Origin of the sequence: Paenibacillus chartarius (assembly GCF_042432825.1) — a bacterium.
Classification (GTDB): domain Bacteria; phylum Bacillota; class Bacilli; order Paenibacillales; family NBRC-103111; genus Gordoniibacillus; species Gordoniibacillus chartarius.
Window position 1 is genome coordinate 1 of sequence record NZ_JBHLWN010000111.1, and the last position, 57,671, is coordinate 57,671.

The 57,671-nt window shown below is 52.4% G+C and carries 51 protein-coding genes (1 of these 51 running past the window's edge); 17 read left to right on the forward strand and 34 right to left on the reverse strand.

Translation table 11 applies throughout. The annotated features are described in order from the left end of the window. Window positions 1–358 precede the first annotated feature (358 nt). Both ACFFK0_RS27655 and ACFFK0_RS27660 read left to right on the forward strand, forming a co-directional pair. Entirely contained in the window at window positions 359–2,308 is a 1,950-nt protein-coding gene (locus ACFFK0_RS27655; protein ID WP_377474088.1) for a sensor histidine kinase, read from the forward strand. A 70-nt stretch (window positions 2,309–2,378) separates the two neighbouring features. Then, window positions 2,379–2,504 carry a DUF6254 family protein gene (locus ACFFK0_RS27660; RefSeq protein WP_377474090.1) on the forward strand — a complete coding sequence of 42 codons (126 nt, stop codon included), beginning with the start codon at window positions 2,379–2,381 and terminating at the stop codon, window positions 2,502–2,504. Between the two features lie 76 nt (window positions 2,505–2,580). Here ACFFK0_RS27660 and ACFFK0_RS27665 read toward each other — a convergent pair whose 3' ends face one another. The 9 genes from ACFFK0_RS27665 to ACFFK0_RS27705 form a co-directional block, all read right to left on the reverse strand. Next, window positions 2,581–3,438: a carbohydrate ABC transporter permease gene (locus ACFFK0_RS27665; RefSeq protein ID WP_377474093.1), complete on the reverse strand. Its 858-nt coding sequence runs from the start codon at window positions 3,436–3,438 to the stop codon at window positions 2,581–2,583. Between the two features lie 19 nt (window positions 3,439–3,457). After that, on the reverse strand, window positions 3,458–4,339 hold the full coding sequence (locus ACFFK0_RS27670) for a carbohydrate ABC transporter permease (RefSeq protein ID WP_377474095.1): 882 nt from the start codon (window positions 4,337–4,339) through the stop codon (window positions 3,458–3,460). A 90-nt stretch (window positions 4,340–4,429) separates the two neighbouring features. Further along, window positions 4,430–5,770: an extracellular solute-binding protein gene (locus ACFFK0_RS27675; RefSeq protein WP_377474097.1), complete on the reverse strand. Its 1,341-nt coding sequence runs from the start codon at window positions 5,768–5,770 to the stop codon at window positions 4,430–4,432. A 101-nt stretch (window positions 5,771–5,871) separates the two neighbouring features. Continuing rightward, a complete protein-coding gene (locus ACFFK0_RS27680; protein WP_377474100.1) occupies window positions 5,872–6,669 on the reverse strand; it encodes a response regulator transcription factor in 798 nt (265 codons plus the stop codon). After that, a complete protein-coding gene (locus ACFFK0_RS27685; protein ID WP_377474103.1) occupies window positions 6,635–8,431 on the reverse strand; it encodes a sensor histidine kinase in 1,797 nt (598 codons plus the stop codon). Before ACFFK0_RS27685 ends, ACFFK0_RS27680 begins: the two co-directional genes overlap by 35 nt. 195 nt (window positions 8,432–8,626) lie before the next feature. Then, window positions 8,627–9,301, reverse strand: coding sequence for a DUF2306 domain-containing protein (locus tag ACFFK0_RS27690; protein WP_377474105.1), 675 nt, complete (start codon window positions 9,299–9,301; stop codon window positions 8,627–8,629). 110 nt (window positions 9,302–9,411) lie between these two features. Then, window positions 9,412–10,260, reverse strand: a complete 849-nt coding sequence (locus ACFFK0_RS27695) for an SDR family oxidoreductase (RefSeq protein WP_377474107.1) — start codon at window positions 10,258–10,260, stop codon at window positions 9,412–9,414. Beyond that, window positions 10,257–11,342: a mannonate dehydratase gene (uxuA, locus tag ACFFK0_RS27700; RefSeq protein WP_377474109.1), complete on the reverse strand. Its 1,086-nt coding sequence runs from the start codon at window positions 11,340–11,342 to the stop codon at window positions 10,257–10,259. The genes ACFFK0_RS27695 and uxuA overlap by 4 nt, the downstream gene beginning before the upstream one ends. Window positions 11,343–11,356: 14 nt before the next feature. Continuing rightward, entirely contained in the window at window positions 11,357–12,061 is a 705-nt protein-coding gene (locus ACFFK0_RS27705; protein ID WP_377474111.1) for a GntR family transcriptional regulator, read from the reverse strand. Between the two features lie 196 nt (window positions 12,062–12,257). Here ACFFK0_RS27705 and ACFFK0_RS27710 point away from each other — a divergent pair, with 196 nt between their 5' ends. Both ACFFK0_RS27710 and ACFFK0_RS27715 read left to right on the forward strand, forming a co-directional pair. Beyond that, entirely contained in the window at window positions 12,258–13,031 is a 774-nt protein-coding gene (locus ACFFK0_RS27710) for an alpha/beta fold hydrolase (RefSeq protein ID WP_377474113.1), read from the forward strand. Between the two features lie 120 nt (window positions 13,032–13,151). Beyond that, window positions 13,152–14,918 carry a right-handed parallel beta-helix repeat-containing protein gene (locus ACFFK0_RS27715; protein ID WP_377474115.1) on the forward strand — a complete coding sequence of 589 codons (1,767 nt, stop codon included), beginning with the start codon at window positions 13,152–13,154 and terminating at the stop codon, window positions 14,916–14,918. A gap of 114 nt (window positions 14,919–15,032) precedes the next feature. On the opposite strand, the gene ACFFK0_RS27720 is transcribed toward ACFFK0_RS27715, so the two are convergent. Further along, window positions 15,033–16,994, reverse strand: coding sequence for a stalk domain-containing protein (locus tag ACFFK0_RS27720; RefSeq protein WP_377474117.1), 1,962 nt, complete (start codon window positions 16,992–16,994; stop codon window positions 15,033–15,035). A 125-nt stretch (window positions 16,995–17,119) separates the two neighbouring features. Beyond that, window positions 17,120–17,956: an AraC family transcriptional regulator gene (locus ACFFK0_RS27725; protein ID WP_377474119.1), complete on the reverse strand. Its 837-nt coding sequence runs from the start codon at window positions 17,954–17,956 to the stop codon at window positions 17,120–17,122. A gap of 144 nt (window positions 17,957–18,100) precedes the next feature. Between ACFFK0_RS27725 and ACFFK0_RS27730 the strand changes: the two genes are divergently transcribed. Then, on the forward strand, window positions 18,101–20,176 hold the full coding sequence (locus tag ACFFK0_RS27730; RefSeq protein WP_377474121.1) for a beta-galactosidase: 2,076 nt from the start codon (window positions 18,101–18,103) through the stop codon (window positions 20,174–20,176). 61 nt (window positions 20,177–20,237) lie between these two features. On the opposite strand, the gene ACFFK0_RS27735 is transcribed toward ACFFK0_RS27730, so the two are convergent. Beyond that, window positions 20,238–20,837 carry a hypothetical protein gene (locus ACFFK0_RS27735; RefSeq protein WP_377474123.1) on the reverse strand — a complete coding sequence of 200 codons (600 nt, stop codon included), beginning with the start codon at window positions 20,835–20,837 and terminating at the stop codon, window positions 20,238–20,240. Between the two features lie 150 nt (window positions 20,838–20,987). Between ACFFK0_RS27735 and ACFFK0_RS27740 the strand changes: the two genes are divergently transcribed. Both ACFFK0_RS27740 and ACFFK0_RS27745 read left to right on the forward strand, forming a co-directional pair. Further along, the gene (locus ACFFK0_RS27740) at window positions 20,988–21,530 is read left to right on the forward strand and encodes a TetR/AcrR family transcriptional regulator (RefSeq protein ID WP_377474125.1); all 543 of its coding nucleotides are present in this window, start codon (window positions 20,988–20,990) and stop codon (window positions 21,528–21,530) included. 88 nt (window positions 21,531–21,618) lie between these two features. Further along, complete coding sequence (locus ACFFK0_RS27745; RefSeq protein ID WP_377474127.1) at window positions 21,619–22,065, forward strand: hypothetical protein; 447 nt, start codon at window positions 21,619–21,621, stop codon at window positions 22,063–22,065. A 3-nt stretch (window positions 22,066–22,068) separates the two neighbouring features. Here the strand turns inward: ACFFK0_RS27745 and nrdR are convergent, their stop codons facing one another. Continuing rightward, on the reverse strand, window positions 22,069–22,548 hold the full coding sequence (nrdR, locus tag ACFFK0_RS27750; protein WP_377474129.1) for a transcriptional regulator NrdR: 480 nt from the start codon (window positions 22,546–22,548) through the stop codon (window positions 22,069–22,071). Window positions 22,549–22,678: 130 nt separating this feature from the next. On the opposite strand from nrdR, the gene ACFFK0_RS27755 reads away from it, so the two are divergent. Beyond that, window positions 22,679–22,903, forward strand: a complete 225-nt coding sequence (locus ACFFK0_RS27755) for an alpha/beta-type small acid-soluble spore protein (RefSeq protein WP_377474131.1) — start codon at window positions 22,679–22,681, stop codon at window positions 22,901–22,903. A gap of 91 nt (window positions 22,904–22,994) precedes the next feature. Here ACFFK0_RS27755 and ACFFK0_RS27760 read toward each other — a convergent pair whose 3' ends face one another. The 5 genes from ACFFK0_RS27760 to polA form a co-directional block, all read right to left on the reverse strand. Then, window positions 22,995–23,570: a lytic transglycosylase domain-containing protein gene (locus ACFFK0_RS27760; RefSeq protein WP_377474133.1), complete on the reverse strand. Its 576-nt coding sequence runs from the start codon at window positions 23,568–23,570 to the stop codon at window positions 22,995–22,997. A 2-nt stretch (window positions 23,571–23,572) separates the two neighbouring features. Then, window positions 23,573–24,169, reverse strand: a complete 597-nt coding sequence (gene coaE / locus ACFFK0_RS27765; protein ID WP_377474134.1) for a dephospho-CoA kinase — start codon at window positions 24,167–24,169, stop codon at window positions 23,573–23,575. A 43-nt stretch (window positions 24,170–24,212) separates the two neighbouring features. Next, window positions 24,213–24,920 (reverse strand): MntP/YtaF family protein, encoded by a 708-nt coding sequence (locus ACFFK0_RS27770; protein ID WP_377474136.1) that lies wholly within the window; start codon window positions 24,918–24,920, stop codon window positions 24,213–24,215. Between the two features lie 62 nt (window positions 24,921–24,982). Further along, window positions 24,983–25,840 carry a DNA-formamidopyrimidine glycosylase gene (gene mutM / locus ACFFK0_RS27775; protein ID WP_377474138.1) on the reverse strand — a complete coding sequence of 286 codons (858 nt, stop codon included), beginning with the start codon at window positions 25,838–25,840 and terminating at the stop codon, window positions 24,983–24,985. A 29-nt stretch (window positions 25,841–25,869) separates the two neighbouring features. Next, window positions 25,870–28,554 (reverse strand): DNA polymerase I, encoded by a 2,685-nt coding sequence (gene polA / locus ACFFK0_RS27780; RefSeq protein WP_377474140.1) that lies wholly within the window; start codon window positions 28,552–28,554, stop codon window positions 25,870–25,872. A 91-nt stretch (window positions 28,555–28,645) separates the two neighbouring features. On the opposite strand from polA, the gene ACFFK0_RS27785 reads away from it, so the two are divergent. Continuing rightward, window positions 28,646–29,401, forward strand: coding sequence for an HAD family hydrolase (locus ACFFK0_RS27785; protein WP_377474142.1), 756 nt, complete (start codon window positions 28,646–28,648; stop codon window positions 29,399–29,401). Here the strand turns inward: ACFFK0_RS27785 and ACFFK0_RS27790 are convergent. The 6 genes from ACFFK0_RS27790 to ACFFK0_RS27815 all read right to left on the reverse strand — a co-directional run bounded on the left by ACFFK0_RS27790 (window position 29,386) and on the right by ACFFK0_RS27815 (window position 35,809). Next, entirely contained in the window at window positions 29,386–31,224 is a 1,839-nt protein-coding gene (locus ACFFK0_RS27790; RefSeq protein ID WP_377474144.1) for a GGDEF domain-containing protein, read from the reverse strand. The two genes, ACFFK0_RS27785 and ACFFK0_RS27790, sit on opposite strands and share 16 nt — an antisense overlap. 196 nt (window positions 31,225–31,420) lie before the next feature. Next, window positions 31,421–32,080 carry a phosphate signaling complex protein PhoU gene (gene phoU, locus ACFFK0_RS27795; protein WP_377474146.1) on the reverse strand — a complete coding sequence of 220 codons (660 nt, stop codon included), beginning with the start codon at window positions 32,078–32,080 and terminating at the stop codon, window positions 31,421–31,423. A 24-nt stretch (window positions 32,081–32,104) separates the two neighbouring features. Next, the gene (gene pstB, locus ACFFK0_RS27800) at window positions 32,105–32,866 is read right to left on the reverse strand and encodes a phosphate ABC transporter ATP-binding protein PstB (RefSeq protein WP_377474148.1); all 762 of its coding nucleotides are present in this window, start codon (window positions 32,864–32,866) and stop codon (window positions 32,105–32,107) included. Between the two features lie 3 nt (window positions 32,867–32,869). Further along, window positions 32,870–33,727 carry a phosphate ABC transporter permease PstA gene (gene pstA / locus ACFFK0_RS27805; RefSeq protein ID WP_377474150.1) on the reverse strand — a complete coding sequence of 286 codons (858 nt, stop codon included), beginning with the start codon at window positions 33,725–33,727 and terminating at the stop codon, window positions 32,870–32,872. Further along, the gene (gene pstC / locus ACFFK0_RS27810) at window positions 33,724–34,560 is read right to left on the reverse strand and encodes a phosphate ABC transporter permease subunit PstC (RefSeq protein ID WP_377474196.1); all 837 of its coding nucleotides are present in this window, start codon (window positions 34,558–34,560) and stop codon (window positions 33,724–33,726) included. The genes pstA and pstC overlap by 4 nt, the downstream gene beginning before the upstream one ends. 319 nt (window positions 34,561–34,879) lie before the next feature. Beyond that, entirely contained in the window at window positions 34,880–35,809 is a 930-nt protein-coding gene (locus tag ACFFK0_RS27815; RefSeq protein WP_377474152.1) for a phosphate ABC transporter substrate-binding protein, read from the reverse strand. A gap of 213 nt (window positions 35,810–36,022) precedes the next feature. Here ACFFK0_RS27815 and ACFFK0_RS27820 point away from each other — a divergent pair, with 213 nt between their 5' ends. The 3 genes from ACFFK0_RS27820 (at window position 36,023) to ACFFK0_RS27830 (ending at window position 39,767) form a co-directional block, all read left to right on the forward strand. Then, complete coding sequence (locus tag ACFFK0_RS27820; RefSeq protein ID WP_377474154.1) at window positions 36,023–38,095, forward strand: methyl-accepting chemotaxis protein; 2,073 nt, start codon at window positions 36,023–36,025, stop codon at window positions 38,093–38,095. 109 nt (window positions 38,096–38,204) lie between these two features. Next, window positions 38,205–38,891 carry a C40 family peptidase gene (locus tag ACFFK0_RS27825; protein ID WP_377474156.1) on the forward strand — a complete coding sequence of 229 codons (687 nt, stop codon included), beginning with the start codon at window positions 38,205–38,207 and terminating at the stop codon, window positions 38,889–38,891. A gap of 105 nt (window positions 38,892–38,996) precedes the next feature. Further along, complete coding sequence (locus ACFFK0_RS27830) at window positions 38,997–39,767, forward strand: alpha/beta hydrolase (RefSeq protein WP_377474158.1); 771 nt, start codon at window positions 38,997–38,999, stop codon at window positions 39,765–39,767. A gap of 88 nt (window positions 39,768–39,855) precedes the next feature. On the opposite strand, the gene ACFFK0_RS27835 is transcribed toward ACFFK0_RS27830, so the two are convergent. From ACFFK0_RS27835 to ACFFK0_RS27855, 5 genes are all read right to left on the reverse strand, one after another. Further along, complete coding sequence (locus ACFFK0_RS27835) at window positions 39,856–40,101, reverse strand: hypothetical protein (protein ID WP_377474160.1); 246 nt, start codon at window positions 40,099–40,101, stop codon at window positions 39,856–39,858. 13 nt (window positions 40,102–40,114) lie between these two features. Beyond that, on the reverse strand, window positions 40,115–40,246 hold the full coding sequence (locus ACFFK0_RS27840) for a hypothetical protein (RefSeq protein WP_377474162.1): 132 nt from the start codon (window positions 40,244–40,246) through the stop codon (window positions 40,115–40,117). A 140-nt stretch (window positions 40,247–40,386) separates the two neighbouring features. Beyond that, window positions 40,387–40,704 (reverse strand): hypothetical protein, encoded by a 318-nt coding sequence (locus tag ACFFK0_RS27845; RefSeq protein WP_377474164.1) that lies wholly within the window; start codon window positions 40,702–40,704, stop codon window positions 40,387–40,389. Window positions 40,705–40,947: 243 nt separating this feature from the next. Continuing rightward, window positions 40,948–41,649 carry a Na-translocating system protein MpsC family protein gene (locus ACFFK0_RS27850; protein ID WP_377474166.1) on the reverse strand — a complete coding sequence of 234 codons (702 nt, stop codon included), beginning with the start codon at window positions 41,647–41,649 and terminating at the stop codon, window positions 40,948–40,950. Between the two features lie 287 nt (window positions 41,650–41,936). Further along, a complete protein-coding gene (locus ACFFK0_RS27855) occupies window positions 41,937–42,791 on the reverse strand; it encodes a prohibitin family protein (RefSeq protein WP_377474168.1) in 855 nt (284 codons plus the stop codon). Window positions 42,792–42,982: 191 nt separating this feature from the next. Here ACFFK0_RS27855 and ACFFK0_RS27860 point away from each other — a divergent pair, with 191 nt between their 5' ends. Both ACFFK0_RS27860 and ACFFK0_RS27865 read left to right on the forward strand, forming a co-directional pair. Beyond that, window positions 42,983–43,693, forward strand: coding sequence for a response regulator transcription factor (locus ACFFK0_RS27860; RefSeq protein ID WP_377474170.1), 711 nt, complete (start codon window positions 42,983–42,985; stop codon window positions 43,691–43,693). Beyond that, a complete protein-coding gene (locus ACFFK0_RS27865; protein WP_377474172.1) occupies window positions 43,671–45,749 on the forward strand; it encodes a sensor histidine kinase in 2,079 nt (692 codons plus the stop codon). The genes ACFFK0_RS27860 and ACFFK0_RS27865 overlap by 23 nt, the downstream gene beginning before the upstream one ends. A gap of 135 nt (window positions 45,750–45,884) precedes the next feature. Here ACFFK0_RS27865 and ACFFK0_RS27870 read toward each other — a convergent pair whose 3' ends face one another. Then, window positions 45,885–46,610 (reverse strand): YwaF family protein, encoded by a 726-nt coding sequence (locus ACFFK0_RS27870; protein WP_377474174.1) that lies wholly within the window; start codon window positions 46,608–46,610, stop codon window positions 45,885–45,887. An 84-nt stretch (window positions 46,611–46,694) separates the two neighbouring features. Continuing rightward, complete coding sequence (htpG, locus tag ACFFK0_RS27875) at window positions 46,695–48,575, reverse strand: molecular chaperone HtpG (RefSeq protein WP_377474176.1); 1,881 nt, start codon at window positions 48,573–48,575, stop codon at window positions 46,695–46,697. Between the two features lie 188 nt (window positions 48,576–48,763). On the opposite strand from htpG, the gene ACFFK0_RS27880 reads away from it, so the two are divergent. Then, window positions 48,764–50,086 (forward strand): hypothetical protein, encoded by a 1,323-nt coding sequence (locus ACFFK0_RS27880; RefSeq protein ID WP_377474178.1) that lies wholly within the window; start codon window positions 48,764–48,766, stop codon window positions 50,084–50,086. Window positions 50,087–50,158: 72 nt separating this feature from the next. Here the strand turns inward: ACFFK0_RS27880 and ACFFK0_RS27885 are convergent, their stop codons facing one another. After that, the gene (locus ACFFK0_RS27885) at window positions 50,159–51,448 is read right to left on the reverse strand and encodes a Gfo/Idh/MocA family protein (RefSeq protein ID WP_377474180.1); all 1,290 of its coding nucleotides are present in this window, start codon (window positions 51,446–51,448) and stop codon (window positions 50,159–50,161) included. A gap of 147 nt (window positions 51,449–51,595) precedes the next feature. Here ACFFK0_RS27885 and ACFFK0_RS27890 point away from each other — a divergent pair, with 147 nt between their 5' ends. Next, window positions 51,596–52,414, forward strand: a complete 819-nt coding sequence (locus tag ACFFK0_RS27890) for a helix-turn-helix transcriptional regulator (protein ID WP_377474182.1) — start codon at window positions 51,596–51,598, stop codon at window positions 52,412–52,414. 61 nt (window positions 52,415–52,475) lie between these two features. On the opposite strand, the gene ACFFK0_RS27895 is transcribed toward ACFFK0_RS27890, so the two are convergent. Beyond that, on the reverse strand, window positions 52,476–54,134 hold the full coding sequence (locus ACFFK0_RS27895; RefSeq protein ID WP_377474184.1) for a family 14 glycosylhydrolase: 1,659 nt from the start codon (window positions 54,132–54,134) through the stop codon (window positions 52,476–52,478). A 1,312-nt stretch (window positions 54,135–55,446) separates the two neighbouring features. Then, window positions 55,447–56,994: a Calx-beta domain-containing protein gene (locus tag ACFFK0_RS27900; RefSeq protein WP_377474186.1), complete on the reverse strand. Its 1,548-nt coding sequence runs from the start codon at window positions 56,992–56,994 to the stop codon at window positions 55,447–55,449. A gap of 375 nt (window positions 56,995–57,369) precedes the next feature. Between ACFFK0_RS27900 and ACFFK0_RS27905 the strand changes: the two genes are divergently transcribed. Then, window positions 57,370–57,671: the beginning of a DUF3888 domain-containing protein gene (locus ACFFK0_RS27905; protein WP_377474188.1), read on the forward strand. It continues 391 nt past the right edge of the window; the window shows 302 of its 693 coding nt (coding positions 1–302); it begins with the start codon at window positions 57,370–57,372; its stop codon lies beyond the right edge, outside the window.

Below are 57,671 nucleotides of genomic sequence, written 5' to 3' on the forward strand. Positions count from 1 at the left end.
CGTTCTTCAGGAAGTATGCCTTGTTTCAGCCTCAAAAGCCCCCTTAACTCCGAGAGTCTATAAATGATTGTCATTGAACGCCATAAGTTTCGTGTCGCAAAAACAGACGACTCTCCAGCGATTGGCAGGCATAAATAATTCCGATTGGATTACTATGTATTTATTGACAGTATAAGTGCTGCCCCATTTTTTGTCAATCACGAATATCGTCTTTTCAAACGCCGGATTCACGATTCGGTATTGATCAAGCCCGCTCCTCATCAGGTGCGGGCTTCTGCATCCCCGCCGCCGCATGATTCCCAGCAGTAATGGAACCGTGTTATGATATGAATAACAAATCATAGGGATGTTGGCGGCAATGAAGCGATCAAAGCGAGTATATGTGGGATTTGTTCTGATCTCGGCGTGTTTGTTCTTGCTCGTCACGATGCTTTTAGTCGGAAATCCAAGCGGAGGAAACGCGGTCGAAGGCGTTCGTCCGCTGCTGAAGCTGGACTACTTGGCGCCATGGAGCGCTTACATGGGAGACCTGCCGCGCAAGGCCGACGGCAGCTACGATGAGACCGCCGTCGTCTGGCGGCCGCTGCAGGAGCTCCAGCAAACCGACGAAGCGAAATCGTACCTCGGCGTATTTTGGATAAAGTATACGCTGCCGCACCGGGAGACGCCGTGGCGAGACCCGTATTTGTATGTACAGCGGCACGTGAACTACGAGGCGTATTTAGGAGATTCCCGCATCGGCGGCTTCGACATCAGGTATGAGCGCTTTACTCATCCGGCATTCAGCTGGCGGATGTATGCAATGCCTGCCGGGCTTAGCGATCGGCCGCTGCTGATCCGTATTCAGCCGAGGCTTCCCGGCTTGTGGATCGGGGAATTTCGCATCGGCGAGAGCACGGCTTTGATCGGCGACATGCTCCGCTACGGCGCAATACCGCTTACGTACGTCCTTATTTTCGGAGCGCTCGGGATCGTTTCGGCCTTCGTGTATTTGCGTTCCGGACGCGACCCGCTGTTTTTTCTTTTTGCCGTTATTACGTTCTCCGCCGCCCTAGCTTATTTGGCCCGGCTGCAGCTGATTCAACTGGTGCCGCATTCGAACGTACTCGTTTATTTCGGCGAGCTGCCCGGCGTTGTGGCGGTTGCCGCGTTCCTCGTCTTTCTCGACCGATTCTCGCCGGGAAGCCCGCTCGGCGTTTGGTACCGGCGGCTTGCTCTAGCGATCCTGCTGTTTGTTGCCGTGTGTATGGCCGTCGCCATTATCTACGATCACCGGACCTCCATGGAGGTTTACCGTACAGGTCTCCTGCCTACGCTGGCTTTGGTCGCCGTTCTCTCCATCCATTACTGCTGGAGAAAGTTCAGGGAAGGAACGGATATCGAAACCGGCTGGGTCATAACGGGCATGCTGTCGGCAGTGTTCTTTACCGTCGTTCATATTGTCGGACTTCACATAGAAAATTTAATCTACTGGGGAGGAATGCTCAGCCCTTACTTTTATTTGTTCGACAACGCGGCCGGATTCGGCGTCGTGCTCTTCGTCATATCTTTGGCAAACGCGCTGCTGGCGCGCCTTTCCCGGATCCGCGAAGAGCATCGTTTGTTTACTCTCGATCTGGAGCGGTTGGTCGGAGAACGTACGGCGGAGCTGGAAGAGGCGAGCATCCTTCTGGAGCAGTCGATCCGCGAGCGTACCGAAGCGATGGCGGAGCTGTCCGTGCTGGAGGAGCGAAACCGTATCGCCAGAGACATCCACGATGTGGTTGGCCATACGCTGACGACGACGCTCGTCCAGATCGAAGCCGCCAAACGGCTCATTCACAAAGGAAAGCCGCAAGGGCTTGAACGGCTGGACCTGTCGATGGAGCTCGTTCGCCGCAGCCTTGCCGATATGCGCGATTCGGTCCATATGATGCAGTCGGGAGGTGCCGAGTTCGACCTCCTGCAATCGATACGGGAGCTGACGGGCCGCACGGAAGCCGCGGCGGGCATTGAAGTAAGCGGTACGGTCGATGAGCTGCCCCCGCTTTCTATGCTGCAAAAAAAGGTGCTGTTTCATGCGCTTCAAGAAGGGCTTACGAACGGAATCCGGCACGGGGAAGCGAAGCGCTTCCGATATAGGCTGCAGCGCGACGGCGGCGACGTTACGCTTCAGCTGTGGAACGACGGAAAGCCTCCTGCCGGCACCGGGTTCGGCTTCGGCTTAACCAACATGAACGACCGTGTACGGCAGCTGGGCGGCGCTTTGGAGGTGCAATCGCCCGACGGGGGAGGCTATCTGCTCAGCGTTCGGTTTCCAGCTGGATAGGAAATGCACTGACGTCGCAAACTAACCTCATCATCATCCATTATCCTATTGCGAAGGAGCTTCGACGACGATGAGCCATCAGAAGAGACGCGAGGAAGCCGCATGGAAGAGCCGCAAGCAGCAGCAGCATCCGCATGGAAAAATCAAATCGCTGCACGAGCTATCGCAGGAATACGACGCGGATCATAATCAGTAAGGCTGGTCCCTAAACAAACAGCGGCAGACCAGGACGCAAAGAAACGTCCACGACTGCCGCTTGTTTTATTGAGCCCCTACCCTTTCACCGAACCTGCGGCGATCCCTTTGACGATCCTGTTGCTCAAGGCTATGAACGCGATCAAAATCGGGATTATACTGATCATCAGCGTCGCGCCAATTGCCCCCCAGTCCGTCGTATATTGGCCGATGAAGTTTTGAATGCCGACCGTCAGCGTCTTGTACTTGTCCGAGGAGATGAACGTATTGACGAAGATGAACTCATTCCAATTGTAGATCATGTTAATAATGACGGAAGTCGATACCACTGAGGACGTCATCGGCAATGTAACGCTAAAGAACAGACGATTGACGCTGCACCCGTCCATAATCGCGGCCTCTTCCACTTCTCTAGGGAGCGAATAATAGAAACCGAGCATAATCATCATCGTAACCGGTAAATTGAAGGCAATATACGACAAAATGACGGACAGCGGATGATTCGTCAGGCCCAGCTTCGTGAACAAACGAAATAGGGGTATCAGCGTGGAATGCACGGGAATCATCAGTCCGACCATAAACATGCCTAGCACTACAGACTGCAGCTTCCAGCGCATCCGTGTCACCGCGAAAGTCACAAAGCTCGAGAGCAGCACGGTAAACGCTACGGCGGCAGCGGTCATCCAAACGCTGTTGAAGAAATAGAGCGAAATATTGCCGGCCGTCCACACCTTGCTGTAATTTTCCCAACGGAACTGCTCCGGAAACGCAAAGGGCGCCAGGTTGAAAATTTCCTGATTGTTTTTCAGTGAAAACAACAGAAGCCACACCAGCGGAAGCACCTGTATGACGGCAACGGCAATCAAGATAATATAAAGCAGGCCGTAGCCTAATTGTCCGTGAAGCTTCCCGCTTTGAGCCGATGACGTATTCATATAGCGGTTCTCCCTTACTTTACGAATATTGAACGCTATCTTTCGCGGCCGTATATTTGCGGATGAACCATGTCATGACAAGACAAATTAACAACAGGAAGAAGCCGATCGCGCTCGCGTAGCCGAAATCATAGCCGCTGAACGCTTTACGGTACATATAAGACGCCATCACTTCGCTGGCTCCGTTCGGTCCCCCGCCGGTCATTACATAGATCAAGTCAAAATATTTCAGCGAGCCCACGATCGCAAGCACAATCGTTACTTTCACCACTTCGGCCGCCAGCGGAATACGGATAGCAAAGGCGATTGTCCATGGACCGGCTCCGTCGATCCTGGCCGCTTCTATTAGTGAGGATGGCACGTTCTTCAAGGCCGCGTAGTAAATCAATATATAAAATCCCGCATACTGCCACAGAATGGGAATGAAGATCGCATACAGCACGATCGACGGATCGGACAGCCATTCCGGCGTCTGCTTGATCCCGGCGGACGAAAGCAAATGATTCAGCACACCGTTTGTGGGGTGGAACATTTTCAACCATAATTGTGCGATCGCGACCGATGACAGCAGCATCGGGATCAAAAAAATGTTGCGGAACAGATTGGCGCCCCGGATCTGTGAGGACAGCACAAGAGCGATAAGCAAATAGACGACGAGGCTCAGCGTGGACAACACGGCCAGCAGGAACGAATGGAGCACGCTGTCCCAAAACTTGACGTCGCGAACCAAGCTGCCGTAATTCTCCAGCCCGATATACTGCATCGGACTGACGCCATCCCATTTCATCAGCCCATAATACCCGGTCAGCACAAGCGGCATATAGATTAGGGCCAAGATGAGAACCAGCGAGGGCAACACGTAAAGTGCAATGATATATGTATTCGACATCGCTTTTTCCATGAATGCTTCTCTCCTCTCCTGCCGGCAAAAGAAAAGGACATACCGCTGCAAGAGGATATGTCCTTTCTCTCTGATCGGAACGATCCGGAATTACTTGCTCTCTTTGGCGAGCGCTTCTTCATGCTTCTTAACGAAATCGTCCGGAGTAACGGCTTTGCCGTACAGCGCTTGAATCATGTTCAGGTGAACGTCAGCGGACGCCGGCTTCAGCTGTACGTCGGCAAACAGCGTGATATTGCTCGCTTTGTTCAGCTCATTGAGCAGATCGATATACATTTGCGGCAGCTGTACCTTCGACGTGTCCACTTTGGTTGCCGGAATCACGCCGGCTTCGGTAATCGCATGCTCGCCCCACTTCTGGACGAAGAAGTTGACGAATTTCTTGGCTTCTTCTTTCACTTTGGAGTTATTGGAGACGAACAAGCCTACTCCAGGGCCTCCGACCCAGCTATCTACGTTGCCTTTGCCGCCGTCGAACGTCGGGAATTTGAAGAAGCCGACCTGATCCTTGAACGATTGCGGAACGTTCTTATTCGTCGTGTAGTTCGGAAGCTCCCACGTTCCCGCCATAAACATCGCCGCTTTGCCGTTCATGAATTCGGCTTTGCCCTCCTCGTTGGACAAACCGTTGAAGCCTTTGTTGAATGCGTTTGCATCGACGAGCCCCTGTACTTCCTGTGCGGCGCGGGTGAGGCTCGGATCGACGAAGGAGCCGGAGCGGTCGATGGCCTTCTTCAGCGTTTCCGGTCCGCCGATCCGGTCCGCCAAGTACATATACCAGAGCGAGCCGGTCCAGCGGTCCTTGTTGCCGAGAGCGATGGCCGCCACGTTGTTTGCGCTAAGCGTTTTCACGACATGTGTAAATTCGTCGTACGTCTTCGGGACCTGCAGATTATAGGTTGCGAATATCGCTTTGTTGTAATACACCGGAACGATGTTCAGCTCGACCGGAAGCGCATACGTTTTGCCGCTGAAGGCGAATGCGTCCGTTGTGCCTTTGACGAATTTATCCTTCAGGTCGCCCTGAAGCAGGTCGTCCACGGGAGCGAACATGCCTCCCTTGACATAGGGCTCCATATAGCCGGCCGCCCACGTAAAGCCTACGTCCGGAAGATCGTTGGATGTAGAAAGCACTTTCATTTTATTCTTATATTGCTCGTTCTCCAGCACTTCTTGCTCGATGGTTACGTTCGGATTCGCTGCTGTAAACTCCTTGATAATATCGTTGACAATTTTATATTGCGTCGCCGAACTGCCTTGCGGCCAGAGGTGCATCATTTTGATCGTCGTTTTCTTGGCAGCCTGATTCCCGCCGCCGCTTGCAGTTTGACCGGCATTCGTGCCGCCGCTTCCGGAGCCGCCGCAGCCTGCCAAGACGGACGCCAAACCTGCCGATAAGACGAGAGATTTTGCCATCCATTTTGCAGCCATTAAACAATTCCCCCTAAATGTTGGTATTGTAATCGCTTTTATTGTAGCGCTTGCAGATTGCTTGCAGAAGGCTACGGCCGTTGGGGAAAACACCACAATTTTTAGATTTCTTGATCGTCCGTATACATTTCCTTGCGATACTGGCTCGGACTTTTCCCTTCGTAATCCTTGAACAGCTTGATGAAATATTTCGACGTCTGATAGCCGACCTTCTCGGCAATATCGGTAATCGGCAATCTCGTTTGGAGCAGCAGCTCCTTGGCGCGCTGCAGCCTGCTGCGTGTCGTAAATTCACTGAAGGTCAGTCCCATCTGCTCCTTGAATAAAGCGCTGAAATAGCTCGGGTTCAGATGCACCTGCGCCGCCACCTCGCTGAGACCGAGCTGCTCCTGCAGATGCTCCTCAATGTAGCGGACGGCTTGCTTGACCGGATCGCTGTACCGCTGATCGTCCGCCATGGCGTGAAGCAGCTTGTGATCGGCGATTTTCTCCAGCGCCTCCATCCGCTCGCGTCCTTCTTCGAGCCGCAAAGCTTGCTCCACTGCCTCAAGCAGCTTGCGCTTGTTGATCGGCTTCAGCAAATAATTGACGACGCCAAGCTGGATTGCCGTCTGAGCGTACTGGAAATCCGGATGGCCGGAAATGACGATCACGACCGGCTTATGCCCCCCGGCTTGCAGCGTCTCGACCATCTGCAGGCCGGTCATTTCCGGCATTCGTATATCGGTAATAAGCACGTGGATAAGCTGCGTTTTCAACATGCGGAGCGCTTCGATTCCGTTATCCGCACACAAGATTCGATATTTGCCCGCCGACCACGCCTCCAGCGTCCGATTGATCCCGTTGCGGGTCAACGGCTCGTCGTCAACGATCAGTATAGCTTTTTGCTGCTGCGGCATACCCATTCTCCTCTTCATCCTTCGGAATCATAAAGCTGACAGTGACGCCCAGTCCCGGTGTACTTTCCATCACTAATCCGGAACATGCAGGTGCGCTTGCGGAGTAATATAATTGCAGCCGGCGATGAACGTTCGACAGCCCCATCCCATTCCCTCTTGCGGACGAAGTTGTTCCCAGCAGGATGGATTCTTTGACGGCTTGCAGCCGGCTCGCTTCCATACCGGGTCCGTCATCGCGCACCGAAACGCACAGCAGACGGTCATCGTCCGGTGCCGCCTCAATGCGGATATCGATGCGTCCTTGCCCGGTCTTTCCTTCCACGCCGTGCAATATCGCATTCTCAACGAGAGGCTGGATCAACAGCCGGGGCATTCGTACGAAACGGAACGGATCCGGACATTCCAGCGACCATTCGAGTCTTTCGCCGCATCGTACGCTCATAATGCGCAAATAGGTCTCGACATGCTCCAGCTCCTCGCCGATCGTCACCCAGGCATCTTTCCCCGGACTTCCGATCACGTAGCGAAACAGCTCGGACATGCCGACGACCAGTTCCGCCAAATCCTCTTGATCCCGCTCCTGTAAAGACCAGTTTAGCGCCTCCAATGTATTGTACAGAAAATGAGGATTGATTTGCGCTTGCAGCGCTTGCAGCTCAGCCCGGCTCCGCAGTAATTCTTCCTCGTAGACGAGCTTGATCAAGCGGTTGATGTCCTCAACCATATGATTGTAGGTCATGTTCAAATCGTTAAGCTCGCTCGTATAAGACACGACCGTGCTTGGAGTCAGCACGCCCTGGCGCGTGTTTCTCATCGCCTTCATCAGACGCAGAATCGGTCTCGTAATCATCGTGGACAGCACGAAGGACAGCACAAGGAACAAAATGAGCCCTAATGCGCCGGAAGCCAAAACCGCGGAGCGCAGCACGGAGATTCCTTCGGTAATGGCATTGACGGGATATAAGATCATCAGCGTCCATCCGGTCCGCTCGGACGTTTCCCGTACAAGGACATAATGCTGGTCCTTCCATGTCACGGTTTGCGATTCGGCACGCTGCAGCTTCTCCAAATCCGGCAGGAACGCGCCGTCCACAACGATCGGCTGCGCCGCCTGATCCACGAGCAGAATCGACTCTTGCTGGCCTCCTCCCGAGAGCGGTGCCTGTAAATTAAAGTAAGCGCTCTTCATTCTGATGAGCAGGTAGCCTCCGCCGGAAAACCAGCGATCGACCAAATTTACCCGTCGAATCGCGAGTACGGAATCGCTTCCATTCGGATCCACGCCGATCCAGACCAGCTTGCCCTTCTCCGCATCCGCCCGTTCGATCCATGGCTGGCTCAGCCGCTCGGACAAGGGCTGCTCATCGAGCGGAAACAGCCGCCGGTAATCGCTCGTATACAGCTCGACACTGCTGACGCTGTCCGAGTAGCCTTGTATGCTGTTCGCGAATTGCAGCAGCGCCTGACGCTCTTCGAACGTTTCCTTCCGGCCTTCGACGATCGTTTGCAGCAGATGCTGTACATTCATATCGTTCACAGCCTGCGTCGTCAAGGTATCGATTTGGCTGATCAACGCCTCCAATCTGCCGTTCGCTTGTATGGCCGTCTGCTTCATTTGCTTCTCCGCTTTATCCGTCAGCAAATTGGACACCGCAATAAAGGTGACGATACCGGCGCATACCAGCACGACCAGCATAACCGTCACGAAGCCGAACAATATTTGATTGCGCAGCGTGTTCCATTGAGCCAATCTGCTCCACATCCGATACCGCTCCCCTATTCCATGTTAGGCCGTTCAGTACATTCATTATAGGTGATATGGACTATTTGTCACTATGGAATTTCAATTGCCCGATTGTGGAAGGCATTGAGGTCAGGCCTGCCGCCCGGCGAATTTCGCGGCTCCTAAAGCAAATAGACCGCTCCCAAACGGAACGGCCTAGCCCGAGCGATGAATTTATGTGCGCTGATATTTTCTCGTGAACCCGATAATCAGCGGGACCATGACGATAGTCGGCAGCAGCCACACGAACAGGCTGACGCTTTCGATATGCAAAAGTCTTGGCGCCCCGAACACCGTAAACGCCGTCACGGTCGCAATACAGCACGATAACATGCCGACGATATGCTCAACCGCCCAGTGGGCCTTATTCTTCGGCACCGTCAGCCAATACACCAGCTGGGAGCCGCCCAAGAACATGCCGACAATCGGAAAATATTGCAGCAGCGCAAACCCGATCGTCCAGCCGTACACCGATACGGCGATGCTCGAGCCGAGCAGCAGCAGAGCGAACAGAAGCTCCGCCGGGCCCCGGTGGGTCTCCTTTCTTCGCTTGAAGCGCAGCACGCGAATGCCGTACCATGCCGTCGCAGCGCTAAGAATGGCGATATTGATCAGGAACCACGAGAACGGTATCGCATCCACATCGGGTCCTGCATCCCACGTAAGACGGTATATCCCCATGAACAGCGCGCTTACCGACACGGCCGCCATCGCCGTAACGTATACCCATCCGACCCGGCTATGAGTGCGTCCGCCCTTCTTTGTCACAATCGGTATCCAAAAAATGCACAATGCCAAAAACCCGCAAAAAATATGAATCCATCGAAACGTATCGAACAACATCGCCATCCGTCGATCCCTCGCTGTATGCCAGACTGGAACATCTTACTACCCCATTCTAGTAGTGTGCGTTCCATCAGTCAACAACGTTGTTCCAATCGCTCGTCGAGTGCAGTCAGCTATACGCCGGAATAAGCCATGAAGCCGCCGTCCACCGGTACCGTAATCCCCGTGACGAAGCCGGACATCGAATCGTCCGCCAGCCATACGAGCGTGCCGAGCAAATCTTCCGGCTGCCCGAAGCGGCGCATCGGGGTGTGGGTCATAATTTTGTGCGAGCGTTCCGTTAACGTACCGTCTTCGTGAGTCAGCAGCCTGCGATTTTGCTCGGTGAGGAAAAAGCCCGGCGCGATCGCGTTGACGCGGATGCCGACATCGGCCATATGGACCGCCAGCCACTGGGTAAAATTGTTGATCGCCGCTTTCGCCGCACTGTAGGCCGGCACCTTCGTCATCGGGCTCGGCGCGCTCATGGACGACAGGTTGATGACCGAGGCTCCAGGCTTATTCATCATCTGCTTGGCGAACACTTGCGTAGGGATAAGCGTCCCGAGAAAATTCAAATCGAAAACGTAGCTGAACCCTTCCTCCGTCAAATCGAAAAACGTCGTCACTTCAGGATCGGGCAAATGCTCCGGACGAAGCGTTTCGTTCGTCGTGCTGCCCTTCGGGTGGTTGCCTCCGGCGCCGTTAATCAGCAGATCGCATGGTCCGAGCTTCTCCGTCACGATCTCCGCCGCCGCTTTCACATTTTCCGTATCGAGCACGTTGCAGGCAACCGCAATCGCCGTTCCGCCCGCCGCACGTATCGCCTCCGCCACCAGCTCGCCCTTCTCTGCCGTACGGTTCAGCACCGCAATCTTCATGCCTTGCCTTCCGAGCTCTTTCGCCATAGCGGAGCACAGCACCCCGCTGCCGCCGGTAATGACGGCTACCTTGCCTTGCAGTCCTGGATGTACGGGAATCATTTCGACTTCTCCTTTCGTTCGCGCCGTTCACGCTGAGCGGCATCCCAAGCGCCCCACAAATACATAATGCCAAGCGCCCGATCGTACAGTCCGTAGCCGGGACGACAATGCTCGCCCCAGATGTGGCGGCCGTGATCCGGTCTGACGTATCCGGTGAATCCGGTTTCGCTGTAAGCCCGGACGATACCGGCAATATCGACCGTACCGTCTTCGGTTCGGTGCGACGTTTCAATGAAATCGCCGTTGTCATACACCTTCACATTACGGATATGCGCAAAAGGAATACGGCCTGCAAATTCATGAACCATGGATACGATATCGTTGTCCGGGTTCGCCCCGAGCGAGCCGCTGCACAGTGTAATCCCGTTGTACGGGCTGTCTACAAGCGACAGCAAGCGGCGCAAATTCGCCTGGCTCGTCATTAAGCGGGGCAGTCCGAACACCGGCCACGGCGGATCGTCCGGATGAATCGCCATCTTAATGTCGCTGCTCTCCGCAACGGGAATAATGTGTTCGAGAAAATAGCGCAGATTCTCCCAAAGCTGCTCCGTCGTAACACCCTTGTACGCTTCGAACAGCGGCGCCAGACGGCGCAGCCGCTCCGGCTCCCAGCCCGGCATCGAGAAATCCGGGTTAGCGGCGATCGCTGCAACGAGCTCTTGCGGATCCATGGAGTCGACCTTCGCCTTCTCGTAAAACATCGCCGTCGATCCGTCCGGAAGCGCTTTGTACAGATCGGTGCGGATCCAGTCGAACACCGGCATGAAGTTATAGCAAATCGTCTTCACGCCGACGGTTGCCAGCTTCTCGATCGTCCGCTGGTAGTTATGGATGTAACGGTCCCGGCTCGGCAGTCCCAGCTTGATGTCTTCGTGCACGTTGACGCTTTCCACGACTTCCAGATGCAGACTATACCGGTCGGCCAGCTCCTTATAAGCCATAATCTTGTCCATCGGCCACTCTTCGCCGGCCGGAACATCGTGCAGCGCCCACACGATCCCTTCTACGCCCGGAATTTGCTTTATCTGCTCCAGACTTACGGTATCGTTCCCTTCGCCGTACCAGCGAAACACCATTCTCACAGTGAACTAGCCCCCTAATCGGTAAAATAATCCGGATATTTCCGCCGCACGACCGTCAAATCCTGAGCCAGCTTGCCCAGATGGGCGCCCAGCCGATCGGCGGCCAGCGCCTCGTCGCCGAGCTCGATCGCTTCCGCCAGCAGCCGGTGCTCCGCCGTAATGCGCTCCAATTGCTGCAGCTCTTGAAGCGCCAAGTACCGGAACCGGTTCAAATGCGCCCGCATATGGCCGACGACCTGCAGCAGCGTTTCGTTGCCGGCCACTTGCAGAATCGCATGGTGGAACGCTTCGTCCACATTCAGAAACTGCGCGATATCCCCTGCAACGGCAGCCGCTTCCTGGCGCTGCAGCAGCTCCTCCAGCTTGGCCTTCACGCTCCGGTGCCGCTCGGCATCCCACAGCCGGGCCGCCAGCCGGAACGCCCCCAGCTCCAGATGCTCGCGCACGAAGCGGGTATCGTGCACTTTACGCTCGGAGATCGGTGCAATACGCGTTCCCCGCTGCGGGAGCACCTCCAGGAGCTGCTCGTTCACAAGCGACCGGATCGCCTCGCGGATCGGCGTACGGCTGACCTGAAGCATTTCGGCCAATTCGTTCTCGTAAATCATCGTCCCGGGCGGCAGCGTTAGCGTTACGATCCGATCGCGGATCGCCTCGTACACTTGATCGCCAAGCGATATGCGCTGCCTCTGCGTCTGCAGCGGCGGAAACGTCGTCATGCTTACTCCCTCCAACTGCGGTGAAAGATTTTCCATACACCCACTTTACTTGAATACTTGTATACAAGTCAAATATGAAAAAGGAACTGCTCACAGATCCCATTTACACAAAATTAAGAACCTTCGGGCCACTGTCCATGAAAAAAACGATATAATGAAAATATAGAAAATTTACTAGAAATTACGGAGCTGAACCATGCCGGAAACCATTATTTTTATTCATGGATTGATGGGCAATCAAAGAGCGTTTAAGCATGATGTCTCGCACCTGAAACCAAAATTTCATTGCATTACTTATGATCTCTTAGGGCATGGGGAACAAAAAGGACAAGACGCCGCGTTTACGTTGGAAGCTTTGACCGAGCAGCTGCTCTGCGTGTATGAACAGCATCATTTGGAAAAAGCGCATTTATGCTCGCTAAGCGTCGGATGCTACATCTCTACTTATTTTGCAGCCCATTATTCGGATAAAGTACAGACCCTTTGCTTTATTGGCGGACATTATAACAACACTTCTCCGTTATTCGAAACGCTTGAGGAGTACTATCGCCTGGTTCATGAGATGGAATATAACGATTGGCTGAAAAGATACTCGTCTGCTATTTTTCCTGGCCACTTTCTAAATCCATTCTCAACACTATCTGAACAAATTTATTACAAATTAGGCTTGGAGATTCACCCGCAAATTATTAAAGAAGCGCTGCGTTTTCGATTGCAGCACGATTTGAAAGCTCAGCTAAAGACTCTTGTACATCCTGTTCTTTGGGTCATGGGCAAACATGATACGCTTTATAAATCGTGCCTCTATGATATGGATGAAGTGATACGCAACTTAACGTATATTGAAATACCAAAAGCAGGCCATGCCGCCAACTTATTTCGACCTGGACTATTTGGGAAAATCTACGAGAATTTTCTGATGAAGCATCAATCCATATTTCTCAAAGGAACGCTCTCGGCATCTACATAAAAGGATACAAATCGACATAAATACATAATGATTTATTACAGATAAATACCACTTTCGACGCATGGATAATAGATTTGCAGATGGTAGCATTAAAATAAAAAGTCTAAATGGAGGATAGGAATGGGAGACTCAAGGGTTGTAAGCAGAAGGAAATTTCTGGCAGGAATTGGCGCAGCAGCGGGAATTGGGATCGCGACGAAACAACTTCTTTTTGACCAGCTGGAAAGTGCTACCGCAGCGGAATCTACAGTCTCGGAAACTGTATACGCAGCATCCAAACCATTGGCTCTTTCATCAACATTTAATATTAATGTTAAAGATTATGGTGCTGTTGGCGATGGCGTTACCGACGATACGCCCGCAATCAAGAGAGCATTTTCCGCTCTAAAAGATGGTGACATTCTATATTTTCCTTATGGCCATTATAAAACAAATGCTTCGGGGTTCCTTGCCTATATTTTGAATAAATCAGTTACCATTTTGGGTAATAAATCGATTCTTGAGGTTGCAGACGAAGGACTAAATATTCAAAATTCTTCCAAACTTCATGTAGATAATTTAGTGGTTACCAGAACCACGCAATCCCCATATTTAGGAACTGCATCGGCTTTTCAGATTCGAAACATAACCGACATTTTTTTTACAAACAATGAAATTTCGAAATTTACCGACGCCATTGCAATTAACGGCACTTCCGTCAATATTAATATAGAAAACAATAAATTACATGATCTAAGCCAAGAGCCTATTGTGGTTCGATCCAATTGCAATTTTGTGAAAATAAGCGGGAACGAGATTTACAGGCATTTGGGAGACGGGATTTTGTTAAAAGGTGTAGAAAATATCTACATATCGGAAAATTATATCCATGATCCTTGTAAGAAAGACGACGCAAGCTACTCAACGTTCACAGGAGGAGCCGCCAATCCTTCCATCCCTATAGTCGGAGGAGGGATAACGTGCAATAATGAGAGCGGGGAGAGCGGTACGGTAAATTTGCAAATCCATAATAATACCATTAACGGTACTGGTTACGGTATTAGTCTGTGCGGAGTTCAGATCTGCCATATTACACATAATCGCGTTAAAGATATCAGGAGCACTTCTGCCATCGAGTTTTATAATAAAACGTCTGTGAATTCAAGCAGTATCCCTAACCTTGAACTGGTGATATCGCAAAACCATATTATCAATTTAATGCGTGATACGCTAACCTCTGCAATTTATGTTATCGCCGGCACAGTTCATGTAGACAAGGCACTAGTTACTGGAAATTACGTTAATACAAATAGTTCGATACATGTAGGGATTAATGTGACCGGCAATGTACAGGTAATCGGAAACACGGTTGAAAATTATTATAGAGGCATAGAATTAGGCGCCGGTGCTATTGCAATTGGAAATATTCTTATTGACGGTAAATCATCTGATGGAGGCAGAGCTCTAACTCTCTATGACAATGCAATTGCAATTGGCAATAAAATCAATTCAAGCCAGTCATCTTGGATTAGAGGCAATAATGCCATTTTCAAAGATAATCAAATAAATTACAACGGAAATTACTGGGCCGTTTTCATTGAACTTGGTAAATCCGGCAATATTATCAAAGATAATGTAATACAATCTTCAAACGGTAAAACCATTAGCGGGGCAAATCCCAATTTCTACGATATGAACAGCGTTACGGATTTCTTTGCTGCTGATGGCGGACAACGCCAACATCAAATCTCATTAAGCATTCCGAAGGGACCGACATCCAGCCGCCCGACCGGCTTGAGCGATGGCAGATATAATGGCGTGCAGTTCCTCGATTTGACAATTAAAAAATTAATTTGGTGGGATGCTTCTTCATATACTTGGCGAGATGCAATGGGAAATAAGGTTTAGCTGGCAGAGAAAAGCTCTTCCGGGACGTGGAGCAGGGCGATGAATAAATAGCAATAGAAGCCGTTCTCCGGTTACGGAAAACGGCTTTTTTTGTATGGTTTCCTTCCTTCAGGGTTACTTCGTCCTGATGATCACGGTACGGGACGTGCCGTCCCACGTTACTTGCCCACCGAACGCTTCCCCCACGAAGCGGGCCGGAGCCATTGTCCTGCCGTTAATCAGCTGGGCCGGCTGCGACAGCTCGACCGTCCGGCCGTTGCGCGTCGCGACGCTTTCACCCAGCTTGAGCGTGACGGTCGTATCGCCCTTCTTGCCGGTTGCGGTCATCGTATCCGCATCCCATTCGACCGTCGCGCCCAGCGCTTCAAAGATCGAACGCAGCGGAGCGAGCGTGCTGCCGTCCACTATGAGGGGCGGCTGCTCGAACCGGTAATCGGTGCCGTCAATATTGACGCTGACGTCCGAGGACAGCCTGATCGGCTTCTCAACGATCCGTTCGTTCGCCTCGTTATAGACCCGAACCCGGAAATCGGCGTCGACCCCGACCTCATCCGCTCCGAGCTCGATATGGAACGGGGCGCTCTCCTGCGTGCGCACGACCGCTCCGTTCAACAAATACTCCACCTTGCCGATCTGAACATCCGGAATTTTCACGTACGGTACGATACGCACCTTTTTCACAAAGGAAGCCGACTGATCCGCTTTCACATATCCGACCGGCTGGGCCGGCTTCGCTCCCGTCTCTACCTTGGTCAAATAAAACGGATCGCTAATAATCTCCTTATAGGAGCTCATCATCGCTTCGTTGTCCCGAAGCAAATAATTGCTCCGGGACGATGGCTGATACTGGCCCTGATCTTGATTGAAATACGTAATGGCTTTCAGGCGGGGATATTTCTTCGGCATCACTTCATACATGCGGTCCAGATTCGCCACCGCCCAATCGGTGAACGACCTGCCGTCGGCGTTGGACGTATGGGTGATCGCCCCCTCGCTGATCATAATCGGCTTGCGGCCGGCATACAGCCTGTACACCTCGTCAAGCTTCTCCACCGGGCTCGAGCCGAGAGTCGGCTTGGCCGGATCGCCGTTATCGTAGGGCCCCGTGTACAAGCTGACACCCACCCAATCGACATATTCGTCTCCCGGGTAATAAGCCGACATCGTGTCCCGTGGCGTATCGTTAGGACTCCACACCATCGCCACGTTAGGCGCTTCCTCCTTCATTACCTTCGCGACCAGCCGGAACTTCTCGATGTATGTCGCCGTGTCCCCGTGCCAGGTTACCCAGCTTCCGTTCATCTCGCCTGCAAACCGCAAGAAGATCGGTATGCCGGCCGCCTTCGCCGCTCTCGCCCATTCGCGCAGCCCGGGTCCGTCCTGCACCGCACCGAGTCCCTCAATCGGCTCGAGCGCAATTTGCAGCGCACCCCCGGCTTCCTTCGCCCGATCGGCATGTCCCTGCGGGAAAGCGCTCATGTGCGCATAGGCCAGATAGATGGCGTGATTTTTCCCGTAGATGTCCTGCGACCTGTTGAAGTAGTTCTCCATACCGGGGTCCTTCTCGGAGTAAATGCCGATATACGTGCCCGATTCCGGCTCGAATTTCGCAAGCCCGCCGCTCGAGGATGCCGACATGTTGCGGATGACCGCCTCGTCTGTCGTCGACACATACAGCTCAAGCGTCGTCCGTATTTCCTCAGCCCGGGCCATATGCACGGCTCCCCAATTCAGCCCCAGGTTCAGCCAATATTGATTCTCTGCTTCATAGTACCGAATCGCCTCTTCATATTTTTTAACCGAGTCGAAGTAAGTCCCCAATCTCATGGCGAACAAGGCTGCACTATTCCAATCGGATACCTCCACGCTCTTCCCCAGCATATATTGCCAGCTGGAAACAGCGCCTGCAGGATTGCCTGCCGCTGCGGCATCCTCCGCTTTCTTAAACTCGCTCCAATAGAACGGATCGTAATCGAATCCGTATGCGACGCCGCCTGCCGGAAGCGTCAAGGCCAGCGACAATGCTGCGACGGCGCCCATCCGCCGCCATCTTCCCCGGCTCTTTCCGTATCTCATCTACGTTCTCCCCCTTGACTTCTTGACTGACTTTTGGACTGTGCTGACCATCCATTCGTGTTCTCCCAAGTAATTCGGCAATGCAGGACAGCACTCCTCCCGTTCAGCGTACTGGCATGAATTCGTTACCGGACTCCATTCAGCTTGCGGAACGTATCGGGACTTACTCCTTCCATCTGTTTAAACAGTACGCAGAAATAGCCGACCGTCTCAAAGCCCGCCTTGCGGGCGACCTCGCCGATCCGGTCCTGCGGGAACGCGAGCAGCTGCTCCTTGCTCTTGCGGATGCGAAGCTTGTTCAAGTATTCCATCGGTCTCGCGTCGACAATTTTCCGGAAAAGCATGCAAAGGTGCTGTCCGCTCACCCCTACCGTATCCGCCAGCTCCTGGAGCGTAACCCGCCGGGCATAATGCCGCTCCATATAGTCAAACACCGGCTGCAGCCGCCGGAAGCTCATCTCCAAAGAAGCGTGCGGGTCGGCCATGCCCTTCATAATATCGAGCAGCAGAGCGTACACGAGCTTGGAGCATTCCAGCCCCGCCAGCGGATTGCCCGAAAGGACCAGCGAGACGGCGCTTTGCATATGGTTCAGCATGACGGCATCGCTGCCGGCGAGACGGTACACGCCGCTTCTGGCCAATCCCGCCGTTCGCGCCATCGACTCCGCCTGCACGCCTTCGAAATTCAGCCAATAGATTTCCCATGGCTCTGTCGTCGCCCTATATTCGTGCGGCTCGTGCGGAGATAAAAAAATACCGAAGCCGGGCTTCACTTCGCTTCGCTCTCCTCTTACCCATAGCTCGCCTTCCCCATCTACACAATACAGCCATTGGTACAACGGATACCCGTTCGGCCGAACGATCTCCTCTTGGCTCGACCAATAGCCTGCCCCGGACATGTAAACGGGGAGCTGCCTTTCGATCTCTGTCAAAGTGAGAAAACCAAACCGTTGATCTCCCATCCGCCTGCCCTCACCATATGAAAATTATGAAATAAATACGAATATCGGCTTCTAGGCGAAACCACGATATCTTATTATAATTCAGTATAAAGCAAACACCATGTATTTCCCAATATGAAAATTACGATACGAGGAGAGAAACATATGGCAAACCGTCATGCCCCGATCAGCGCCAAATTACCGGTATTCATGCACGGCGCGGACTATAACCCCGACCAGTGGCAGCATGATCCGCAGGTGCTCGAGGAAGATATCCGGCTGATGAAGCTGGCCAATTGCAACGTGATGGCTGTAGGCATTTTTGCCTGGGCAGCCTTGGAGCCTGAAGAGGGCAGCTTCCGTTTCGAGTGGCTGGATAACGTGCTGGACCGCTTCGCTGCGAACGGCATTTACGCTTGGCTTGCTACGCCGAGCGGAGCCCGCCCGGCTTGGATGGCCGCCAAATATCCCGAAGTGCTGCGTGTCGGCGCGAACCGGGTTCGCAATTTGTTCGGCGCCCGCCACAATCACTGCTACACCTCCCCGGCATACCGGGAGAAGACGGCTATCATGAACCGCAAGCTGGCGGAGCGTTATGCCCATCACCCGGCGGTCGTCGGCTGGCATATCTCCAACGAGTACGGCGGCGACTGCCATTGCCCGCTTTGCCAGGATGCGTTCCGGACGTGGCTGCAAAAGAAATACGGTACGCTCGAGGCTCTGAACCGGGCTTGGTGGACAGCCTTCTGGTCCCACACGTACACGGACTGGAGCCAGATCGAATCGCCCGCTCCGCACGGGGAGCATGCCGTTCACGCGCACAACCTCGATTGGAAGCGGTTCGTGTCCGATCAAACCGTCGATTTCTACCGGCATGAAGCCGACTGCGTGCGGGATCTGAACCCGGAACTGCCGATTACGACGAATTTCATGTATATGTTTGAAGGGCTGGATTACCGCAAATTCGCTCCATACCTGGACGTCGTCTCCTGGGATTCGTATCCGACCTGGCACAAGAAGGACAACGACATGGACACGGCGGTCTGGACAGCGTTTAATCACGACCTGTACCGCTCGCTGCTCGGCAAGCCGTTCATGCTGATGGAAAGCACGCCGTCCGCGACCAACTGGCAGCCGATCAGCAAGCTGAAGCGGCCGGGCATGCATCTGCTTTCATCGCTGCAAGCCGTCGCTCACGGCTCGGATACGGTCCAATATTTCCAGTGGCGCAAGAGCCGCGGCTCCAGCGAGAAGCTGCACGGCGCCGTCGTCGACCATGCCGGTCACGAGCACACGCGCGTATTCGGCGACGTGACCGAGGTCGGCGATGCGTTAATCCGACTGCAAGAAGTAGCCGGAACGGGAACGGCAGCCAAGGTCGCTTTGCTCTACGACTGGGACAACCGCTGGGCCGTGAAAGATTCGCAGGGACCGCGTAATAAGGGGATCCACTACGAGGAGACGGTGCTGGAGCACTATAAGGCGTTATGGGAGCATAACGTAGCGATCGATGTCATCGGATCGGAAGACGACTTCAGCCGTTATTCGCTTATCGTCGCGCCGATGCTGTACTTGTGCCGCGCGGAAACCGGGGAGCGCCTGGAAAGGTTCGTTGCGGACGGCGGCACGCTTGTCGTTACGTATTGGTCGGGCATCGTCGATGAGAACGACCTGTGCCACCTCGGCGGCTTCCCGGGTCCTCTGCGCAAGACGCTGGGGATTTGGGCGGAGGAAATCGACGGCTTGCACGATACGGATCAGAATGGCCTCGTACCGGCAGCCGGCAACCTGCTCGGCTTGCAGGGCGAGTACGATGCCTACGAGTTGGCGGAGCTGGTTCATACCGAGACAGCGGAAGTATTGGGCGTATACCGGGACGACTTCTATGCGGGTCGCCCGGCTCTGACGGTAAATTCCTTGGGCAAGGGGAAAGCGTATTATATCGCTACGCGATTGAAGCCCCCTTTCCACCGCGACTATTACGGACGCCTGCTCGCCGAGCTGGGCATCGAACGCGCTTTGGAGTCGGCGCTCCCTGCCGGCGTAAGCGCTCAAGCCCGTTCGGACGGCAGCAGCGACTATGTGTTCGTGATGAATTTTAGCGGGTCTTCGCAGCGAATCGAGCTCGACCATCCGGAATATACGGATATGCTAACCGGCGAACAGCTGAACGGCGTCACCGTAGAGCTGCCGGTTCACGGCGTGCGCGTATTGAAGCGCGCCAGCAGCGCTCGCCGATAACGTTATTTCCTGCAAGAACCGAAACAACCCGGCATAGCTGCCGGGTTGTTCTTTTGATCGTTCAAGCTTGTCTATCATCGTTCGTAACCGCAGCCCCGGACGCAATACCCCCGTTGTTCCTCGCAAGGCGATAGTGATCTACGCTAAAGCTGAACAATACCTTCAACATAAACAGCAAGCCGGCGACCAGCATGACGGGTTCGGCAGCATAGAGCACGGGCACCCATCCGATGCCTGCAGCAAGCAGCAGCCCGGAAACGAACACTTGCCGTTCTCCGCTTTGCGCATTCACAACGTAAGCACCGGCAGCCGTATATAACCATACGACGATAGAAGTCCAACTATGTATCCCGAGCAGCAGGGCGACCAGCGGAAGGTGCACGTGGACGGCGATGAACACCAGCCGCTTGTGCGGACGCTCGGCATAATAATTGCTGGTCGAAGCGGTGAAATTGGCCACGCTGCCGGAACAAATGTCGAAGATAAGCAGGAAAGCCAACACCCTTCGCCACACCGCAATACCCTCAAACGTAGCGGGGAACATGAAAAATAAAGCTCCTGCCACGATGGCTCCGAACAGCACGATGAGGAGAATCACAGCCGGCCTTTGCTCTTTACCGAATACGTCATGAAGTAACGTTGGGAGTTGAACATGCTTCATTAGCCCCGCTCCTTTGTTTTTTTATGTAGTCGTTACGCTTCATCACTACATAAATACAACAAAACAACTTCGTTTATTCCATAGTTTTAGCGTCAATATGTTGATACGCTCTAATACTTTAGATAAAATGCTGCTATGGAGGGATTCGCAATGAACGGCTTTGAACGAAGAAAACAAAAAAAGACCGAGCAGATTTTTGCAGCTGCATGCTCGCTGCTTCAGAAATACGGCTATTCCAAAGTAAGCGTCAACGAAATCGCGGCCGCAGCGCATGTGTCGCCGGCAACGGTATTTAATTACTTCGGGACGAAAGAGCAAATGTTCGCGGAGATGCTCGAGGATTGGATGGACAAGCAGCTGGCGAAGTATGAAGAAATTTTGGAATCGTCTCTTGCGTATCCGGAGAAGCTGAAGGCTGTCATGCTGGCCGAAGCCGGCCAATTGAAGTTTTTGTTAGAAGACCTGCGAGACGTACAGCATTTGCTGGGGAACCGCAGCGAGGAGAAGTTGAGGCAATTTTTCATGAAGCTGATTGCGAAGGGGAGAACGGAAGGATATATTCCGATGGAATTTGCCGATGAGCTCGTGCAGCGGTATTTGAACATGTACTTGCGCGAATTCCGACAAGGGGTGGACCCTTCCCAAGCGGAACCGATGCTGCGGTTATTTTTCTACGGGCTGTCCAACACCTGAATATCGCACCGGGCCATCGCCCATTTCCGTTGCGTTCCGCTTCCGCCAGCATACGATAATACAAAATACTGGAAGGCAGGTGGATTCAATGCCAACCAAACCGCTTCTCTTCAAGCCGATCAAATACCGCAACGTCGCATATTCGTTCTCCATCACGTTCCCCCGCTGGTGGGATTCGTATACGGTTGTCGACAAAACGACTTGCAGCGATGAGCCCGAAACCACGATCTCGTTCCGTTTCCGTTACCGCGGCCGTGTCTACGATCCGATCGTCACCTTGATCATAACGCCGTTCAATACCGCAGAATGGCATCATGCATACGCCGATTCTCCACTTGTATACCTTGGGGAACATGAAGGACGCACGTATGCATATATTCTCCCCGAGGAGCTTCCGGACGCTTTCCTTCGCTCCGATAAGCAGGATTATGACTATCAGCGCTACGGACGGCAAATCAAACTGCTGAAAGCGATGGTTGCGCAAGCGCCGCTCGTTATGAAGTCGTTCGCTTTCTTCCCTTCAACGTCCAGTTAGGGATTAGCTTTTGCGAAAAGGTTCGATTTCATGCTTGCCGATCAGCTGATTCAGCTCCTTCAGGAACATGCTGATGTCTTTGAACTGACGGTATACGGAGGCGAACCGGATATATGCGACCTCGTCGACGGGGTACAGCTGCTCCATGACGAGCTCGCCGATTTCCCGGCTGTCCACTTCCGTACGTGCCGTGTTCCGCAGCTGAAGCTCCACTTCAGATACGATCATTTCGAGGCGCTCCATCGAAACGGGGCGCTTCTCGCATGCCCGGATCAAACCGCGCAGCACCTTTTCCCGGTTAAATTCTTCGCGGCTGCCGTCCTTCTTGATCACAATAAGGGGCGTCTCCTCGACCATTTCAAAAGTCGTAAAGCGTTTGGAGCAGCTTTCGCATTCCCGGCGGCGGCGGATCGATTTATTTTCGTTGGCGGAACGGGAGTCGAGCACCTTTGTGCTGGTATGATCGCAGAACGGACATTTCATTGAAGGACAAGCCTCCTTTATATACAGAAGTTGAGGAAGCGGACGACGCATTTTTCCCATATCTTGCTTGTCATGTCTTCCGGGAAACCGAGACATAATAGGTTTACCAACGACAAGGAGGTGAACAGACATGGGTGCAGGACAATCTCGTAGCAGCAACGTACTGGTTGTGCCGCAAGCAGGCCAAGCGTTGGATCAACTGAAATACGAGGTAGCGCAAGAGCTGGGTATCCAAGTGCCGCAAGACGGTTACTATGGTTACATGGCTACTCGCGATACTGGTGCCATCGGTGGTCATATCACTCGTCGCTTGGTGCAAATCGCTGAGCAAACGTTGGCGGGTCAATCCCGTTAATAGCGAATCGCGATTAGCATCGTCTTCATGATCTAGAGAGGGAAGCATAGGCCCGGACGCTTCGGATAGAGCGCCGGCCTATGCTTCTTTTCTATTTCGGAGATGACGACCATTCGTCGGCATAAAGCTTGTGATACTTCTTCCAATAGTATAAGACCCGTTGAACGTAGTGCCGGGTTTCCCCGAACGGAATGTCCTTAATATTCTCCAGGGTTCCGTCCCATGTCCCGGCGTCCTTCCATTTGTCGACATTACCTTGCCCGGCATTGTAGGCTGCAGTCGCATACAGCAAGCTTCCGTCATAATGCTTGAGCAGCCAGCTCACATACCAGGAGCCTAAATTAATGTTGACGCCAACGTCATGCAGCTCGTCCAGCGTATGCTTCGGATGCCCTCCCGCTTCAACGATCCACTGCGCCGTGTCCGGCATGATTTGCATCATCCCGATGGCGCCCTTTTTGGATTGCTGGCCGGTTTTGTAATTGCTTTCCACACGAATGATCGCTGCGATGAGGAACGGATCCAATTCATAATTCGCGGCGCTGTCCCGAATTTCCTGCTGGTAGTAGATCGGGTAAAGCTTCTTCGCAACAAACGTGCTGTTCGCAAACAACATACCGACGAATGCGATAAGGAGCACGGCGAATACCCGTTTCTTGCGGAACACCGCTAGGTAAGGGGCAAGCTTGACCAGAATGCGTCCACCTGCCTTTCCGTATTTGCCAGGGTATCGCTGTTGTCGATTACAATGTCAGCCCGGTTCCGTTTCTCTTCGATCGGAAGCTGCGCCGCCAGCCTTTCCTCCGCTTGTTGAACGGAGAGTCCGTCGCGCTTGACCAGCCTCTCCAACTGCATCGCACGCGGACAATAGACGACCATGATCCGATCCACCATGTATTCCAGCTTGCTTTCATAAAGCAGCGGAATGTCGAGCACCACGAGCCGCTCCGGCGCTTCACGCTCATAGCGCTCCTTCCGCTCCCGCATCAATGCGCGAATCGGCGGATGAAGCAATCCCTCCAAATCGCGGCGGGCTTCGTCATTCCCAAATACAATCGAACCTAGCTGCTTGCGATTGAGCGTTCCGTCGGGGTTCAGAACAGCCTGTCCGAACCTCTGCGCTACGGCGGCAAGCGCCGCCGTCCCGGGAAGCACGACTTCCCGGGCAATTTGATCGGCGTCGATTACGATCGCGCCGCGCCGGGCGAGCATCGCCGCGACCGTGCTTTTGCCGCAGGCGATGCCGCCTGTCAATCCTATATTCATGTGCGATAAACGCCCCTTTGTGCGTCATGCCGTCGATTAGACATTATAAGAATAGCTTCATAATTCCCATTGCGATCAATACGCAGCCGGGCAAATACGCCAGCCGCCGCATCCAGTCGGTCTCGGCGTATTTCAGCCCTACCTTTAAACCGGCGGCGATGAACGTTCCGCTGGCAACAGCAATAACAATGGAGGTGAGCGCCGGCGAAAAACCGATCAGCCCGGCACCAATCCCCGCACCAAACGAGTCCAAGGAAAGCGCAATGCCCAGCAGCATCGCTTCGGACACGGAAATGTTGCCCGATTTATCGACGTCGGCAGCCATCGGTGTACGCAAAATTTGCACGACCAGACCAAACCGTCGAAGCTCCCATGTAAAAATGTGACGTACCGACTCCCAATCCTCAGTGCGCTCCATTTCATTCGTTTGCTCTCGCAGGCTTGGGGACACGCCCGAATCAGGGGTTTCTGCGCTATCGTCCTTCTGTCTCATAATTTGTACCAGCGCCCAAAGGCCGATGCCGATCAGAATTAGCGCACCGATGACCTTGGCTGACTCGGCCGACAAGTAAGTCGTAAACCAGGTGCCGATCAGCATCGAAGCAAAGATGACGACCCCCGACCAGAGCGAAACGACGACGAGTGCAGCGAGCGGAATGCGGATTTTGCGCAGCCCGTACGTGACGCCGACGCCGAAGCCGTCCAGCGAAACGGCGAAAGCAAGCAGCAGCAGCGAAGCATAGGAAAGCATCGTACCCCTCCAATCGCATCTTCTTCATGTAGAATATGCGGTGAAGGGGGATAGGTGCATGCCTACTCGCGACGCTTGCCGGCGCGCCGCTTCTTCAGAGGCTGGCAGTTTGCGCAAGTGTGCGTGCCGCGGCCGCCGACGACGGACTTCTCCACCGTGCGGCCGCACCGGACGCACGGCTCGCCCTCGCGGCCGTAAATTTGCAGCTGATGCTGGAACAAGCCGATCTCGCCCTGGCCGTTCACATAGGACTTAATCGAAGAACCGCCGACTTCGACGGAAGCGCGCAGCGTCTGGATGATCGCTTCGTGCAGCCGCTCAAGCTCCTGCTTCGTCAGCGAGCTGGCCAGCCGTTCCGGGTGAATGCCGGCCAGAAACAAAGACTCGTCCACATATATATTGCCGATTCCAACGACATATTCTTGATTAAGCAGAATCGGCTTAATCTTGCCGGTTTTGCCTCGCAGCGCGCCGCGAAACGCCTCCAAAGTGAACGCTTCGTCGAGCGGCTCGAGGCCTAGCTTATGCAAGGGGGCCTGCTTCAAATCTTCTCCTATCGGAAAAACGTGCATCGTCCCGAACTGCCGGACGTCCTTATAACGGAGCTCCGTCCCGTCCGTGAAGGCGAAGATGACATGCGTATGAGGCTCCAGCTCATCTTCGGCAGCATATAGGCCATAGCGTCCTTCCATCCGGAGATGCGATACCATCACGACGTCATCCATCAGAAAGCGAAGGAATTTTCCTCGCCGCTCAATATCGCGAATGGTCTGGCCTTCAAGGAGAAAGGCGAACTGCTGCGTATCTTTCGGGTGCTGCACGATCCGGGCCAGCCGGACTTCAACTCTCTCAATGGTCTTCCCGACGACTAGCCGCTGCAGCGTACGGCGTACCGTCTCCACCTCCGGAAGCTCCGGCATGCGATGTCCTCCTTCGCCCTAGTTTCCGGTTACTTCGCGTCGTACCAGGTCGGTCCGTAGTCGGCCTCCACCTTCAGCGGAACGTCGAGCTCAATCGCCTGCTCCATCACTTCGGGTACGATTCGTTTCATGATCTCCAGCTCGTCCGGCGGCACCTCGAACACCAATTCGTCGTGCACCTGCAGCAGCATACGGCTCTTCAAGCCTTCGGCTTGAAGTCGCTGCGCCATCTGCACCATCGCCAGCTTAATAATGTCGGCAGCCGTTCCTTGAATCGGCGTATTCATCGCCGTCCGTTCCGCGAACGAACGAAGGTTGAAGTTCGAAGCCGTAATTTCCGGAAGATACCGCCGGCGCTGCAGCAGCGTTGTGACATACCCGTCGTTGCGGGCGGTTTGCACGATATCGTCCATATATTTGCGAACACCTTGGAACACGGCAAAATATTGCTCGATAAACTGCGCCGCTTCCCTGCGCGTAATATCCAAGTTTTGCGACAGCCCGTAATCGGATATGCCGTACACAATCCCGAAGTTGACCGCCTTCGCCTGACGGCGCATGTTGGCGTCGACCTGATCCGCCGTAACGCCGAATACGTCCATCGCCGTCTTCGTATGAATATCCATGTCGTTCAGGAACGCTTCCTTCAGGCGCTCATCTCCCGAGATGTGTGCGAGGACGCGAAGCTCGATTTGCGAATAATCGGCTGTAAGGATGAACCAGCCCGGCTCGGAAGGCACGAACACCTGCCGGATCTTTCGGCCTTCCTCGAGACGGATCGGGATGTTCTGCAGGTTCGGGAACTGGGAGCTGAGTCTTCCCGTCGCGGCAATCGTCTGGCGGTAATACGTATGCACTTTGCCGGTCTTCGGATGAATTTCCTTCAGCAGCCCTTCCACGTACGTGGATTGCAGCTTGGCGAGCGAGCGGTACAGCAAAATATCCTTGACGATCTCATGGTACGGCGCCAGCTTCTCCAGCACTTCGGCATCCGTCGAAGGACCGGTCTTTGTCTTCTTCCAGACCGGCAGTCCGAGCTTCTCGAACAATACTTCGCCGAGCTGTCGCGGCGAGTTGATATTGAACTCCATCCCGGCATGCCGGTAAATGCTCTGCATAATGCCGGCGAGCTTCGAGCCCAGGTCTTGTCCGTATGCGCGCAGCCCGTCACCGTTCACTTTAATCCCGGTAAGCTCCATACCGGCAAGGACGACGGAGAGCGGCTGTTCTAAATCGTAGTAGAGCCGGTGCATGTCGCCCTGCTCCAGATCGCGTTTCATAAGCGAGGCCAGTCTGTGAATGACCCGCGCTTTGCGGCACAGATGCTCGGCGAGCTTCGCCTGCTCGGGAACGCTGAATTTCGCTCCTTTACCGAACACCGACTCGTCGCTTGCAAGCGCCGGCAGCCCGTATTTCGCAGCGAGCCCGTCGAGAGCGAGCGCCGATTCTGTCGGATCCAGCAAATAAGCGGCCAAGTGAACGTCGAAGCTGACGCCGCGCAGCGGCAAGCCGAGCCAGGCGAGCGATACTTCCGCCTTATGCATGTCGAACATCGCCTTCGGCCGATCCGCATCGGCCAGCCAGTCGCGAACCGGCGCCGCAGCCTCGCTAAGCAGCACGCCAATCGGCATGTAATAGCCGCGGCTTTCCCCGGCGCCGTCTTCACCGGTCAAATAGAACGCCGCTCCGAGCACCTCCGCTTGATGCGGGTTCTCGCCAACCGATTCGATATGAATCGATTCAATATCCGGCAGTGCTTCCAGCAGCTCGCCGAGCGACGAGACGTCGACGGTAACGACATGCAGCGCTTCCGTTTCGGCAGCCCCTTCCGCTTCGGCGCCGCCCGCATCACTGCTGCCGAAATCCATTTTCTCCAGCAGCGATTTAAATTCAAGCTTTCGGAAGGCTGCCTGCAGCGTAGGACCCTTGAAGCCGCTATAGGAGAGCTCGTCCCATGCCGGCACATCCGGCACGTCGCGGAAAATCGTAGCGAGCTTCTTGCTGAGCCTTGCGTCCTCGGCATGCTCACGGATTTTCTCGCCCATCTTGCCTTTGATGCCGTCCGCTTGTGCGAGCACCTCTTCAACGCTTCCGTATTCCTGAAGCAGCTTGAGCGCCGTCTTCTCGCCGACCCCGGGAATTCCCGGGATGTTGTCCGACGCGTCGCCCATCAGTCCCTTCAAATCGATGATCTGCATAGGCTTCAGACCGTACACTTCCTGCAGATGGGCAGGGTTAAACCGCTCGACTTCACTGATTCCTTTGCGTGTAAGCGCAACGGTGACGTGCTCGGAAGCGAGCTGGAGCATATCTTTATCTCCCGAAACGACGGTAACGCTCATGCCTTTCTCGTCGGCCATGCGCGTCAGCGTGCCTATAATATCGTCAGCCTCGTAGCCTTCACGTTCGTACTGCGGAATCGAGAACGCCTTCAACAGCTCTTTCAGCAGCGGGAACTGCTCCGACAGCTCGGACGGCGTTTTCTCCCGTCCACCCTTATATTCGGCATAACCTTCGTGCCGGAACGTCGCCTTCCCCGCATCGAATGCGACCAGCATATGCGTCGGCTTCTCTTCCTCGATGAGCCGCAGCAGCATCGTGGTAAAGCCGTAAACGGCATTCGTATGGAGTCCGGCCGAGTTTGTCAGCGGCGGCAGTGCGAAAAAAGCGCGATAAATGATACTGTTTCCGTCAATTACAACTAATTTATTCATCCGGACACCTCGCCCATCCAATACTCTCATCATCATACCATAAATATCAACATAATCTAAACTAAGTACGATTACCGGGAGGGTTGCCGCCATGAGCTCCTGGTTCAGAAAGGGCCGCAAGAAAGCATTGTTCTTCGACATGAACAATACGCTGGTCGACCGCCGCCAATGCTTCCATGCCGGCTTTATCGAGGTGCTTAGTCAATTCACGGCGAGATGGGAAGCAGACAGCATCACCGAGATAGGAACGCCCGAGGATGCTCTGCTTGCTTACAAGGCCGAATGGAGCAAACGCCGCAAGCAGCCGGTCCGTGAACCGCTCAGCTCGGATGAGCTGCGTTTCGTGTGCTTACGCAAAGCGCTGGAACCGTACCCGCTTAAAGTGAGCGAGGCGTTCTCGCGCGCCTTCTTCCAGCAGGTCGAGATGGCCGAGGAAGGCTACGTAACGTTGTTTCCGCATGTGCTCGAAACGCTGGAGAAGCTGTCCGGCACGTATCGCCTCGCGATTATCAGCAACGGCCGCCGGGATCGTCTCGAGTCCAACCTGGCCCGGCTCGGCCTCGACCGCTTTGTGCCGCGCGAGCGATTGTTCAGCTCCGAACGGGACGGTCCGCGCAAGCCTCATCCCGACATCTTTCACAGCGCTATGAGGGCTGTTGGCATTCGCCCGCAGGAAGGCGTCATGATCGGCAATTCGTGGAAGCAGGACATCGTCGGCGCCGTAGACAGCGGCATGGATGCCGTCTGGATTCATCCCGCCGGAGCAAAGAAAATAGCCCAGCGCAAGCTGGGCCGGGGGCAAGTTGTAATCATTCGTGCGTTTCATCAGCTTCAAACCATTCTATGATCGGGGATCCTTTCTAACTCCAATTCCTCGCTGTCTGCGCTGACGGTGCTGCTTATCCGGTGAGCGACGAAGACGCTGCCTCGGTGCGATTTCGCTTGCTTCTTCAGCGCAGCCGAAGCTTGGGAGATTTGTTCCTGTGTAATGGAAGACGATCCGTCGCATTCGATCAAGGACAGCGACAGCGTAACGCCGTCATTCTCGATGCGATTGCCGTGCCTGTCCTCCACGTAGTGAAACTCTTCCCCTTCATAGAACATGCGTACTCCTTGCTCAAATCGGCGGATCATCTCCGCACACAGCTTCGAGCTGCTCTCCGTCGACGTCAGCACAATAAAGTCGTCGCCTCCAACATGACCGACGAAGTCCAGCGGCGTACCGCACACGGCGATCGATTGCTGGATAATATCAGCCGTGTACTGGATGAGCTGATCCCCTTTCTGAAACCCGAAACGGTCGTTAAACCATTTGAAGAAATCCAAATCGATATAGATCACACAGAACATCTTGTTGTCCAGAAGCCGCTTGCTCAGCTCACGGTTGATCTGCAGATTGCCAGGCAGACCCGTGAGCGGCGAGGCGACGCGGGCCGTCTCCGTACGTATGTTCGTGATCGTCTCGAGTATGGAACGAATCGTCGCCGTGCCGCTCATTCGTCCATCCTTCGTAATAATAACAAGATCGTATAAATTATGTATGGAACGTGAAGTCGCTTGCTGAGACACTTGCTCAACCGGTGTCGTCTCGTCCACAACCAAGGGCTGGCGGTCCATCAATTGATCGATCGTTCGATTCCAGAAGAGGGAGAACCCGTATTGGCCTGCGAGCTGCTGGAACAGTCTTTCCCTCATCAGCAATCCGACCGGCCGATCGTCCGAAACGACAACCACGGCTGGAGCCTCAGGGTGCTTTTTGAAATATGACGCGGCTTCCGAGATCAGATCGGTCGGGGCAAAATGCTTAATCGGCGTCGCCAAATCCCCGATTGTCCAGTAGCCGGTCCACGCCTGCGTCTTCCGATGCGCTACAATCGTGTTGACCAGTTCCGGGGAAATGACGGCCTGCTCCCGGGACGGGTGAGCAAGCAAATAACCTTGTGCATACTGAACCCCCATTCTCGTCAGCTTGACAAGCTCCTCTTGCTGCTCGATCCCTTCGGCGATCAAACCGATGTTCAATTTTTGCGTGAACGTGACGAACGTTTCAAGAATACATTCTTTAATTTTGTCCTGGTGAATATTTTCGATGAGGGAACGATCCACTTTAATAAAATCCGGCTGCAGCTCGGCAATCGCTTGAAGCGAGGAATAGCCCGCCCCGGCGTCGTCGATCGCGATCCGGTACCCTTGCTTGCGATAATGCTGCAATATTTTTTTGGCTAATGCGAAGTCTTCAATGGAGCTTCGTTCCGTAATCTCGAATACGACATTGTGAGGCCGCAGGTTGTATGTCTCCACCACCTCCAGCGTCTTACCCGGCACAAAATGTGGATCATAAATAATATGAGAGGAAATGTTAATAAATAGCATTTGCTGCTGGTTATCGAGTCTTACGCTGCTGATTGCCTTCTCCCGCGCCAGCCGGTCCAACACATACTGCTGCCCGTACCGCTCGGCGAAGCCGAACAACTGCAAAGGGGAATGCAACGGGCTGCCGGCAGGTCCCCGTGTGAGCGCTTCGTAGCCGACGATTGACGCGGATTCCAGCGAAACAATCGGCTGATATACGGAGTATATGGACTGTTCTTGTATGATCTTGTGAAGTTCTGCGAGCCACTTGTCCCCTTCGGGTGTACCCGCCTCAGGCAGCTTTTGTCCAATGGCCATACCGCTCATCATCCTTATCCGAGCAAGTTTCGTATAGCCTATTATACCATGTGACTTGTTTCGACATGTTAAGCGAATGTAAATTGATTGTAAATATTAGCCTAGAAGTCCCGAATATTTATGTCCTATTTTCGACAATCCCGCAACTGGTGGCGCAAAAAAATCCGCCTCAAACCAGAGGCGGATTCCCGTAACCTTATACGTTCAAATCTTTTCGCTTGCCTGTCACCATGTAAATGACGCCTTCTCCGATATTCGTTGTATGGTCGCCAACTCGCTCAAGGTGATTCGCAACGAGCATCAGGTGGGTCAGCTGCTTATTCTTTGTGATGTCAGTTCCCATAAGCGCCACGATATCGGACATAATTCCGCTGTACAGCTTGTCGACCCTATCGTCCTTATCGGCAAGCGATGCGGCGCGATGAACATTGCGCTCCGTATAGGACAGCAAACTTTCCCGCAGCATTTCTTTGACGATCTCCGCCATTTGCGGAATATCCTGAAGAGGTTTCACCAGCTCTTGGCCGTTCAGACGAATCGTAATTTTGGCGATGTCGACGGCATGGTCGGCGATGCGCTCCAAATCCGTAGCGATCTTGAGCGCAGTTCCGATAATGCGCAGATCGCTGGCCATCGGCTGCTGCAGGGCAATAAGGCGCAAGCAAAGCTCGTCGATATGACGCATCGCTTCGTCGATTGCGTCGTCACTATCGATCACTTCTTTCGCCAAGTTCAAATCCAACCGAGACAACGAATCGACTGCATTATGTATGAGCTGTTCGACGCTCTGCCCCATATCCAGCAGCTGTTTCTGCAGAGCGTCTAATGAATGGTGAAACCCTGATCTTGTATCCATGCCAGTCGTCTCCTCCTAATCCCTTTAACCAAACCGTCCCGTGATGTAATCCTCTGTACGTTGATCGTTTGGATTTGTGAAAATTTTATCTGTTTTATCCGTTTCTACCAGATTCCCATTCAGGAAGAAGGAAGTTACGTCAGAGATACGAGCCGCCTGCTGCATATTGTGGGTAACAATAATGATTGTGTATTTTTCTTTTAAAGTCTGCGTCAGCTCTTCTACCTTCAGAGTTGAAATCGGATCAAGCGCAGAAGTGGGCTCATCCATCAGCAGAACGTCCGGCTCGACCGCAAGCAGCCGGGCTATACATAACCTTTGCTGCTGTCCGCCTGACAATCCGAGAGCTGATTTATTCAAACGATCCTTCACTTCATCCCACAGAGCGGCTTGCTTCAGGCTTCTTTCTACAAGCTCGTCCAAGTTTGCTTTCTTCTTGATCCCGTGAATACGAGGGCCATACGCAATGTTGTCATAAATGCTCATCGGGAACGGATTCGGGCGCTGGAACACCATTCCGACCCTCTTGCGAAGAGAAACAATATCGGTCTCTGAACTATAAATATCCTGACCGTCAATCATAATGCTTCCCGTAATTCGAACGTTATCGATCAAATCGTTCATTCGATTTAAAGTACGCAGAAATGTCGATTTACCGCAGCCCGAAGGACCAATCAGCGCCGCAATCATGTTGCTTTCGATCGTCATCTCGATGTCGTGAAGCGCGTGATTGTCGCCATAATACAGATTTAACTTATTTACTTTAATTTTATGCTTCGCGGACATCGATTATTTCCCCCCGGATAATCTTTTTTGAATCATTCGGCTTGGTATCGCAATCAGAAGGTTGAACACCAGTACGACGATCAGCAGCAAAGCTGCACTGCCCTGTGCAATTTGCTTGGCATCCGGTACAAGAGCTTCGGATTGCACGTACCATAGATGTACGGACAGAGTTTCGCCGATTTTCATCGGGTTGAAATCCGGGAAAAAGCGGGATACGGACAAACCTGCCGTATAGATCAGGATTGCGGATTCGCCGAGCGCTCTCCCGGCAACCAGCGTAATCCCGGTAATCAGCGTCGGAAGAGATGCAGGCACCAGCACTTTGCGAATAGCCTGCCACTTCGTGGAGCCGAGTGCCAAGCTGGCTTCCCAGTAAGAGTCAGGCACAGCCCGAATCCCTTCTTCCGTAACCCTCACAAGTACAGGGAGATTAAGAAGAGCCAGCGTGCAGGCACCACCGAGAATGGAGAATTTCCATCCGAAGTAACTGGCGAAGAGCAAGTAGCCGAACAAACCGAAAACGATGGAAGGTACCGAGGACAATGCCTCAACCGAAATCCGAATCAAGTTCGTAAATCCGGTTTTCTTAGCGTAAACGGCCAAATAAATCCCGGCACCCATACCGATAGGCAAAGACAAAACCAAGGAAAGGAACAATATGTAAAACGAGTTGAAGAGCTGAGGTCCCACGCCGCCGCCGGCGCTGATTTCTTCCGGTTTCCCCGTGACGAAATCCCAAGTTACATACCTCAAGCCATCGCCTAAGATGCGGAATAAAAACCAAGCTAGAAGCAGGATAATGAGAATGCCCGAAAACCAAAGCAGCGCAGTGGCAATTCGATCAGCAACTTTGCTATTCATTTGAGCTCCGACCTCCTAGCCACAATTCGGATAACAAGGATCAACAAAAGGGAAATGATCAAGAGCATAAGCGCCATCAAATACAGCGCGTTATTCCAAGTTGACCCATAAGTCGTATTGCCCATATCTTTAACGATGGCTGTCGTCAATACCGTAGCCGATGAAATCAAAGTCTTCGGCATTTGCGGAGAGTTCCCGATCACCATGAATACCGCCATCGTCTCCCCCATCGCTCTTCCCATACCCAAAATGACTGCCGTCAGAATTCCGGGACGTGCTGCAGGAATCAGCACCTTCCATATTGTCTGCCAACGGGTCGCACCCAATGCAAGCGAAGCCTCCTCCAGCCTGCCGGGCAGCGAACGGATCGCGTCCTCCGAAATCGATAAAATCGTCGGCAAAATCATGATGGCCAAAATAATCGCCGCGGGAAGAATCCCGTACCCGGTCCCCCCTACCACTTTACCGATGAACGGAACCACTACGGTTAAACCGACTAAGCCGTAAACAACGGAAGGAATTCCGACGAACAGATCCGTCGCCGGACGTAAAATTTCTCTCATCCACTTTGGAGCGATTTTGGCCATAAAGATCGCTCCCGCCAGTGCTAAAGGCAGCGAGAACACAACGGACAGCAAAGTTAAAAGAATGGTGCTGTACAGAAAAGGGAATGCGCCGAATCTATCGCTGGACGGAGTCCAGTCGGTGGAGAAGAAAAACTCCAATGGCGATACATCGGTAAACGTCTGAAGACCTTGTATGCCCACGAAAATGATAATCGAGAAAATTACTGCAGACACAAGAACAGCACTAGTTACGAAAACATACCGCATCGTCTGGTCCGTACGATTCTGCAACCGGGTCCAAAGCGATGGTTTCAAGGACGTAATCTGCTGCTTATTCGCTTTCTCATCGAATTTATCCGCATAGGTTTCCAACAGGTGATCCTCCCTAATTACTCGGCCGTCGCAATAAGGCTGAAGACCGAAAGCTATTCTTTATCATACGTTTATTTTGTAAAGACAATGTGAATGTTTTGTAAACTCAGTGTAAAAAGTTGTCGATAACCTATGTCGAAGATTCGATTCGAGCCCTTTCCTATGCATACAAAAGAGGATGGCGTTATACACCATCCCCCTAAGTTGACTTTTCTTACTTCTTCAGCAGGTTGGCAGGCAGGAAGCCCAGCTTCTCTACTTGATTGTTTTGGAAATCGTCAGCCATGATGAAATCGATGAACGCTTTCGTTGCGCCTTTAGGCTCGCCCTTCGTATACATACGCTCTTGGCCGTAAAGCTTGTAAGTGCCGTTCTTAATGGTTTCTTTGCCGAAAGCTACACCCTCAAACTTCAGTGCTTTCAGCGTGTTGTCGATGTAAGGAGTATCGATATAACCGATGGCGCCGGAAGTTTGAGCAACAGCCGTCTTCATTGCACCGGAAGACTCTTGAGTTACGCCTTCTTTGGAGAACTCCGTCTTTTCCATAACCAGCTGTTGAACCAGCTTACGGGAACCGGAGGAATCCGGACGGTGAATCAGCGTAATCGGCAGATCTTTACCGCCAACTTCTTTCCAGTTCTTAATTTTACCGGAATAGATATCAGCTGCTTGCTGTTTAGTCAGGCTTTCAACATTAACGTCGTTGTTAACAACGAGCGCGAAAGCAGCGATCGCTACGATGTGCTCTTTCAGACCCTTGTCGGCATACTCTGCTGCAGCTGCAACGTCAGAGTTACCGATGTCGGAAGTACCTTCTGCAACGTTCTTCACGCCGGTACCGGAGCCGCCGCCCGATACGTTGATGGTTGCTTTAGGATGCTTCGCCATAAATTGCTCGCCTGCCGCTTTAACCAAAGGAAGAAGTGCAGTCGAGCCGGAAGCTGTAACTGTACCTGTGATCTCTTCGGACTTCGGAGCTTCCTTCGGTGCGTTTGTTGCAGGTGCTGTTGCTGCCGGCGTTTGTGTTTGTGTACCGCCAGCATTGCTCGTGTTATTGTCTGTTTTGCCGCATGCGGCCAGGACCCCCACAGTCATTACTGCTGCTACTGTCAAGCTAAGTACTTTCTTCGACATTGCTTTCATTTCAGCATGTCCTCCTTATATGTTTTTCACTCCTAAAGAATCTTAACAATAGTTTGTTAACTGAGTGCAATCAATCTGTAAAGTGAATGTAAAAATTCCGCAAAGTTTACAGCGATGCATTCGACAAAAATTAACATCAGTTTGACCCATCCCGGAATTTCTTCCTATATAATTAAGACTACAATGCTAAATATTTCTTAAAGAGGTGACCTTATGTCCTACCTTGCCAAATTCAAAATGCAGCCGTCGATGCGACTTCATCTTCTTCTCAGTTTCGGGATTGTCGCTGTTATTTTTATTGCCGTTGCTTTGATTAATTACTCGCAAATTCACCATGTTCATAGCCAGATTCAAACGCAAAACGACAAAACTCAGCTGCAGCTCAAGGCGCTTGAACTTCGCGAAATGGTTCAGGAAATGAACATTATCGCATCCGGACTCGAGATTTCAAAGAAGCCCGAGTATATCGAAAAATATGCGAAAGCCAAAGTGAAATACAATGAGATGATCAAGATTGTCGGCGACACTGCGGTAACGGACGAGATGAAAGTATGGCGCAGCCAGTTGATTAGCGCTTCGAATGATTATATCGCCAATTTCGATACAGCCGCGCGTCTGATTCAAGACGGAAACATGAAGCAAGTCGATCTGGACAACAACATGGTTTACTTGTACGGCGAATCTCTTGACTTGATGCAAAGAATTTTCGGAATCGTCGATAAATTTTATAATTATTATTCCAATGAAGCCGAGTTGGCCGCAGAACAAACGGACACTCTGCTTTCCAATGTGTCCCAAATGATGCTCGTTGCAGGAATAATTGTTGTTATTGTGACCGTTATTGTCGCTTTCATCCTAAATCGATCGTTCATGGGCCCTCTGCACCAGCTTCAGCATGCCGTCAGTCGAATTGCGGCAGGCGATTTGCGCCATAAGATCCGTTCCGCCCGTCGCGACGAGCTAGGTCAGCTTAGCAATCATTTTGACGCGATGATCGATCAAGTCCGCAGCATGATTAACGGAACGCAGCAAATTGCATTGTCCGTTGCCGAGCACTCCGATTCATTTCGCCGGTTTTCCGGTATGACTGCAGCAGCGAATGCGGAGATCGTTCGTACGATTGACGACATTTCTCGCGGCGCGAGCACCCAGGCGGAATATGCGGAGCGCAGTGCTTCCGTCATTTCGGGCCTTGAGGAGGAAATTATCGATATTTCCGCTTCAACCGACCTTATGCTCAATATGAGTCATGAAGCTTCCTCGCATACCGAGCATGGTACGAAATCCGTTCGAGAATTGCAGAACTCGGCCTCTCAAGCTCAGCTTGTTCTCGACCGGGTCATGAGCGAAATGAATCATCTGAAAGCCAGTTCGCAGCAGATCGGAACGATCAGCAAAACCATTACCGAAATATCTACCCAAACGCATGTACTTGCTTTGAATGCCGCCATTGAAGCCGCCAGAGCCGGCGTACACGGCAGAGGCTTCTCCGTCATCGCTGAAGAGGTCCGTAAGCTCGCTGAAGAGACAAGCCGGTCATCCAAATCTATTGCAGCCATCATCTCCTCTCTTCAGAACCAAATGATTGAGCTGCAGTCTGCCGTACAACATGCCAGCCAAGCATCTTCGGAGCAAACCCACAAGGTCAACGATACGATTGCCGCATTCGATACGATTTTCGCATCCATGGGGCAATTGGCGGAACAAATCCATCACATTCACTTGAAGATCGATTCGGTGAAGTCGAAGAATGAAGATTTGGTTGCAGTGGTACAGCAGGTTGCAGCCGTTGCCGAAGAAACCGCAGCGAGTGTGCAAGAAGTCGGGTCCACTTCGATTGAGCAGGATAACGCCATTCGAAAAATCGCCAAAGAATCCGAGGAGATCCATATGCTGTCACAGCAGTTATTTAACGAAATTAGCAAGTTTCGGATTGAGAAGGAAGACACGGTAGAGTCGGATGTTCGTCAAAATCAACCCCCTGCGGCACAGGATCACTCTAAACTGACGGCATCGGATGCGGTACCGGAAGCGGAAACGGAAACGGCTGCGACAGAAGAAGTGAATATTGTAGAAGAAGTATGTGTTACGGAAGAAGCGAGTGAAGCGGATATAGTGGATACAGCGAATCCAATCGATTTGGCGGCATCGACGGACCATGATTCGGACAATGAAGCGGCGGAGCTGGAGACGAAAGATAAGTCGGAAGCTGACGCCCGGGAAAACGAAGTGAAACAAGAGAAAGAACAGGCCGAACAAAAGGGAAAAGAACCCGTACTTGTATAAAAATAGTGTTCTTAGCTTCCTGGAGTCTATTAACGGAATAGCTCTTCCAACATTTGTGGGATGCAGCTCCTTCCAAACAAGGCTACAATAGGTTCGGGAGGAGATCACTATGAAAATGAATAAGCGCATCGTTACTATGTTTGCATCCGTCGCCGTCTTTTTATCGTTGACTACTACCGCTCTTGGCGCAACTGGAACCGTGGAACGCTCCGTCAATTTCCGGTCCGCACCGTCCACATCCAGTTCGGTATACGGGCTCCTGAAAACCGGTACTACGTTTACGCTCGTTGAGAAAGTAAACAGTTATTGGTACAAAATCAGCGTAAACGGCAAAACCGGTTACGTATCGCCAAGCTATGTGAAGCTGAATTCAACAAGTTCCGCTCCAGCGCCTGCACCTGCAAGCACTTCGAGCACAAAGGCCGACCAGGTCATTAGCAATGCCCGCAGCTTGTTGGGCAAAGTGACTTACGAATACGGCACGAATAACGCACCGAGGGTTATGGACTGTTCCGCCTTCACCAAGTACGTATTCGGACAAGAAGGCATCTCTCTGCGCTGGGGAACCCGCTATCAGAAAGACGCCGGCAGCTACGTATCCCGCTCTAATCTCCAGAAGGGCGACCTCGTCTTTTTCCGTGTCGGCAGCTCGTCCGGAATCGGACATGTAGGCATTTACATCGGCAACGGCCAAATGATACATAACAGCCCGTCCAATCAGGGCGGCGTCGGCATCACGTCGATCACTTCCGGTTATTGGGCCGATCGATACGTGACTGCACGCCGGGTTCTGTAAGACATAGGATTCGATACCGCATCCGCCGGAAGGCGCATGCGGTTTTTTTTGCTATAGCTATAATGGATGTATGGCAACCACATTTCGGAAAGGGGATATCTCGCAATGGCACTTATTCAATGCGATTTTTTTTCGGAAACGCTCGGTTTGTCTACGTCGATGACGGTCATTTTACCGCAATCAACCCGCTCCCAGATCGGCATGGAGGGCAAAGCCGCGGGCGGCAAGCATCCGACGCTTTATTTGCTGCACGGCTTATCGGACGATCACACGATCTGGCTGCGCCGAACGTCGATAGAACGTTATGTTGCCCACCTGGGACTAGCCGTTGTCATGCCGGCCGTTCATCGCAGCTACTACACGAACATGGCGGAAGGCCTTAACTACTGGACATTTGTCAGCGAAGAGCTGCCGGCGCTGGCCCGTTCCTTCTTTCCGCTATCTTCGGCGCGAGAGGACAATTTTGCCGCAGGGCTGTCCATGGGCGGTTACGGGGCTTTCAAGCTCGCGCTGCGGCGTCCCGAGCAATTCTCGGCTGCCGCCAGCTTGTCCGGAGCGTTGGATGCCTATCGATCGAACGGCTTGAATGCGGAGGAAGTGCGGCGCATCTTCGGCGAACCAGGCAGCACCGCTTCCGACAACGATCTGTTTGTGCTTGCCGAACAAGGCGCAGCGCAGCCTGCTCTGGAACTCCCTAAGCTTTATCAATGCTGCGGGACGGAAGATTTCTTATATCACGATAACATCCGTTTCCGTGATCACGCTGCACGTCTGGGGCTGGACTTGACGTACGAGGAGGGCCCCGGTACGCACGAATGGGGATATTGGGATGAGCAAATTCGCCGCGTGCTGGATTGGCTGCCGTTACGGAAATAGCTGCGCCGGCTGTCTTTCACGTAGGACCCCGAACAAAAATGGAAAAACGGCGATATCCGCTAAGGAATCGCCGTTCTTTGCCGCTGGTTTATCTGCCGATATAAACTTGCGTCCGCGGATCCGTGTTGTCCCGTTTGATATGCTCCACATTTTCTTCATTCAGAGCGAATCCAACCATCTTCCACGTCGTGCGGCCGAGAGTCAGATCACCCGGAAATTTTTCCCCGCGGTGTAAAATCTCTTCCCTGCCCGCCTCGTTCACGTAAACGCCATCGACTTCAACCTCGTCACCGGTCATAGCTTCAATATGATTATCGGGAGTATTATCGATCATTGCAGCAGCCTCCTTAAATCGACGGGCGATTCGGTTCTTTGAATTTCGCTTCGTTCTGCGTCAGCTTATTGCTCTTGACGCTTTGCGCCGACGACGTCTCATCGAGCATAGCTTGCTGCTTCTGCTTCAACGTTTTCTTGCTCATCGTAGATGCCCTCCCTAATGACAAGAGATTTGTATGCTCCCGTAGTATGTGTCAATGCAGCGATTCGCATCCTTAATTCCGAAACAAAGAACAGGCCCCTGTCATGGGACCTGCTCTCTGTCAAGCCGCCAACCGCCGTACTACATCGCTTGCGGATATTGCGCCAGCACATCTTTGGCTTGTTCCATATGGGCTTGATGAACTTTCAGCTTTACCAATGCTCCGTTAGCGGGCATACTATCGGCCTGGGCGATGCCCGAAGCCATCATAGGATCCGTTTCGGTCACCAGTTTACATTTGATTTGTTTCGATTTCAGATGTTCATATTTCGCCACGAGATCTTCGGTACGCGGTCCGGCAGCCGTTTCGAGCACTTTCCATTGCGACTTTCGCACTGAGAGCCATGCGCCAAGAGCGACCAAGCCAACCAGCAACAAAATACCAGTAACCATGTCCATGTACAGCACCACCTTAGGCAAATTTTGGGTTTGCATTCGGATGTTAGTGTCGTCCATTTGACGGCGTGGAGATGCGGCTGTGCTATACATATACGTATGAATATCCAGGTTTTTGGGGGGTAGACGTCGACGAATGGCGTGCCGACGAATGAATCGATGACTCGTTTGCGCAAGATCATTTCGTAGTGACCGGTGTGATGCCCGTAATCTCAAGCTCCGGCTCACGAAATCTCCCTTCTCCGTCTACATGTTTTGCCGGTTCAGCATAAATACGATAACCCCGATGTCCTCGGCCAGCCGCCAGTCAAAAAATATATCGTTCACCGGCCTGCGGAAAATGTCGCTGAACGTACCGTTGTGGTGGAAGCTCGATTTTTCCAGCTCTTCCTTCGTCATTAACAGCTCGTGGTCAAAGCCTTTGCGATGGAGCGCCTTCTCGATCGGGACAAGCAGCCCGCGGCGGACGACCAGGACGACGTCTGCATGAAGCTCTCGCGTCTCGATGCGGTCGGGGACTTTCTCGACCAGGGCGCTCAACCGGCTTACTTCGCTCTTGAGCTCTGCCGCATAGAATGGATGTGTGACTTCCCCTTCTCCCCTGTCGGGCCGCTTATTTTGCAGCTCCAGCAGCAGCATCCCGGTATTATTCGTATAACTCCAATCGTCAAACCAGCGGTCGACCGGAGAGTCCATGACCATTTGTATGACACCGCGAAGCTCCGGCATCAGTGCAGAGATAATTTGCCTGCGGGCAGCGCGGACTACGTCCAGATGGCCGTCCTTGAGCAGCACTTCTTCCATCGAAGTGAGAAAGCCATGAATATATATGCATACGTAAGCACCGTCGGCATAAACCGTACAGTTCTCGATTCGGCAACCGAATAACCGCTCCAGCAATTCGTTCGTGTACTCCGCAATACGGTCCGATGCTTCTCGATTGTTCATGGGTATACCTCACGTTCACATAGCATTCTTGGTTAAGATGTCCATGAAGTCTTTCTCATTATTCATGTCATTGGCGTGAACCGGCTGTAACCCGCCTTCCATGCCAAAAAAACTCGACGCTCCCGCTCGGAACGTCGAGTTTCCTTGTTTGTTTCAGTCATTCTTTAGCAAGTTGTACAGCACCTGCGCACCTTCGGCGCGAGTTGAACCGGGAACCGCTTTGCAGGCTGGCCAGAATCAGAACCGCAAAACGCGCCCGCAGGAGCGTCCCCCTCCCCATAGCCTCACTACTTCGTCATCGATTCGACATCGATGAACGGCACGGTACCGCCGGTTACGTTCGGAAGCTTACCGTCCCATTTGGCAATCGCCTCTTCTTGAATCTCAATCTGCTTCAGCATAATCAAATCCGGCGTTACTTCCTGCTTCTTCAGCTTCAGCGCCTCCGCTTCCGCCTGCGCCTGCGCGACCTTCTGCTGCGCTTCAATCTGCACCCGCTTCAAATCGTTCTCCGCCTTCAGCGCCTGCTGCTGCGCCACCTGCTTCGCCTCAATGGACGCGTTGAACGCATCGCTGAATTTAAAGTTGACGATGTTAATGTCGTTCACGACGAGATTGTATCTTGCCAGCCGCTTCGTCAGCAGATCATGCACCTCGTTCGACACCACATCGCGCTTCGCAATCAAATCTTCCGCCGCGTATTTGGCCGTAACTTCCTTCACAATTTCCTGAATGGCCGGAGAGATAATAACCGTATCATAGTTGGCGCCGATATTGTTCATCAGGTTAAACACCGCAGCTTTGTCGACGGAATAGTTGACGACCACGTGCGTCGACACTGGCTGTAAATCTTTGGAGGACGCGGAAGTATCCGTTTCGGCTTTCGTTACCTGAGTATTCACTTGAATGATCGACTGCACGAACGGAATTTTAAAATGCACACCGGGATTCAACACATTGTCGCTTAGCTTGCCGAACGTCTTGTACAAGCCGACATGACCGAATTCTACGGTTGAAAATCCGCTGAAGCCGATAATGAGTGCCGCCACAACCGCAATACCGCCTACGATCGCCCGCTTGAGCCCTTTAGCCTGTGCCGCCGTTGGGGCTTCCTGCTTCTTCTTTCCCATTTCCGGAAACATGCCGATCCCTCCATCATTTCTGTATGTTTAACCGTACACCAAGTAGTACGGCTCTCCTTCGTCCGAAGTTCCACGGAAATTCTTAAGAATTTCGTAATAAATAGGGTAGGGAAAAAGTTCGTTCTCTCGCTTATGATGGAATTCGGGCGGCCTCCGCCGTCCCATCCGCACATTACTTGAGGAGAAAGCGCATGAATAAGCACCCTTATACGATCTTGGTCGTTGACGACGACCCGGACATCCAGGACGCGATTGAGATTTATCTCAACAACGAGCAATTGAACGTGGTCAAGGCCGGCAACGGCGTTGAAGCGCTGCAGAAGCTAGAACAGCAGGACGTCCATCTGATCATCCTGGACATCATGATGCCGCAGCTCGACGGACTCAAAACAACGTTCAAAATCCGGGAGTCCCGCAACATTCCGATTCTGATACTGTCGGCGAAGACGGAGGATACGGACAAAATCATAGGTCTCAACGTCGGAGCCGACGATTATGTCGGCAAGCCGTTCAATCCGCTGGAGCTCGTCGCCAGAGTGAAGTCGCTGCTTCGCCGTTATACGCATCTCGGTCCATACGGCGGAGGGGGCACGGCGAACGATTCAATGCTTCAGGTGCGCGGTTTGACGCTGGACAAAGCCACCAAAGCCGTAACCGTAGACGGAGAAGCAGTACGCTTGACGGCGACGGAATTCAAAATTCTCGAGCTGCTGATGGAGAACAAAGGCCGTGTATTTTCCATCGAGGAAATTTACGAGAAGGTGTGGAAGGAGCCGTCCTACAATGCCGACAACACGGTGGCCGTCCACGTAAGGCGTATCCGCGAGAAGATTGAAATCAATCCGAAGGATCCGAAATATGTTAAGGTGGTGTGGGGCGTTGGCTACAAATTGGAAAAATAAACAGGTTACTCTGGCAGCCTGGCTGCTGGCCTTCTGCTTAACGTCCGTCGCGCTTCTTTCCGCCGCCGATATAACGGCGAATAGAGCACATTTAAACAAAAACTATTATTTTCAAAGCTCGGCTTTCTATGACCAGTTGTATCTTAACTTCAATCTTATTAAGTATGTACATGTAGACAACAGAGACTATATGGTGTTATCCGATGCCAATAAAATCGGCGAAGAACGGCTCGCGGCATGGAGAAAAGAATACCCGAATCTGCCCCTGGCGGAGCTGGAGCAACGGCTGGAGCTCCGTAAGAAAGAGTACTTGATTTACAAAGACAAGGAAGTAAGTGACGTAAAGAAGAGCTTGTCCATGCGCAAATCGTACTTCTCTTACTATATTGTTGATAAATCACGAAATGCCACTTACTCGAACGTCGGGTCCTATGAGCCTGAGGCCGCAACGATTGCATCCATGCTGTACAGCATCCGTTTGCCGCAAACTAAGCTTAGCGACCCGAGGTTGTTTATTATCAACGATTATTTCAAGGATAACCAGCTGGAAGGCATTTTCATGATCCCGAGCAGCTACTCCGGCACGGACAGTGTGATCCACAATGATTACCGGTATTACCAATCGATCGGTGAAAGAGTGGAGAAGGAGATCTATTTGGCGCTCCTGTCCGCGGTTCTAGCGACTCTTCTGTACTTTGTCCTGATCCGAAGCTCCGGCTGGGACCGTCACTACATTCGGAGAAGTCTCACGTTTGTCCGCCTTGTTCCCGTCGATGTACGGTATGCGCTGGCTGCCGTATTGACCGCCGTCACGGTGTCCGTGGCTAACGAAACGACGCTGTTCCGGCTCCCGATTGGCGCGGACACCGTACTGCTGCTTTTCGGACACACGCTGATGATGTCTCTCCTCGCTCTGCTCGCCATCGATGCGTGGGCGCTCAAGAAAGATCGCGGACTGCGAAGCGAGGCTTGGCGGAACAGCTTATGGCGGCGGATCGGCGAGCGCGCAAACGATTCGGCGATCAATCGGAAGATTGAGTTGAAGATGGTTACGGCCGCCGCCCTCACCGTCTTGCTTGGCATATTCCTTTGTGTTTTCTTCGCTACTATGCAGACCGGGCTTGGTAAGAAAACCATATTGTTCTTTGGCTTATACATCCTCTTGTACGCACTCGTCGCCGTACCTTACGGTATAGGCCGAATAAAAACGCTCAAGCAGCTGCTGGCCGGAACGGAGCAGATCGCCGCAGGGCAAATGAACGCCTCCCTCGTCTTGCCTGGGGGCGGATATACGGCACAGCTCGCCGGCTATATCAACAACATGAGACTGGGGTACAAGCTGGCGCTGGAAGAACAGATGCGGAGCGAGCGGCTCAAGGCGGAGCTCATTACGAACGTCTCGCATGACCTGAAGACACCGCTGACTTCGATATTGAATTATGTCGATCTGCTGAAGAAGCCGACCTTATCCGCTGAAGAAACGGCATCCTATATCGAAATTCTGGACCGTAAAGCGCAGCGGCTCCGTGTGCTCATCGACGACTTGTTCGAAGCCTCCAAAATGGCCAGCGGCGCCGTCGAGCTGCAGCTCGAGCCCGTCAACGTCGTTTCGCTGCTGGAGCAGGCGCTCGCCGAATTTGAAGACAAGCTCGCCGAGAGATCGTTAACATTGCGGCTTAGTGTCGGGAAGAACCGCATCGAAGCGGAGCTCGACGGGAAGAAGACGTGGAGAGTGTTTGAAAATTTGATCGGCAACGCCGTCAAATACGCGCTTCCGAACACACGGGTTTACGCATCGCTTACGGAAACCGAGAACGGCATCGCCTTCTCACTGAAGAATGTATCCGCTTATGAGCTCGACTTCGATGCGAGCGAGCTGTTCGAGCGGTTCAAGCGCGGCGACAGCTCCCGCCATACGGAAGGGTCGGGGCTTGGCCTGTCCATTGCCAAGAGCATCGTCGAGCTGCAAGGCGGCAAGCTGCAGATCGAGCTTGACGGCGACTATTTCAAGGTCGTCGTTCTGCTGCCGAAGCGGCCGACCGCCGGCTTGCTTTGAGCGCACCTGCCAGACAACGTGCTTGATGCAACGCCGAACCGCCGCAGAGCGGACGTTACAAAATCAAAAGCACTGTCGTTGACGGAGCGGCGGGGCTTTCCTGCAGAACGAACACACGGCCGGGTCCCCGCGTTCCTAAGCAACCGGCTTTGCACGCCGCGGCCATACGAACGGCAGCAGCATCAATACGAATACGGCGAAGGCGATCAATTCCTCCACGAGCAAATAATACGGGTAAGGCCCCAGCACATCCAATATCGACGGCGTGCCCGGCTTGTGCCGCAGGAACATGTAATTGGCCTCCAGCACATAATCCGCCGTCCCCACGATGACGAGCAGCACGTTCAGGAACAGCATCGCCGTCCCGAGCGACCGCCACGTAGGTCGATACTGCTCCACCCATGTCATATACAGCGGCGCCAGTATGATCGCGATATGTGCAATAAAGAAATGGAAGAAGCGGAAATGCGGAAACGGATACAGCAAATTCGGCGTTAGCATCGCCATCATCGCCCCGCCGATGCCGGCGAAATACAAAATCTCATACAATCGGCGGCTGCGCGTAAACAGCATGACGATCGACAGCAGGAGCGACATGCTGCACAGCTCGAGCGGCAAGCTGTACTGCAGGTCCCACAGCCGCTCCGACGTATACCATCCGTACAACGTAAGCTCCGGTACGAGCAGCATGCCGATCAGCAGGAAGCGTATCCCGTCACGCAGCGGCGGACTCTCCCGAATCGTACGCCGGAACGCATACATCGCCGCCGCGGCGACGATGAGCAGCGCCACGCACAGCAAGTGAACCGCCGAAAACATCACAAACGGATCGGCGACATGCGGGTTGAAAAAATCAGCCATTGCCGTGTATCCCCCTTTTTCTCTATGCAGCGTCAAGACACGAATGCAAAAAACCGGAGGCAAGCAGCGCCTCCGGTTCCATTTTTACACCATGATTTTGCAAATGTCGTTCGTAAACTCCACCGGGTCCTGCACCGGCAGCCCTTCGATCAGCAGCGCCTGGTTGTACAGCAGATGCGTGTACAGGTCCAGCTTCGTTTTGTCGCTTTCGAAGGCGTTCTGCAGCGAGCGGAACACATCGTGGTTGACGTTGATTTCGAGCACCTTGTCGGCTTTGACGTCGCCGCCGTTCGGCATCGCACGGAGAATTTTCTCCATCTCGATCGACAGCTCGCCTTCCGACGTCAAGCAAACCGGATGAGACTTCAAGCGCTTGGACGCCTTGACCGTCTTCACCTTGCCCTCAAGCAGCTTGGTCATGTGCTCGAACAGCTCTTTGTTGTCCGCCGCTTCGCTCTCCGCCTTCTTCTCCTCTTCCGAAGCCTCGATGCCGAGATCGCCGCTCGATACGTTGCGGAACTCCTTGTCCTTGTACTTCATGAGCATCTTGATCGCGAACTCGTCGACCTCGTCGGTGAAATACAGGATCTCGTAGCCTTTGTCCGCCACCAGCTCGGTCTGCGGCAGCTTCTCGATGCGGGCATGATTCTCGCCGGTTGCATAATAAATATACTTCTGCTCTTCCGGCATGCGAGAGACGTATTCGTCGAGCGTCACCAGCTTCTTCTCCTTCGACGAATGGAACAGCAGCAGGTCCTGCAAATCCTCCTTGTTGGCGCCGAAGTCGTTGTAAACGCCGAACTTGAGCTGACGGCCGAACGAGCCGTAGAACTTCTCGTAATTCTCGCGCTCGTCCTTCAGCATGCTTTGCAGCGCGCCCTTGATCTTGCTCTTGATGTTCTTGGCGATCAGCTTCAGCTGGCGGTCGTGCTGCAGCAGCTCGCGGGAGATGTTCAGCGACAAGTCCTCGGAGTCGACCATACCTTTGACGAAGCTAAAATAGTCCGGAAGCAGATCGGCGCACTTGTTCATGATGAGCACACCGCTCGAGTACAGCTCCAGCCCCTTCTCGTACTCTTTCGTGTAGTAGTCGTAAGGGGTATTTTCCGGAATGAACAAAATCGCATTATACACGACGGCGCCGTCTGCACTAATATGAAGGTGCTTGAGCGGCTTGTCAAAGCCGTAGCGCTTCTCTTGATAGAAGTTCGTATAGTCTTCGTCCTTGAGCTCGTTTTTGTTTTTGCGCCAGATCGGCACCATGCTGTTAACGGTCTGCTCCTCGACGTAATCCTCGAACTCGTTGTCGCTGCCTTCCTTCAAGCGCTTGCCGGCTATGTCCATCTTGATCGGATAGCGGATGAAGTCGGAATATTTCTTAATAATCGCCTTCAAGCGGTATTGGTCGAGATACTCGTCGTACTGATCGTCCTCGGTATTCGGTTTGATGTGCAGGATGATGTCCGTGCCGACGGACGCCTTCTCCGCAGGCTCGATCGTATAGCCTTCCGCGCCTTCGGACTCCCACTTGTACGCCCGGTCGCTGTCCAGCGCCTTCGTAATCACCGTCACCTTGTCGGCGACCATGAACGCGGAATAGAAGCCGACGCCGAACTGGCCGATAATGTTGTGGCCGTCCTTCGCCTCATGCTCGTTCTTGAACGCAAGCGAGCCGCTCTTCGCGATGACCCCGAGGTGGTTCTCCAGGTCTTCCTTGCTCATGCCGATACCGGTATCCGAAATCGTCAGCGTCCGGTTCGCCTTGTCAGCCGTCACTTTAATGTAGTAATCGTCCTTGTTGAAGACGAGCTTCTCATCGGTCAGCGCCTTGTAATAGATCTTGTCGATCGCATCGCTGGCGTTGGAGATGAGCTCCCGCAGGAAAATTTCCTTCTGCGTGTAGATGGAGTTGATCATCATTTCAAGCAGGCGCTTCGATTCGGCTTTGAATTCAATCTTGGACATGAGTGAATCTCCCTTCCCATCGTGTTAGCACTTTATTGTACCGAGTGCTAATTCTTCTTTCTATATACCATACGGATAATTTCAAAGTCAATACGGTTCATCCTACATGAATTTTTAATGTTTGCCCAGCGCAACTTCTGTAAAGTTTTAACGTTTATGTGAGAAACATACGAAGGCGGTGCTGTTCATTGTTCCGTAAGAAAATGTTTGCCACCGTGGTTGCCGCAATATTGCTGTCAGCACTAGTAATTCCGGCGGCATCTCCGGCTCCGGCGGCAGCAGATTCAGCCATCTCGATTGTCGAAGATCTCCCGTTGTATGAGGAAGCTAGCCGTTCGTCCGCAGTGGCCGGCACGATTTCCCCCCAGCAAGTCCAAGTGTTAGCTGAGCAAACAGTATCCAAGACGACCTGGTATCAGATCTCGACATGGCTCGGGCCGAAATGGATCGCACCTTTACTCACGCTTGGCCCCAATACGGTCATGACCGATTCGTTCACGGTGGAGCTGAGAGGTGAAGAACGGCTATACAAAGTTCCGGATGAAAAGCAGCCGACGAAAGATACGATTGGAGCTCAAAGCGTCAAAGTCGATGCGTATGCGGAGCTGCTCGATAACTACGGGGGGAAGAAGAAGGCGTACCGGATCGACACCTGGCTCGGCAAGCGGTGGATCATTCCGCAGGGGCCGCATATCCCGTTCCTCTATGACGATGCAAGAGAGCTGAAGCTGGAAGGTCCGACGCTCTTGTTCGACAGCCCTGCCCACATCAATCCGTTTAACCGAAGCCATTACAGTCTGCTGAAAATCGACGCCATGCTAGCCCCCCAGACCGTTCGGACGTTGAAGCGATATACACAGTCGAACAATGGAGCACAGTGGTATGAAATCGATACGTACTTGGGACCGAAGTGGATCGATCTCAGCCTGCCCTCGCTTCCTCAGATACAAGTGGAGAAAAAAGCCTATAGCTTAAAGCGCATAACAGCCGCTTATAACTATCCATCCGACTATGCAACGTATTTATTCGCACTGGCTCCACAAGAGGTAGAGAGCTACGAAACGGCCGGAGAATGGATACATATCCATACGACGTTCGGCGGGGATGCTTGGGTGCGGATCAAGGAGCCAGAGCAGGGACCCGATTCGAAGTATAGAATGAACATAACCGGGCAGATCGATCAGGTCGGCAATCAGGGGATCATTCTATACGAGGTGAGCGGGTCGCGTAACGCATCCCGCTTCAATATGGAGGGCTATGTGGCGCTTAACCAAAGCGTAAGCTCGAAAATCGATGTCACGCTGAAGCTGCGGTTTATTCATGAAGACGGCCGGGAAGGAGAGGTCCATACCGTGACGGTGAACAACATGGGTGCCGGAGAGCTGAGGTATTTCTACATCAATACAGGAGCCATCAATACGGAGAAAACGAGGTTCCACGTCTACACGTACACAACCAGTCCTGCTAGCTTGACGACACAATCGATCTATGACCGTTTCCACCAGAACTGAAAAGACAAAGAGAGGCAGGCTCCCGGCAGGAAGCTTTGCCTCTCTTTGTTTTGTTTATATCTTGCCTCTAAATTAATGGAACTGAACCAAGTTCTTCACCGCTACCGGCTGACCCGTGCGCAGCGAGATGTTGCCGGCGATGCCGGTCAAGATCGACATCGCGCCGTCGACGTGCGTAGCCGCGCGGCGGAAACGGTCTTCCACCGGCTCGGCGAAGATATCGCGCAGCAGCACCGGATCGCCGCCGCCGTGGCCGCCGGCCGCTTCCTGAATTTCCACCTTATAAGGCGCGTCAAACATCGGGAATACGGTGATGCTCTTGCCGATGACAGCACCCTCATCCGCCTTGTCGCCGCCGCCGTTGACGTAGGACTGCTCGACAACCTTCATCTCGATGCGTCCCTTCGTGCCGTTAATCGCCACCTGGAACCCTTCCCAAGGCAAGTATGCATTCAGGGAATACGTCAAAATCGCGTTGTTGCGGTAGCGGACCAGCACGCCTAGCGTATCTTCGATGTTGATGCCGTCGCCGAACACGCTTTGGTCGCGCTGATAGCCGTCTTCATGCTCCGCGTCCAAATACATGGCCTTCAGATGCTTGTTCTCCGCCAAATGCAGAGCGAACGGATCGCCTTTCGCCGCTTCGCTGCCGTGAGCGCGCTGGTAGAAGCTGGTCACGCCGCGGTTCTCGGCATTTTCCTTGCCGTAGAACTGCAGGCCGCCCATCGCATACACTGTATCCGGCGTCGTGCCGAGCCAGAAATTGACAAGATCGAAGTGATGCGTCGACTTGTGCACGAGCAGACCGCCGCTGTTGCGCTTGTCGCGGTGCCATCTGCGGAAATAGTCGGCGCCGTGCTTCGTGTTCAGCAGCCACTCGAAATGTACCGACGTCACTTGACCGACGACGCCGTCTTGGATCAGCTCCCGCAGCTTTGTGTTATGAGGAGCATAGCGGTAGTTGAACGTAACGCGCACGTTCCGTCCTGTTCGCTCTACTGCATCAAGAATTTCCTGGCACTTGTTCTCGTCGACGGTCATCGGCTTCTCCGTAATGACGTCGCAGCCGAGCTCCATTGCGCGGATAATGTACGTATGATGAGTGCGGTCTACCGTCGTCACGATAACGGCGTCCGGCTTCTCGTTCTTGATCATTTCGTCGAACTGCTCCGCCTTGTAGGTGCGGACAGCCGGGTGATTGTATTTTTCTTGAAGCAGCTTGTTTGCATACTGCATGCGCGTCTCGTTAACGTCGCAGAAAGCGAGCAGCTCGCTGCTGTCTCTAAAATCGCGGACCATCGAGCCCCAGAAAAATTCCGCGCGGCTGCCGGTACCGACCAATACATATTTCTTCTTGCTCATCGAATTTCGCATCCCCTCTGTGGAGTTGTCATTACCTGATTTCAGATTAGCGCAAATTTAAGATGGTTTCTAATTCTTTATTGCTCAATTCTTATAAACTGTTCTAAAATTGCACTATACAGATTCGGAATCGAGGTGTAGACCGTGATGCGGAAAAGCTTTATCATCGAGAAGCTGAAGCGATCGGAGCAATACGATATGAAGGATAACGAGATCCACGAGGAATACGAAATGTATTATTTGGTCGAGGGCAAACGCCACTACTTTATTAACGGAACGAGCTATACGGTTCACCCGGGCGACCTCGTCTTCATCCCGTCCTATGCTCTCCACAAGACGTCCGATCCCGGTGTGCATCATCACGAGAGGGTGCTGATTCAGTTTCATCCCTCGTTCCTCATGGGCGGTTCGGCGGCGGACGAGCATGCGTTAAGCGTATTCCGCCAGCCGTATCCGCTCCTGCATCTGGATCCGTCCCAGCAGTCCGTACTGGAGCCGCTCCTGGAGCTGATGATCAAGGAGGTTCAGCGCCGCGAGCCGGACTCCCGGCTGATGCTGCAGGCGCTGCTTGTGCAGCTGCTTCTAACCGCCCGCCGCTGGGGAGCGGAGCAATCGGCCAAGCAGCTGAAAGAGACGCCGCTGGCGAAGCAAAAGGTGACGGATATCGTCCACTATTTGAAGGAGCATTATGCGGAGCCGTTGTCGCTGGAGCAGGTGGCGAACCATTTTTACATGAGCCCCTACTATCTGTGCCGGATGTTCAAAAAAAGTACGGGGTTCCATTTTACCGATTACGTTCACATGATCCGCATTCACGAATCCCAGCGAAGGCTGTTGACTAGCAAAGACAGCGTGCTCGATATTGCGCTGCAGGTCGGGTTCAAGAGCTTGTCCCATTTTCAGCAGGTGTTCAAGAAGTACACGAAGCTCACGCCGCGCCAATACCGGAAATCGACTCAAGCTTAAGGGACGAAAAAACACGGAAGGCATGCTTTGGACATGCGCTTCCGTGTTTTCGTTAAGCCGGCTACCAGTTGATGGTGTAGGAAGTTCCGGTCGAACCGGTCGTGAACGTATTATTGCCGCCCGGTTCCCATGCTTTTAATGTACCGCCGGAGTTCTTGACGATCGCTTTGAACTCATAGTAACGGTTTGCGCCGATATAGGCGGTTCCTCTCCAGTCGCTGTTCGCGCTGTCATAGCTCAGCTTGAGCGGATAGGCGCCCGTTGTCCAATTGCCCATCTCCCAGCGCGAGCCCGTCACATACACCGAATCTCCTGTTAAGGTCGGAGCATTCTTGACGATGAAAGTGACCGGGATCGGCGTCATGGCAATGCTGTCGCGGAAAGCATCCATGAGTCCCGTCTTCGAACCATCGGCACCCACCAGACTGGACATCCGCAGCAGCGTAAAGCCGACGAAGTTGTAGTTGAACAGCATCTCCGTGATGTTCTGGTATTGGCCGGCATCGCCGATCGCAAGAGCGTTCTCGCCGTTGATGCGGATCGATTTTTGCTGGGCGAGACCGGCCACTTGCGCAACCAGCGATTTGGGAGCCGAATAAAACGGACTTGTAGTCGCATTGCTATCCGTCATTTCCAGGCAGGTGAACGTCAGATCAAGATTGGCGGCCTTGAAGGCGTCCAATAGCGTGCTGTAATTGTAGTAACCGGCGCCGTATTCGGCGGCGTGAGGCATCGATGGCGAGTTCATCAGCCAGTGGACGCCGGAAATTTTCGCTCCGACCGGAACGTTGAAGACGGAATCGAACCGGCTGTGGGCTTTGGCGCCGATCGCTTTGACATGCTTCTCCAGCACCCCTTGATACCAGGTCAGAAAGTCTTTGCCATAATTAGACTTGTAGCCGTTCATGAAGAAATTGTCGCCGTCCGTCGGCGGGCTGATCTGGGAGAACGCCGTCAGCGAGGTGCCCCAGGCTGCATTCACGGCGCCGATCGTACCGTATTTCGTCTGCATTGCGGTGCGGAAATCCTGCTTGGCGGTTTCGGTATAGGCTTGAAGCTTGCCCCGCCCCGGATAGGACCAGCCGTCGGCGGCATTATAGGACGGATAGCGCAGCTCCCCTGCCGGCCCGCCGGACAAGTAAATTTTCGCAATAATATCTTTGTAGCTGGTGAAATTCGAGGCGAAAGAAGCGTACAGCTCGTCGTACTGCTTCGCCGTTTCGCTCCACCACGGGGAAAGCGTTTCGTAATTGTAGTAACCGGTTTCGCTGCGCATCGTCGTTTGATCCTGCGTTCCCTTGGTCCACAGCCAGTTAGGCAGCTTGATATCGCAGTCGTCGCCGACATTGCCGCCGCATTGATGCGTCGAGAGGATCGGCACCCATTTCAGGCCCGCGGCTCGCACCGTATCGGCATACGTTTTGTAGTAGGACCAGTTGAACACATTGTCGCCGCCGCTTTCGACGTCGCCCCACCATACGTCGGTCGTAACGGCGTAGACGTTGTTATTTTTCAGCGTGATCAATTGGTTCTTGAAAGCGTTCCAATCCGTAATCTTTGTCAGCGGGGCCATCACATAAGTCTTGTAATCGCTGCGGATCGTCGACGCTTCCGTGCCCGGAGCCATGATGAGAGCGCTTGCGCTCAAGGCCAGCGTTAGCAGTGCAGCCGCACTTCGTTTCAACATGGTACGGGTGGTGCTTAATTTGCTAATAAACATGCATCATTACCTCCTTCATATTGGTCGTTTGTTTGCCAAGTCACGTGTTTATCGCAGACTCCGTTACCTCCTTTGCCGGAAATGGAATTGGTGCTACAAGGTTAGTATAGAGAATCGCTGTAAGCGCAGTAAATGGAAAATATTGAAGACAATAGTGCAATTTGTTGACCTCGCACAATTGGCCTGTGCCGTATCATCTATCTTATACCTGTTATGGAGCTTGTGTGATCCCCCATGTTATTGAATGAGTACCATGTCGTCGTTGCTCCTGTTAGAGGGTTTCCCGTTAATTCCTTTGCCTTACTTGCAGGGAGGTGAGCATAACTGCTCCTGGAAGTAAGTACGTCACCGAGTTGTGAATATTTGATAAATGGCAAAGCATCAAATTCATCTGTTCTAAGACTAATTGCCAGTTCACCCGTTAGTAAAATTTCTTTATGATTCTATAAACGCAAAAACAAAAAAATGATAGCCCTATTAATAAAATAATTCCACCTAATGTTATGTTGGATAGAATATATCCTTCCGTAATAATTCGGAAATCCTCCGAGTTCATATTACCTCCCATAAAGAGATACTCATTCGCCGATTCTACGCCATTATCAACACTATTTACAAGTTTTAGAAATCCAATTATTGTAAGGACTCCGGTAAACAAAAGAAACCCGTTCTTAGCTAAATACTTCAAATTCCCCACCTATCTGATCGCCTCTTTTCATGATTTACATCCTTCTTCCACATAGCTGAAACCAGGTATAGAATGAGAACTACTGCAAAGGAATTGGGCATACTTGTATTTTTACGTGATGCAAACAACCCAATATAGGAAATTATCACTTACGGAAGACTTCCTTTAAATCTACAGGGTGTTGAACAGCTAATCATATTCATTATAGACGAACTTCAATTGCGTATGTTGCGGAATCTATCCTTTACTTCAATGACAAACAGCAGCCGAACGTCTGTCCGGCTGCCGTCGTTTTTAGCTGGTGAGGGTAGCTATGGTGTCGCGAACCCATCCGTTAGTCTAACTTAAGCGACCTCGGTGCACCAAGGAATGTCTATCCCTTATGGAAACACGCAGGGTAGATTTAACCTCTTTTTGGTTGTTGCACCCGCCCTCAGTTCAATTTGCCGTTGAACCCAGATTTAAACAACGAGACGCAGCTTTACTAAATACATAAGCTGCGCCTGATTACGTATTTCCATTTTTTCAAAGTACGTTATGCGTTATTTTCTGGGCAGCTCTCCTCATAGCAGCCAGGTTTTTGTTATTTCACCCGCCTCAGATTTGGGCAGCATATCTAGCGGCTTATTCGATTTCGATAGAGCCCGGTTTAGATCTGGGTATCGGTTTACCGAGGGGTGGCTCATCATCAAGAATCATGATGGATGCTGTACCATACGAGCCTACCACTGCATTGAACGATGGATTCAACAATTGAACGGTAAACTTCTCATTGGTTTCCCTTCGAATGTCGTTGATGATATCAAGAGATATTGATTTACTTGTCTCGCCATCTTCAAAGACTACTTCCCCAGAGGAACCAATGTAGTCATAGCCCATGACCGCTGTACCGTTCTCAGTTGTATATTGTACAGTCGTTCTTCCCTTACTGTCACCAATTCTATTTACATAAATATTTATAGCTCCATCTCCCTCTTCAATCGAATAGTATTTATCACCAAATTGTAATACGGACGGCTGATCATTATCGTTAATGGTTACTTTAAGTTTGTTTAATGTGCCTAAAGTCGCGCCCCCGCTCGGTGTTCCCAGCGCGATAGTAAAGTCTTCATTACCTTCGTATACGGAATCGTCGATAACAGGTATTTCTATCTGTTTTACCGTTTCACCATCCTCGAAAATCAGCTCCCCATTGGTTCCTGTAAAATCCGCTCCGGCTACGGCACTGCCATTGTTAATTTGATAAGGAACCGTTACAGTACCACTTGTACCGAGACGACGAAAAACATTTGCGTATATGGTGTTACCTTCTTCAATGGGTGCATACGATTGTTGAATTTCGAATTCGCCGGGTGGTTCCGGAATAAATTGATCATTATCGTAAATAATTACATCTATCGCTTTGTTCTCTCCTAGAACGGCACCGTTGGTTGGCTGGCTGAGCTCTACTTGAAAATACTCATCGTCTTCAAGAAGAGTGTCATCGTAGACCGTAACGTTAATGGACTTAGATGTCTCGCCATTGGCAAATGTTATCGTACCATAGCTAGTCTCAAAATCATCGGCGTTCAGCGCAGTCCCGTTCTTTGTCGCGTAAGCAACGCTCACTTCACCGTCGCTTCCATCGATACGATTTACGGTCAAGGCCCTATATCCTTCACCCTCTCCGACCCCAGCCACGTAATGACTAAAAGCAATCGTTCCCGGCTTCGGCAGTTTCGGAGTATCATCATCGTAAATGGTAACGCCGGCAGTTGTGTTATAGCCTAATTCACCCCCACCGCTTGGAAATCCCAGCATAATACCAAATCCTTCATCTTCTTCAATCTCTTGATCGTCATAGACGGGGACTTGAAGGACTGCGAAAGTATCGCCTTCATAGAAGATTATTTCACCGCTTGCCGAATTGTAATCAACGCCGGCTGCGGCGGTACCTCCTGATAAGTAATAAGGAACGGATACGGTACCGCTCGATCCATACATGCGAGACAAAGTAATGCTTACGAACCCGTCACTCTCTGCAGCCGAGTATTCCAGCTGGTCTAATTGCACTTGTCCGGCCGATTCTGCTTGTACTTCGGATTGACCGCCAATAAACAATAGAACTGCTAGAGTTGAGGCTAGAACCATTTTGATTCGATGTCTTGGTTTAGTGAATAATAAGCTTTTCATTGATAATTCCTCCTGTAAACATAAATAGTTCAAGCTAAAAATGTTAACGAGCCTTCCCCTTTCTCATTGAAGTATCTTTCACACTGAGATTATACTCTTTTCCTTTGATACATTCTGTATCACAGCTAACAAAACAAATGTGTATTTTCCCACTTTTTTTACAAATAAAAAGCCGTGATTTCCACAGTTTACTTAGTAAAGGTTCAAAAAGACAGCAAGTTGACTCGCAGTTGCACATTCCATCATGACATTAGTGTACCATTTACATACTCGACAGCACGCAGTTTTCCAACTTTACACTCCATTGTAACAAATAGTACATTGCCAACGTTATTAAGAAGGGTATGAATAAACACTTGAGAAGGAGATAACGAATTGAAAAAACATTTTATAGCAGGGGCGATGTTCGGCGCCTTATTGATGGCTACATCTTCTGTATTTGCATCGAGCGTAATTGAGGCAACAATCTTTCCAAGTAAAGTTACTTTTTTTCTAGCTGACGGTCTCTCTAAAGAAGTACAGCTACAGGAAGGTGAAGAGGTGCTCAACTACAACAACCAGGCATATGTGCCTCTTCGTTTATTCGCTGAGAGCAGCGGTGCTCTTGTAAAATACACACAAGCCTCTCCTGAAACGGATAACAAAAATAAAATCGATGTTCACTTTGCTTCTGAAGG

What these genes read in the sequence shown, in the direction of transcription:
- ACFFK0_RS27655 (WP_377474088.1), top strand. Translation starts at nt 359, where the DNA reads ATGAAGCGATCAAAGCGAGTATATGTGGGATTTGTTCTGATCTCGGCG.
- ACFFK0_RS27660 (WP_377474090.1), top strand. Translation starts at nt 2,379, where the DNA reads ATGAGCCATCAGAAGAGACGCGAGGAAGCCGCATGGAAGAGCCGCAAG.
- ACFFK0_RS27665 (WP_377474093.1), bottom strand. Translation starts at nt 3,438, where the DNA reads ATGAATACGTCATCGGCTCAAAGCGGGAAGCTTCACGGACAATTAGGC.
- ACFFK0_RS27670 (WP_377474095.1), bottom strand. Translation starts at nt 4,339, where the DNA reads ATGGAAAAAGCGATGTCGAATACATATATCATTGCACTTTACGTGTTG.
- ACFFK0_RS27675 (WP_377474097.1), bottom strand. Translation starts at nt 5,770, where the DNA reads ATGGCTGCAAAATGGATGGCAAAATCTCTCGTCTTATCGGCAGGTTTG.
- ACFFK0_RS27680 (WP_377474100.1), bottom strand. Translation starts at nt 6,669, where the DNA reads ATGCCGCAGCAGCAAAAAGCTATACTGATCGTTGACGACGAGCCGTTG.
- ACFFK0_RS27685 (WP_377474103.1), bottom strand. Translation starts at nt 8,431, where the DNA reads ATGTGGAGCAGATTGGCTCAATGGAACACGCTGCGCAATCAAATATTG.
- ACFFK0_RS27690 (WP_377474105.1), bottom strand. Translation starts at nt 9,301, where the DNA reads ATGGCGATGTTGTTCGATACGTTTCGATGGATTCATATTTTTTGCGGG.
- ACFFK0_RS27695 (WP_377474107.1), bottom strand. Translation starts at nt 10,260, where the DNA reads ATGATTCCCGTACATCCAGGACTGCAAGGCAAGGTAGCCGTCATTACC.
- ACFFK0_RS27705 (WP_377474111.1), bottom strand. Translation starts at nt 12,061, where the DNA reads ATGACGACGTTTCCGCCGCTGCAGACGCAGAGGCAGCGCATATCGCTT.
- ACFFK0_RS27710 (WP_377474113.1), top strand. Translation starts at nt 12,258, where the DNA reads ATGCCGGAAACCATTATTTTTATTCATGGATTGATGGGCAATCAAAGA.
- ACFFK0_RS27715 (WP_377474115.1), top strand. Translation starts at nt 13,152, where the DNA reads ATGGGAGACTCAAGGGTTGTAAGCAGAAGGAAATTTCTGGCAGGAATT.
- ACFFK0_RS27720 (WP_377474117.1), bottom strand. Translation starts at nt 16,994, where the DNA reads ATGAGATACGGAAAGAGCCGGGGAAGATGGCGGCGGATGGGCGCCGTC.
- ACFFK0_RS27725 (WP_377474119.1), bottom strand. Translation starts at nt 17,956, where the DNA reads ATGGGAGATCAACGGTTTGGTTTTCTCACTTTGACAGAGATCGAAAGG.
- ACFFK0_RS27730 (WP_377474121.1), top strand. Translation starts at nt 18,101, where the DNA reads ATGGCAAACCGTCATGCCCCGATCAGCGCCAAATTACCGGTATTCATG.
- ACFFK0_RS27735 (WP_377474123.1), bottom strand. Translation starts at nt 20,837, where the DNA reads ATGAAGCATGTTCAACTCCCAACGTTACTTCATGACGTATTCGGTAAA.
- ACFFK0_RS27740 (WP_377474125.1), top strand. Translation starts at nt 20,988, where the DNA reads ATGAACGGCTTTGAACGAAGAAAACAAAAAAAGACCGAGCAGATTTTT.
- ACFFK0_RS27745 (WP_377474127.1), top strand. Translation starts at nt 21,619, where the DNA reads ATGCCAACCAAACCGCTTCTCTTCAAGCCGATCAAATACCGCAACGTC.
- nrdR (WP_377474129.1), bottom strand. Translation starts at nt 22,548, where the DNA reads ATGAAATGTCCGTTCTGCGATCATACCAGCACAAAGGTGCTCGACTCC.
- ACFFK0_RS27755 (WP_377474131.1), top strand. Translation starts at nt 22,679, where the DNA reads ATGGGTGCAGGACAATCTCGTAGCAGCAACGTACTGGTTGTGCCGCAA.
- coaE (WP_377474134.1), bottom strand. Translation starts at nt 24,169, where the DNA reads ATGAATATAGGATTGACAGGCGGCATCGCCTGCGGCAAAAGCACGGTC.
- ACFFK0_RS27770 (WP_377474136.1), bottom strand. Translation starts at nt 24,920, where the DNA reads ATGCTTTCCTATGCTTCGCTGCTGCTGCTTGCTTTCGCCGTTTCGCTG.
- mutM (WP_377474138.1), bottom strand. Translation starts at nt 25,840, where the DNA reads ATGCCGGAGCTTCCGGAGGTGGAGACGGTACGCCGTACGCTGCAGCGG.
- polA (WP_377474140.1), bottom strand. Translation starts at nt 28,554, where the DNA reads ATGAATAAATTAGTTGTAATTGACGGAAACAGTATCATTTATCGCGCT.
- ACFFK0_RS27785 (WP_377474142.1), top strand. Translation starts at nt 28,646, where the DNA reads ATGAGCTCCTGGTTCAGAAAGGGCCGCAAGAAAGCATTGTTCTTCGAC.
- ACFFK0_RS27790 (WP_377474144.1), bottom strand. Translation starts at nt 31,224, where the DNA reads ATGGCCATTGGACAAAAGCTGCCTGAGGCGGGTACACCCGAAGGGGAC.
- phoU (WP_377474146.1), bottom strand. Translation starts at nt 32,080, where the DNA reads ATGGATACAAGATCAGGGTTTCACCATTCATTAGACGCTCTGCAGAAA.
- pstB (WP_377474148.1), bottom strand. Translation starts at nt 32,866, where the DNA reads ATGTCCGCGAAGCATAAAATTAAAGTAAATAAGTTAAATCTGTATTAT.
- pstA (WP_377474150.1), bottom strand. Translation starts at nt 33,727, where the DNA reads ATGAATAGCAAAGTTGCTGATCGAATTGCCACTGCGCTGCTTTGGTTT.
- pstC (WP_377474196.1), bottom strand. Translation starts at nt 34,560, where the DNA reads ATGCGGTATGTTTTCGTAACTAGTGCTGTTCTTGTGTCTGCAGTAATT.
- ACFFK0_RS27815 (WP_377474152.1), bottom strand. Translation starts at nt 35,809, where the DNA reads ATGAAAGCAATGTCGAAGAAAGTACTTAGCTTGACAGTAGCAGCAGTA.
- ACFFK0_RS27820 (WP_377474154.1), top strand. Translation starts at nt 36,023, where the DNA reads ATGTCCTACCTTGCCAAATTCAAAATGCAGCCGTCGATGCGACTTCAT.
- ACFFK0_RS27825 (WP_377474156.1), top strand. Translation starts at nt 38,205, where the DNA reads ATGAAAATGAATAAGCGCATCGTTACTATGTTTGCATCCGTCGCCGTC.
- ACFFK0_RS27830 (WP_377474158.1), top strand. Translation starts at nt 38,997, where the DNA reads ATGGCACTTATTCAATGCGATTTTTTTTCGGAAACGCTCGGTTTGTCT.
- ACFFK0_RS27835 (WP_377474160.1), bottom strand. Translation starts at nt 40,101, where the DNA reads ATGATCGATAATACTCCCGATAATCATATTGAAGCTATGACCGGTGAC.
- ACFFK0_RS27840 (WP_377474162.1), bottom strand. Translation starts at nt 40,246, where the DNA reads ATGAGCAAGAAAACGTTGAAGCAGAAGCAGCAAGCTATGCTCGATGAG.
- ACFFK0_RS27845 (WP_377474164.1), bottom strand. Translation starts at nt 40,704, where the DNA reads ATGGACATGGTTACTGGTATTTTGTTGCTGGTTGGCTTGGTCGCTCTT.
- ACFFK0_RS27850 (WP_377474166.1), bottom strand. Translation starts at nt 41,649, where the DNA reads ATGAACAATCGAGAAGCATCGGACCGTATTGCGGAGTACACGAACGAA.
- ACFFK0_RS27855 (WP_377474168.1), bottom strand. Translation starts at nt 42,791, where the DNA reads ATGTTTCCGGAAATGGGAAAGAAGAAGCAGGAAGCCCCAACGGCGGCA.
- ACFFK0_RS27860 (WP_377474170.1), top strand. Translation starts at nt 42,983, where the DNA reads ATGAATAAGCACCCTTATACGATCTTGGTCGTTGACGACGACCCGGAC.
- ACFFK0_RS27870 (WP_377474174.1), bottom strand. Translation starts at nt 46,610, where the DNA reads ATGGCTGATTTTTTCAACCCGCATGTCGCCGATCCGTTTGTGATGTTT.
- htpG (WP_377474176.1), bottom strand. Translation starts at nt 48,575, where the DNA reads ATGTCCAAGATTGAATTCAAAGCCGAATCGAAGCGCCTGCTTGAAATG.
- ACFFK0_RS27885 (WP_377474180.1), bottom strand. Translation starts at nt 51,448, where the DNA reads ATGAGCAAGAAGAAATATGTATTGGTCGGTACCGGCAGCCGCGCGGAA.
- ACFFK0_RS27890 (WP_377474182.1), top strand. Translation starts at nt 51,596, where the DNA reads ATGCGGAAAAGCTTTATCATCGAGAAGCTGAAGCGATCGGAGCAATAC.
- ACFFK0_RS27895 (WP_377474184.1), bottom strand. Translation starts at nt 54,134, where the DNA reads ATGTTTATTAGCAAATTAAGCACCACCCGTACCATGTTGAAACGAAGT.
- ACFFK0_RS27900 (WP_377474186.1), bottom strand. Translation starts at nt 56,994, where the DNA reads ATGAAAAGCTTATTATTCACTAAACCAAGACATCGAATCAAAATGGTT.